This window comes from Hydrogenivirga okinawensis (assembly GCF_055385515.1).
Genome location: NZ_AP042386.1, coordinates 1,365,512 through 1,421,340, shown reverse-complemented (window position 1 = coordinate 1,421,340; position 55,829 = coordinate 1,365,512). Strand labels below are relative to the sequence as shown.

The following is a 55,829-nucleotide window of genomic DNA, read 5'->3' as shown; positions in this document are numbered from 1 at the left end:
ACGAAAAACATAAGGGACGGTAAGAACCTCGAGGACCTGTGGGGGGAAGCCTTCGAGGAGGAGTATCTGAGACTCGAGAAAGAGCTCCCTCCGGAAGCCAAGAAGGAGGTGGACGCCTTCGAACTCTGGAAGAGGTTACTCACGGTAGCCTTCGAAACAGGAGAGCCTTACATCTTCTTCAGGGATCATGCCAACAGAATTAACCCCAACAAGCACGCGGGTGTGGTTTACTCGAGCAACCTATGCCATGAAATAATCCAGAACATGAGCATCACGAAACACATTGGAAAGGAACTCGATCCTGAAACCGGGGAGATAACCTACAGGAAGAAATCCGGGGACGTTGTGGTCTGCAACTTGGGATCGATAAACCTCGGAAAGGTTCACACTAAGGAGATGATGGAAAAGGTTGTTCCCAAGCTGGTGAGACTCTTAGACAACGTCATAGAGATGAACTACTACGCAATCCCAGAAGCCGAGTATACGAACAAGAGATACAGAGCTATCGGGATAGGTGTTTCCAACTACCACTACTGTCTGGTAAAGAACGGGATCCAGTGGGAGAGCGAGGAGCATCTGAGGTTTGCAGATAAGCTCTTCGAGCTCATAGCCTTCTACGCCGTGAAGGGATCGATGGAGCTTGCAAAGGAGAGGGGTAAGTACAGACTCTTCGACGGCTCGGACTGGAGCAGGGGTATATTCTTCGGAAGGAAGGTAGAGGATATCGAAGAGAACTCTAAGGAGAACGGGAACAACCTCCCCTGGAGGGAACTCGCCGAGGATGTCAGAGAGCACGGCATGAGGAACGCCTACCTTATAGCTCTGATGCCGACAGGCAGCACCTCCCTTATCTTGGGAGCGACCCCTTCGGTGGACCCGATCTTCGCCAAGTATTACAAAGAGGAGAACATGAGTGGGATACTTCCTCAGGTCCCTCCGGAGATAGATAGGTTCTTCTGGCATTACAAGAGTGCCTACAACATAGATCAGGAGTGGGTGATAAGGGCGGCGGCGGTCAGGCAGAAGTGGATAGATCAGGCTCAGTCTCTGAACCTGTTTGTAGATCCTGAGAAGATAGACGGTCCTACTCTATCGAAGATATACCAGCTCGCCTGGGAGCTCGGGCTGAAGACGATCTACTACCTCAGAAGCAAGTCCATTCTCGACATAGACGAGTGCGAGAGCTGTGCTGTTTAGGGCTTTAAAAGGAGTTAAAAAGAACGAAATTAAATAGGTGGAGGAGGTAGAAGGATGATAGAGAGTTCCGAGAAGGTTCTCCAGAGGAAGCTTATCTTCAACCCAGAAGGGGAAAGGGACGCCGCAAAGAGGAAGGTGATAAAGGGGAACCCGACCAACATTATAGAGCTCAACAACATCAAGTACGGCTGGGCTTTCGATCTTTACAAGACTATGGGCTTTTCCAACTTCTGGATACCCGAGGAGATCCCGCTCATGGAGGACAAGAAACAGTACGAGAGAGTCCTGTCGGACTACGAGAGGAGAGCCTACGAACTGGTTCTCTCCTTCCTGATAGCTTTAGACTCCTTTCAGGTGGACATGCTCAAGGACTTTGCGAGGATGATAACCGCTCCGGAGATAGAGATGGCCCTGACCGCTCAGGAGTTTCAGGAGTCGGTTCACGCCTATTCCTATCAGTTCATCTTGGAGTCCGTGGTCGACCCTATAAAGGCGGACGAGATATACAACTACTGGAGGGAGGATGAAAAGCTCCTTGAGAGAAATCAGGTGGTGGCGGAAGTTTACAACGAGTTTATAAAAAAACCAACGGAGGAGAACTTCATAAAGGCGGTCATCGGGAACTACATCTTAGAGTCCCTCTACTTCTACTCGGGATTTGCCTTCTTCTACACCCTCGGAAGGCAGGGGAAGATGACCAACACCGTCCAGCAGATCAAGTACATAAACAGAGACGAGCTTACCCACGTTACCCTCTTCAGGAACATGATCCTGACCCTCCAGAAGGAGAACTCGGAGCTCTTCACACCGGAGATAAAGAGGTGGATAAGGGAGTACTTCAAGTACGCTGTAGATCAGGAGATAAAGTGGGGTCAGTACGTAACCCAGGACCAGATTCTCGGTATTAACAACCAGCTGATAGACAGGTACATCAAGTATCTCGGAAACCTCAGGATCACCCAGATAGGATTTGAGCCACTGTATCCCGAGATCACTGAGAACCCGATGAAGTGGATAGACGACTTCAGGAAGATAAACAACACCAAGACCGACTTCTTCCAGAGAAAGCCCCAGACCTACGCCAAGGCTAACGAGCTTAAGTGGTAAAATTCTCTCTCCTATGGAGAGACACGACCTGCTGATCAGAGGTGCCCTTCTGCCCGGCAGGGGGACCGTAGACATTGCCATAAGGAATGGCAGGATATATAAAATCGACACGCGTATAGAGGCGGAAGCCGACCACGCAATAAACGCAGGCGGTAAGATAGCTCTCCCCTCCTTCGCCAACATGCACACCCACGTCCCCATGTCTTTGCTTAGGGGTATAGGTGCGGATCTTCCTCTGATGGACTGGCTCCAGAAGGTCATCTGGCCTCTCGAGGGAGAGTTCGTCTCTCCCGAGTTCGTCAGAACGGGGGCGGAGCTTGGTATTTTGGAGATGATAAGGTCGGGAACCACGCTCTTTATGGACATGTACTTCTTTGAGGAGGAGGTGGGAGAGGTAGCAAAGGAAGCTGGGATAAGGGCAGGTCTTGGCTTCGGGATCTTAGACTTCCCAACAAAGGTGGCGAAGACTCCAGAGGAGTACATAAAGAGAGCGAAAGAGTTCGCCGAGAGCCTTAGGGGAGACGATCTCGTCTTCCCAGTCATCTGTCCCCACGCACCCTACACCTGCTCACCGGACACCCTCATGAAAGCTAAGGAGCTTGCCGAAGAATTTGATCTCTACCTCCACATACACGTAGCCGAGACGAAGGGAGAGGTAGAGAGAATAAGGGAGGAGTATGGAAGGACACCCGTCAGGCACCTCGAAAGTATCGGTTTTCTCTCCGATAAGGTTCTCTGCGCTCACATGGTCTGGCTCGACGAGGAGGAGATGGAAATTGTCAGAGAGAGAAACGCTAAGATAGCCCACTGTCCCGAGAGCAACCTTAAGCTCGCTTCGGGGATAGCTCCCATACCCGAATACGTTAAAAAGGGAATTCACGTTTGCCTCGGAACGGACGGGTCCGCCTCCAACGATAACCTCGACATGTTGGAAGAGATGGCCACTATGGCAAAGCTCCACAAAGGAGCTACGATGGACGCCAAGGCTATGGACGCCAAAACAGCCCTAAGGATAGCCACGGAGAACGGCTTTTCCGCCGTAGGTATAAGGGCTGGGAGGATAGAGGAAGGTTACGAGGCTGACTTGATACTTATAGATCCCGAGAGTCCCCACCTGCAACCCCTCTACGATCCCGTAGCTCAGGTGGTTTACTCCGCCCAGTCCTCGGACATAGACACGGTTATATGCAAGGGAAGGGTGCTCATGGAGAAGAGGGAGTTAAAGACACTCGATGAAGAGAGAATACTCTTTGAAGCTAAGAAATGGGGAGAGAGGATAAAGGGCTTCCTTGACGGGCTTGCAAAGGAGAGGTAAATTTAAGAGCGATGAAATCTGCTGCCAAGAGGATAACAAGGGAGTTTCTGGTTCAGACACTTCAAGCAAAGCAACCGAACAGTAAGGTGGAAAGTCTTGAGAACAGGATAGATAAGATAGAAAGTCGGACAGAAATCCGGTTCGAAAAGTTAGTGGATAAGATGAACAACATAAACTCAAGGATATTCCCCTTGACATACTTCAAGGGTTGAGAAAGACATGAAAAAAGATCTCACAAACCTCCTGAAGAGAGAAGAAAGACCGGTTGGCTTTGAAACTTTAGATAATGCCAAGGAGTATGTAGCCCGCTACCTTTTGAACTATATCTACATAGAGTTAGAGGGGCTCCCAAGGAAAGAATGGGAAAAAACTTTAGAAACGTGGGCTAAGATGTGTGCCTTTGCCAAGGGGCTTATCAGGAAGGAAGAAAAGGATAGAAAGGATATATACGAGAGGTTCGGATTTGACATGATGATGGAAGGAATTATCGAAGATCTCAGGAAAACCTTCATAGGCATGCTCTCCATAGGAATTTTAAAAGAAAACGAACCACCCCATAACCTCATCGTAAAGGCTGCAGAGCTAATTAAAGAAGACGAAAACTTGATGAAAAGGTGGGAACTCGACCCTAAGGTTGTAAGATTCATTTACGAATTTTTCACTTCCAGCTTCTTCAAGAAGAGATAAATTAAATCGGTTATGAGGATAGCCGTTGGAATGAGCGGTGGTGTCGATAGCAGCGTAACCGCTCTACTGCTTAAAAAGCAAGGGCACGAGGTAATAGGAGTAACTCTCAGGTTTCATTCTGTAGAAGCTTGCGAAATAGAGGGTTCCCACAACGTCTGCTGTTCGCCAAAGGACGTTAGGGACGCTGCAGCGGTATCTCAAAAGCTCGGCATTCCTCACCTGACCTTCGATTGGGAGAAGATCTTTAAAGATAAGGTCATAGACTACTTCATCGAAGAGTACCTGAGCGGCAGGACGCCTAACCCCTGTGCCATCTGCAACAGGGAGGTAAAAACGGGATACTTTGCAAGGTATCTTAAGGCTGTTGCCGATATAGATAGGCTTGCCACAGGTCACTACGCAAGGATAGAGGATAATCCCGAGTTGGGAAGGGTTATAAGGAGAGGAGTGGACAGGAGAAGGGATCAGTCCTACTTCCTTGCACTGGTAAAGAAGGAAGATCTTGAACTTTTGGAATTTCCCCTCGGGAAAATGACGAAGGAGGAGGTGAGAGAAATAGCACGTCGGTACGGACTTGAGGTCGCCGAGAAAAGAGACTCCCAGGACGTTTGTTTCCTAATGGGTAAGAAGCCCGGAAAGTATCTGGAAGAGAGGGTTGGGAGAAGAGAAGGATTTATAAAGCACGTTTCTGGAAAGGTCTTAGGGAAGCACAGCGGTATATATAACTTCACCGTAGGGCAGAGAAGGGGGCTTGGAGTATCTTACGGGAAGCCCGTCTATGTGGTAGATATAGACCCATCTACAAACACGGTGGTTGTGGGTGAAGAAGAATACCTGTATAACGATACCTTCGTTATAAAAGATCTTAACCTTCACGTTCCTTTGGAAAAGTGGAAGGAAGTTGTAGTTCAGATAAGGTACAACCACGTTCCTGTTCCCCTTGAAGAATTGAAAGAAATATCCGATGGATATGTCGTAAAGTTGAAGGAAGACGTCAGGGGGATAACCCCCGGACAGGTAGCGGCATTTTATACGGGAGACACACTCTTAGGAGGAGGGATTATAGAGGAAACCTATGAGGGGTAAGGGGAAGCTGATCGGTTTGGTCTTTCTTTCAGTTCTCGCCCTTCTAATGAGCTTTTTCCAGATACCTATGTTCCTTGACACCCTGAAGCTGTCCTTCGGTGCTGTTTCTTTTTTCATCGCCCTTGAGCTACTCGGTCTTGTTTACGCCGCACCGATAGCTCTGATCGTAGCTGTAAGCTCGGCTATAACACAGGACTTGTACTTCACCGCCGTCACATTGCTCGAGTTCTCCGTAGTCTCCTTGCTTGTAAAGAGGTACAGACTCAACCTACTGATATCAGATCTGCTCTTCTGGATTCTGCTTGGTATACCGATCTACTCAGCCCTACTCGCATACCTCGGACTCGGTAAAGAAGCGGTCCTGACTATATCCCTGAAATCCGCGGTTAACGGTCTTATAAACGTCATCATAGCAAGCTTAGTTATACTTCTTCTCAGATACCACACCGGTGCGAAGAACGTACACTTCAGAGAAGTTGTATTCACATCCCTCTTCATGCTTGCCTTATCACCTCTGTTCATAGATGCGGCTCTGGACTCAAAGGGAAGCGAGAGGGAAATGATAAATAAAGCTAAAGAAGATACAAGGATAGCGATGGAAAACGTGAAAGATAGCGTAACTTACTGGCTGGAGATGCACCTCAACGCGGTAAGGGAGCTCGCCAACAGACTTGTTGTCTGGGGACCTGAAAACAGAGAACAGCTTCAGAAGGATACGGAGGCTATAAGAAGAGCCTTTAAGGACTTTCACGCTTGCTACATAGCTGATAGAAACGCCACCACAATAGCCTTCTATCCCGAGGTTAATCCCAAGGGAAAATATATGATAGGCACCAGCTTCAACTACAGATCTTACTATAAACGGGTAAAAGAAACCCTCGAGCCCACGTTTACGGAAGTCTTTGTGGCTAAGTTTGCCCTTCGTCCAGTGATTGGAATAGCAGTTCCGGCGGTTAGGGAGGGACAGTTCTTAGGATACGCATACTGTGGTCTGAACTTAGATTATGTAAGGGACGTGATAGAAGAGTTCTCAATAAGAAAGGGAACATACATAACGTTAATAGATAAAAAGGGAAGAGTAATAACCTCCACCCGTAAGGGAATAAAGCCTATGGACGAGTTCAAGTCGGGAGAAGTCGTACCATTAAAAGGAGGTTTATTCCTGTCCATTAAGGAAAGGAGTGGGGCGAACCTTGATATAGAAAAGTACCTGAATTCTTACTTTTACAGCGAGGATAAGTTAAAGGAAGATTTGGGATGGAGGGTTGTAACAGAAATAGAAGTAAGGCCTTATATGATGAGTCTGTTTAGAGACCTGTCTGCCGAGTACATGTCGATAATGGTTTTAGCCCTGATATCCTTTTTCATGGGAAGGTTTATAAGCGGTCTTATTTCTATGCCCATAGAAAGGCTCTCTACAAGGGTAACCGCCATAGCTGACAACATAGAAAGGAACCCGCATATAGACCTGCCAGACTTCCCGGTCTTTGAGATAAACAGACTGGCAGCGTCCTTTGAAGATATGGCTAAGAAAGCGGTGTCCTACATGGAGGAGTTGAAACGCTTGGCTTACTTTGATCCCCTTACAGGCCTGCCCAACCGCACGCTTTTAAGAGACAGGCTTCTGAACGCTATAGCCAACGCCAAGAGAAGCGGTAAAAAGGTGGCAGTACTCTTCATAGACCTCGACTACTTCAAGACGGTGAACGATACTATGGGGCACGAGGTAGGAGACATAATACTCGTTCAGGTGGCAAAGAGATTGTCGTCGGTATTCAGAGAGATAGACACCGTAGCGAGGTTCGGAGGAGATGAATTTGTGGCTGTAATCCAGAACGTAGAAAGGGAGGAGCAGATAGTTTCTATATGTGAGAGGGTTCTTTCCATATTTAAGACGCCCTTCGATGCGAACGGAGAGGAAGTTTACCTCTCCGCATCCATAGGCATAGCCCTTTACCCAGATAACGGAGATGAGCCAACCGTCCTGATAAAGAATGCCGATATGGCCATGTACAAAGCTAAGGAAGAGGGGAAGATGAACTTTGCCTTCTTTAGCGAAGAGATGAACAGAAAAGCTCATGAGACTTTAATAATGAAGAGTAAACTCCACAGAGCGTTAGAGAGGGGGGAATTCCTGCTCCATTACCAGCCTGTGTACAGGATACAGGATGAGAAATTGGTGGGTTTTGAAGCGCTCCTAAGATGGAAAAGTCCCGAGGGAAGTTTAATTAGTCCCTCCAAGTTCATACCTTTGCTCGAAGAAATGGGACTTATTAGGGAAGTTGGCAGGTGGGTCATGAGAGAGGCTTTTAAAAGAGCAAAAAGGTGGAGCGGTGTGTTTATGAGCCTTAACGTCTCACCCTCCCAATTTCTCGACAGGAGATTCGTAAATAGAGTTGTGGAAGTCCTGAAGGAAACGGAAGCTCCGGCAAGCAGGATAACTCTTGAGATAACGGAAACCTCACTTATGCAGAATCCTGAAGACTCAATAAGAACGCTGAAAAGGTTGAAATCCCTCGGTTTCAAGTTAGCGGTTGATGATTTCGGAACTGGGTACTCCTCCCTCTCGTACCTTAAAAAGCTCCCGTTGGACATAATAAAGGTGGATATGACCTTTATCCAGAACGTCGTTTCGAGCAACGTAGATAGGGCTATAATCTCTTCGATAGTCACCCTTTCAAAATCCTTAGGACTTAGCACCCTCGCGGAAGGAGTGGAAACTCGTGAACAACTTCAGGTTATAAAGGAGCTCGGTTGTGATCTCGCCCAAGGATATTACTTCGGTAAGCCGATGGCAGAAGAGGAGGCGGAGGCTCTTCTTAGGAAGGAAAAGGGATTATAATATTCACTTTAGCGGGTGTGGCGGAACTGGCAGACGCGCCGGACTTAGGATCCGGTGCCCGTAAGGGCGTGAGGGTTCGACTCCCTCCACCCGCATAAGCCTCAGGAGGACAGAATATGAAGGTAAAAACCGAGGAAAAGGAAGGTCTCTTTAAGGCGCTCACGGTAGAGGTAGAGGGAAGCCTTGTTCAGGATGCTTTAAATGAAGTTTACGAGTATCTAAAACAGAATGTGGAGATACAGGGCTTCAGAAAGGGAACAGCACCCCTATGGCTTATAAAGGCTAAGTATAAGGATTACATAGAGGAGGAGGTAGGAAAGAAGGTAGCCAACAAGACCTTGGAAGAGGCTATAAAGGAGAGTTCACTCCAGCCGGTTGCAGACGTTTACTTAGAAAAGGTGGAGCTCGAGGAGAAGACGCCGAAGGTAACATATACCGTTAGCTTCGAAACACCCCCTGAGTTCGAGCTAAAGGATGTAGAGAACCTCGAGGTGGAGGTTCCCAAGATAGAGTTCAACGAGGAACTCGTGGAGAAGAGGATAGAACAGCTCCGGGAGGAGCACGCGGTATGGGAGCCCGTCGAGGACAGACCTATAAAGGAGGGGGATTTAGTAACGATCGATTATGAAGTGGAGGAGGTAAAGGAGGGAGAGGAAGGAGAAAAGGTAACGGGTGAAACCTCCGGAATTATAGGACAGAAGATGTTCAGGGAGGAGCTCGAACAGGCTCTCATAGGTAAGAAGGTGGACGACGAGGTGGAACTAAGAGATCTGCCCCTATACGATCAGGAAGGAAAGGAGATAGGGAAGGCTAATATAAAGGTAAAGATAAAGGAGGTTAAGGAGAAAGTCCTTCCTGAACTGGACGACGACTTCGCCAAGGAGCTCGGCTACGAAAACTGGGAGGAAGCGAGGAAGAAGATAGAGGAGCAAGTCAGGGAGGAGTTCGAGAGATCTAAGCAGTCTATAATAGAGGACGCCGTAGCCGACAAGCTCGTCTCGATGCACGAGATAGAGGTTCCCAAGACGCTTCTTAACAGGGAGCTATCCTTCCTCATAGAGAGAAGGGTGAGCGAGCTACAGCAGTTCGGGATAGACACCAGGTACCTCGATTACAGAACTATGGCACAGGAGTTCCTCCCCCTCGCGATGGCGAACATAAAGCTCAGGTATATTCTCGACAAGTACGCCGATGAAAAGGGAATAGAGGCTACAGAGGAGGATGTAGAAGAGCAGTTCGAGGAACTGGCGAAACAGATGGGAACGACCAAGGAGGAGGTGAAAGAGTACTTCGAAAAGGAAAACCTGATGGACGTAGTAAGATCAGACGCGAGGAGGAAAAAGGCTCTCAGGGATATAGTCTCGAAGGTGAAGATAAAGGAGGTGGAGCCAAAGAAAGAAGAGGAAAAGGAAGAAGCTAAGGAAGAGGCTAAAACGGAAGAAGGAGGTCAGGAGTGATGGATATAAAGGATATAGTCAGCCAGCTCGTCCCCATAGTTATAGAGCAAACTCCCAGAGGTGAGAGAGCCTTCGACATATACTCGAGGCTACTTCAGGACAGGATAGTTCTCCTCGGTTTCCCGATAGACGATCATGTAGCGAACCTGATAGTAGCCCAGCTCCTCTTTTTAGAGTCTCAGGATCCCGAGAAGGACATATACCTTTACATAAACACGCCGGGAGGATCAGTAACCTCCGGCATGGCTATATATGACACCATGCAGTACATAAAGCCGGACGTAGTTACCATATGCATAGGTCAGGCGGCTTCTATGGGAGCGGTTCTCTTAGCAGCGGGAACAAAGGGTAAGAGGTACGCTCTCCCCCACTCAAGGATAATGATCCACCAGCCCCTCGGTGGAATTCAGGGACAGGCTACCGATATTATTATTCACGCGGAGGAGATAAAGAGGATAAAGCAGATGCTTAACGAGATACTCGCAAAGCATACGGGACAGCCCTTGGAGAGGATAGAGAAGGACGTTGAGAGGGACTACTTCATGTCCGCTGAGGAGGCTAAGGAGTACGGGGTGATAGACAAGGTCATTGAAAAGAGGCAGTAGGGGGAATAACTTTTGAGGGTGAAGAACATGAAGAATTCAAAGCAGAAGTGCTCTTTCTGTGGAAAGACGCAGGAAGAGGTTCTAATACTCATCGCAGGTCCCTCCAACACCTACATATGCGATGAATGCGTGGAGAAGTGCCACCATATAGTAAAGGAGCACAAAACGGAAACATACGAGATAAACCTTGATGGGCTTCCCACTCCTGACAAGATAAAGAAGATCCTTGACGAGTACGTCATAGGACAGGAGAGAGCCAAGAAGGTTCTCTCGGTGGCGGTTTACAACCACTACAAGAGGATAAAGGCGAAGGAAGCGGGTGTGGATCTGGACGGTGTGGAGGTGGAAAAGAGCAACATACTCCTTATAGGTCCCACGGGATCGGGAAAGACCCTTTTGGCGAAGACACTTGCCAAAATACTGAACGTTCCCTTCGCCATAGCGGATGCCACTTCCCTCACCGAAGCGGGATACGTGGGTGAGGACGTGGAAAACGTCCTGACAAGGCTCTTACAGAACTGCGGTTACGATGTGGAGGCCGCCCAGAAGGGAATAGTATACATAGACGAGATCGACAAGATAGCTAAGAAATCGGGAATAAACCCCTCCATAACGAGGGACGTTTCCGGAGAGGGAGTCCAGCAGGCACTCCTCAAGATAATTGAGGGAACTATCGCCAACGTCCCTCCCCAGGGAGGTAGGAAGCATCCCCATCAGGAGTTCATTCAGATAGACACCACGGACATACTCTTCATATGCGGGGGAGCCTTCGTAGGTCTCGAGGAGATAATAAAGCACAGGCTCGGCAAGTCCACCGTAGGCTTTGAGTCTTCAATAAAGAAGTTTGAGGACGATAACGTCTTAGCATTTGTGGAGCCCGATGACCTCATAAAGTTCGGACTCATCCCAGAGTTCATAGGCAGGCTCCCCGTAATAGCAACCCTTGACGAGCTCACAGAGGAGGATCTCGTAAGAATTTTAGTGGAGCCGAAAAACGCCCTAACAAAGCAGTACAAGAAGCTCTTTGAGCTTGACGGCGTAGAGCTTGAGTTCACCGAGGAAGCCCTCAGAGAGATAGCCAAAGAGGCTATAAGGAGGAAGACGGGAGCGAGGGGTCTGAGAGCGATAATGGAAGAGGTTATGACAGACATAATGTTTGAAATTCCCTCCATGGGTAACGTGAAGAAGGTTATAGTGGACAAGGAGACGGTTCTGAAGAAGGAGAAGCCCAAACTAATATACGAGAAAGCGGTGTGATATGGACCGCCCGGCGGTCAGATACTTGGACGTTCAACCATACGGAGACAAGTTCCTACTGAACGATCCCCTCGGAGTGAGCGAACCACTCCTGATAACCCCTGAACTTCTTCTAATCGTGTCCCTGATGGACGGATCAAGGGACGAGAAGGACATTAAGGCGGAGTTCTTCAAGAGAACGGGAATGCTCCTGAGCTCAGAGGATCTGAAGGAAGTTATAAACCTCCTTGATAAACACCACCTCCTCCTCAACGAGAGGTTCTTTAAGAAACTTGAAGAGCTAAAGAACTCCATGCTTAAAAAGGGTGTAAAAGAACCCTTCCACGCAGGCGAAGCTTATCCCAAGGAAAAAGATGAGCTTGAGAAATTCTTAGGGGAGAGCCTTGACGGATCGGAAAAGGAGGAGCCCTTAGGTATCCTCGTCCCCCACATGGACATGAGGGTGGCGATCTCCACCTACGGAAAGGTTTACGGAAGGGTGGACAGAAAGCCCGATGTGATTCTGATCTTAGGTGTCTCCCACTACCACCACGAGATGCCCCTCTCTGTCTGTCCCCTTGACCTTGAAACTCCCCTCGGAACTTTGCAGGTGGACAGGGAGATAGCAGAGGAGTTAAGGAAGAGGTTTGACTTTGATCTCTTCCACGACATCCTCTCTTACCAGAAGGAGCATTCTATAGAGTTCCAGGCGGTGTTCGTGAAGTATCTCTTTCCGAAGGCTAAGGCTGTTCCTATGATAATCTCTTACGGAGATGAAAGTTCTCTAAAAGAAACGGCAGACAGGATCTCTGAGGTTATAGAAAAAAGGGACGTGCTCGTTATCTCGAGTGTGGACATGAGCCACGTGGGAAGGAAGTTCGGCGATAGCTTCAGCTACGATCCCTCCTTCAGGGACAAGGAGTATATAAAGCACCTTGAGAGGCTTGATAGTCTTTCCGCTTTTCAACTCCTGAAATCGGACAACAACAGGACGAGGATAGACGGCCAGTTCACCAACTTTGTCTTTACGGAGATACTTAAGAACCTCGGTGCTAAGGGAGGGAAGGAGATAGACTACCAGATATACCACGAGCGCCCTACCGACTCCAAGGTCTCCTATGCGGGTATGACCTTCTCCTGATTGCTTATAATAGAGTTCAAAATGATCGTCTTCCTTGCGAGCGTTCTGTTTGCTCTAACTGCCGTAGCGGGAGAGTTAAAGTACTGCATTCAGGTAGCGGCAGATAGGGATCTCAACAGGATAAAGAACTACTACGAGAGGGTCAAAGAACTCCCACAGGCAAGGATAGAAAGGAGGGAAGACCTTTACCTTTTAAGAGTAGGAGCGGAGGAAAGGAGGAGAGATCTCAGGATCATGCACAGGAAGGTCAGGAACCTGTTCCCGGACGCCTACATAAAGAAGTGTGAGATAGATGATAAATACGTGGTATATCCCGAGCCGAAAGGGAAAGAAACTGAGGGTATAAAGGAGGATACAACCGCCCTCGGGGTTACGCCCGACGTAAAGGAGGAAAAGGTAGAAAAAGAAAAATCTGCAGTTCAAAAGGTAGAAGAGGTCAAGCGGGTAAAGGTAGCAGAAGGGATAAAACCGGATATAGAGGAGCTCAAAGCTCGGATAGATTCCCTTAAGGAAGATCTGGAAGAGATAAAAGAAATTTTGCGGGAAAAGAAAGATAAAACACCTGCGGTTATCAGAGGGGAGGATCCCGCTTACTTTGAGAAGTTTCTTTACAGCGTAGGTATATTCATAGGCGGTCTTTTCCTCTTCACGTGGATACTTTTAATCCTCCTTTACCGAAAGGTGGGTTCTACCAACTTTGAGAATACGAACCTACTGAACGACATGTTCAAGCTGATAAAGGTCCTAAACCTCCTCAGCAAGGGTAAGATTGTAAAGATGGAGGGAGGAAAACCTATAGTCTATAACCCCAAGGAGGATAGGTGGAACGAGGTGGAGTGATGGAAGTTCACGTTATGGGTTCAGACCAGAGGATAGTAAGGTGCGCGAGGGTATCCTTCGGGAAGGACGAACAGGTAGATCCAGAAAGGGACAAGAGATTAATAAGGTTTCTGTTCCGGCACAGGCACGCCTCCCCCTTTGAACACAACGTTATAGCCTTTGAAGGAAACAAGAAACTATGGCTCTCAATAATAGAGAGGGCGGACAATCCAACGGTTCAGATCTATCACTCCAAAGGTTACATATGGGTGAACCTTAGGAACGCAATAAACTCTATGGATTTCCTTCCCGAAGAAATATTCGAGGAGGTTAAAAGGTTTTTCCCTGCGACTTGGGAGATAGTGAAAAGGGAAGGGAACGTATCTGACGAAGAGCTCCCAAAACTTCCCTACACGACCGACAGGGTGTTCCTTCAGGAGAAGATAGAAACCTCTTCCGGGTGGATAGGTCTCGTGGATAAGCTCGAGCTAGGAACGGAGATGGACTACTACACCTTCATAGTGGAGTGTCCCCTCTTCGTGGCAAGGCAGTGGCACAGGCACAGGTTCGGATCTTACAACGAGATCTCAAGGAGATACACAGCCTACGATATGAAGTTTTATATACCTGAGAAATTGAGAAAGCAGGCAAAGTCCAACAAACAGGCTTCCATAGACGAACCGATAGATGAGCCTTATCATTCTGAATTCCTAAGTGAGATCAAAAGAATAACAGAGGAGAGCCACTCTTTATACGAAAGGATGACCGAGAAGGAGGTCGCCAAGGAGCTGGCACGGGGTATCCTGCCCCAGTTTATGAAGACAAGATATTACTGGACAGTTCCGAGGATAGCCTTAGACAACTTCATAACCCTGAGAACCCATGAGGGAGCGCAGAAGGAAATCAGGGAGTTCGCTCAGGCTATAGTAGAGATGGTCGGCTACGGTGGAACGGATAAGAGAAACAGACTCTAAGAGAACCACCTCTTTAAGATCTTATTCGCAACGTTCTCAGGAGTAAAGCCGAAGTGTTCAAAGAGAACCTTTCCAGGAGCTGACTTCCCGAAGGTCTCCATGGAAACCATTATGCCCTCTTCACCTAAATATCTGTGCCAGCACATTCCCCTCGCCGCCTCTATCGCAACACGTTTCTTTACTTCCTTCGGTAAAACGCTCTCCCTGTAATCTTCACTCTGGAGCTCAAAGAGTTCTATCGAGGGGAAGTTCACCACCCTAACCTTTATACCTTCTTTTTCGAGTATCTCCTTAGCATCCAAGGCAATGTGAACTTCGGAGCCGGAAGCCATGATGATAACGTCTGGTGTTCCCTCCGAGTCAGCAAGTACATAAGCTCCCTTTACAAGGTTCTCCTCCGAAGGATACTTTCCCCTGTCTATCAGAGAAACGCTCTGGCGTGTGAGAACGATAGCCGTCGGTCCGTCCTTCCTCTCTATCGCAACCTTCCAGGCTACCTTTACCTCGTTGGCATCTGCAGGTCTTATAACCCAGAGGTTAGGTATCAGTCTCAAGGAAGGGAGCTGTTCGACAGGCTGATGGGTGGGTCCATCCTCTCCGAGACCTATGGAGTCGTGGGTGAAAACGTAGATCACCTGAAGGCCAGCCATAGCGGCAAGCCTGATAGGAGGTCTCATGTAATCGGAGAATATCAGGAAGGTCCCTCCGTAGGGGAGTATCCCTCCGTGGTAAGCCATCCCGTTCATTATTGCACCCATGGCATGCTCGCGTACACCGTAGTGGACGTTCCTCCCCATCGGAGAGTTTGCCTCAAAGTCGGGATAGTTCACAAGAATTGTGTTGTTGGACTCGGAGAGATCCGCAGAACCGCCGAGCATGGTCGGTATGTAGTCCGCGATAACGTTTAAAACCTTTCCGGAAGCCTTCCTCGTAGCCATAGCTTCTTTAAACTCAGGGACCTTTTCATACCACTCTAAGCTCCACTCCTTCCTAAAAGCCTTCTCAAGCTGATCCGCAAGCTCCGGATATTCCTTCCTGTACCTCTCGAAAAGCTCTCTCCACTCCTCTTCTCTCTCCCTTCCAAGCTCCACGTGTCTCCTCGTGTATTCGAGAGCTTCCTTCGGTACGTAGAACTCCTGCAGAGGCCAGCTAAACCTCTTCTTCGTTTCTATCACGTTCTCAGGTCCAAGAGGCGCACCGTGAACCTTCGCTGTATCCTGAAGGGGACTGCCGTAACCTATGTGGGTCCTGACAGATATAAAGGAGGGTTTATCAGTCTTTCTTGCCTTATCTATGGTCTCTTCAATGAGATCAAGGTTATAGCCATCCTCTATGTGGTAAACGTCCCATCCGAGAGCTTCGAACCTTTTAAGAACATCCTCAGACCAGGCCAAGCTCGTATCTCCATCTATAGAGATGTGGTTGTTGTCCCAGATAACTATTAGTTTGTTGAGCTTCCAGTGCCCCGCCAGAGCAGCCGCCTCGTAGGATATACCTTCCATCAGGTCCCCGTCGGAACATAAAACATAGGTGTAGTGGTCTATTACCGAAAATCCCTCCCTGTTGAAGTAAGAGGAGAGATATCTTTCGGCTAAGGCCATACCTACCGCGTTTCCGAAGCCCTGTCCGAGTGGACCTGTAGTAGCTTCCACGCCGGGGGTAAGCCAGCTCTCAGGATGTCCAGGCGTTTTACTTCCGAGCTGACGGAACTGCTTGAGATCATCAATATCAATGTCGTAGCCGAACATGTATAGGGTCGCGTAGAGCATAGCGGAAGCGTGCCCTGCAGAGAGAACGAACCTGTCCCGATTCATCCACTCAGGGTTCTCAGGATTGAACTTCAAAAACCTGTCAAATATTAGGTAGATGATGTGGGAAGCTCCCAAAGGCATGCCGGGGTGTCCGGACTTAGCCCTCTCAACCTGATCAACGCTCAGGAACCTTATGGTATTTATCACAAGCTGATCTATCTCCTTCTGGGATTTCACCTTAGACGAGTCCATAACTATATTCTACCCCTCACTTCAAGAAGTCTTCATTGACTTTTACATCAGAATTCTTAACAACCCTGTCTATGAACAGATTTATAAGATCATTCTTCTTAGCCTCGAGGAGGCTTTCCCTTATCTTCTCCCTGTCCTTTATTTCTTCGGGTTTGAACTCCCTTCTCTCTATATAAACCACTGCGTAACCGCCTGCCGCTCTGTAAGGTCCAAAGACCTTCTCTTTAGAGAAAACGAGCCTTAAGGTCTCCTCCTCAGGAATTCTGAAAAGCGTCAAAAACTCCTCCACACTCGAGCTATCGAACTTGAGGGATTTGTATCCCACATTCTTCCCTTCCAGCAGAAGCTTCTTAACCTTATCCGCCTCCACTCTTGCAAGCTCTTCCCTTTTCTCCTCTAAAAACTTCCTCTTTACCTCTTCCCTCACCTCTTCAAAGGGTCTCAGACGGCTCGGCTCCTCCTTTTCGAGGAAAAGGATGTAGTAGGTGTCTCCCTCCTTGGTAATGGAGTATGGTTCCTCCCTCTTGAGCCTGCCGAGCTCTTTCTTGACGTTCTCAGGAAGTCCATCCGGAACATTTTCAAAAACTTCTCCTCCCTTAAGTACCCTTCCCTTCTTTACCTCACTGTAAATCCTGTGAGCTTCCTTCTTATCTTGAGTCCTCCAGATCCTGTAGATTCTCTTTTCCTGAGTTGAGAATAATTCTTTGTTCCTCGCGTAGAAATCCTTTAGCTCTTCCTCCTTCGGCTCGTAGGAAGTCTTTAGAGATGAGGGCGAAATGAGGTAAACCTTTCCGTAAAACCTTGCAGACATTATCTTTTCCTGAAACTCTTCCTCCCTGTCGGTCAGGTAAACACCGAGGGAGACGAAGTTGAGGAGCTTCTGGACAGTTAACCTCTTCCTGAGACGTTCCTCGTACTCCTCAGGAGTGAGTCCTATCCTTTCCAAGACTTCACGGTACTTGCTGAGGCTGAACTTACCACTCTCCTGAAAACTTGGATCGTTCTTTATACTTTCCACAACCTCCTTCGTTGAGGCGACTATTCCCATGGATCTTGCCTTCTGGTATAGAGCTTCCCTTCCCACCAGATTGTAGAGAACCTGCCTCTTTATCACGTCTCTAAACCTCTCATCCTCAAGGAGATCTGAGTATCTCAAAAGCTCGTATCTGTAATCCCTGAGAGTTATGCACGAGCCGTTCACTGAAGCGACGCACCTCTTTAGTCCAAACATCTGCTTTATATCTGCAACGCTGAACATCCAGAAAAGGAAGGATATGGAGGCTACAGCAATTATGATCGCGGCGAGCCGTTTATGTCTCTGAATTATGGTGTACATTCTCAGACCTTTTATATGGCGGCGGGAGGACTCGAACCTCCGACCTGGGACTTATGAGATCCCCGCTCTTACCGGCTGAGCTACGCCGCCAAGCTAATATAAAATTATACACGGAATGGAGGAAATAAAGACTCACCGTAGTATAGAGAGGAGCCTGAGCGGAGAACCTCTCGAGGTAATAGAAGGCAAAGCAAGGGTTAGACTGAAAACAGATGAGAGGATGGTAGCAGACGAGAAAGGTCTTGTCCATGGAGGTTTTCTGTTCTCCGCTGCGGACTACACAGCCATGCTTGCTGTAAACCATCCAAACGTTGTCCTTGCAGGTGCTGAGGTGAAGTTTCTAAAGCCAGTTATCGTTTGGGATGAAGTGATCTTTGAAGGAGAAGTAAAGGAAGTAGAAGGGAAGAAACGCGTTGTACATGTTGTTGGAAAAAGGGAAGAAGAAAAAGTATTTGAGGGCAGGTTTCTTTGTATTGTGTTAGATAGGCACGTCTTGGAAAGATGATGAGCTGGAAGGAAGAAGTAAAGAAGATTTTCAATCTTCCAGAAGATGCTCAAATTATCACAAAACCTTATTACAGGGAGATACCCAAAAAGAATGGAAAAAGGTACAAAGCTCTAACTATCCAGTATTTACAAAAAGGCAAGAAAAAGTATAAGCACGTGAGTAAGGAAAAGGAAGTACTCCTGAAGTCCCTTATAACCGGGGAAGATGCGGTAGTGGACTACGTGTTTGACAGACTAAGGGAATTAAGGGAGTTCCTCGAGAACCTGCCGAACGAAGAAACGAGAAAAAACCTCTACCCTCTCAAAAGGGAGATAGACCGCCTACTCATGAAACTTTCCACACGTATATTCTGATTCCTTTATCTTCTTAAATAGAATCTTCTTTTTACATAAAGATAAAAAGATAGAATAGGGTGCTTGATTCTGAAAACTCAACTATATCAATAACTTATTGTTTCCCTTTCCACATTTATCCACATCCTGTTTTGAAAATCTTGGTGCTTCAACAACTTGTGATTGTCAAAAATATTTCCGTATATAAATGACTTATTGACTTATCCACATTTATCCACATTATGTTTGAATTTTGAAGTAATATCAATGAGTTATGAGAGGGGAAATTACATTCATATATCAACGACTTCTGAGTTTTCCACATGTTGAACGAGTATGATAGATTTATGAATAAGTTATGTTTGTCCTTTTTATTAAGGTATGTGAATAACTTACAGATTTTCCACATCCTTCCTGAAAATTGTGGACAGATTGTGGATAAGTTGTGGATAAAATGTGGACAAATTGTGGAAAACTTGTGGATGGGTTGTAAAATGTAAGTATGACGGCTAAGGTATTAATAGTAGATGACGAGGAGGGGATCAGAGGGTCGCTTGGTGCTATCTTAAAAGAAGAGGGATATAAAGTAGATACAGCCTCTACACTTTCAGAGGCTACTGAAAAGATATCCTGTGAGCTGTTTCACGTTATCGTCTTGGACGTTTGGATGCCTGATGGGGACGGCGTTGAATTCATAGATAAGGTAAAGGAGTTGTCTCCAGACTCGGTGATAGTTGTTATAACAGGGCATGGAAATGTTGAAATGGCTGTAAGTGCTATTAAGAAGGGGGCATACGACTTTCTTGAAAAGCCCTTTTCCATGGACAGGTTCCTCCTAACGGTTAAGCATGCAGTTGCGGAAGCCATGACAAGTATGCGGACCGGTGAAGATTCGGAGATCGAGCTTGTTGGGAACTCAAAAAGAATAGTTGAGATAAAGAAGGTAATTCCCAAAATAGCGCAGAGCCGTGCACCAGTTCTTATACTTGGAGAGAGTGGAACCGGTAAAGAGCTTGTAGCAAGGCTGATACATAAACATTCCAAGAGAAGAGGACAGTTCGTGGATATAAACTGTGCTTCCATGCCAGGTGAGCTTGTAGAAGCGGAGTTGTTTGGATATGAGAGGGGGGCTTTTACGGGAGCGATTGGCAGGAAAAAGGGAAAATTTGAGCTCGCTGATGGAGGTACTCTATTCCTTGATGAGATAGGAGATATGGATATAAGGGCTCAGGCTAAACTTCTCAGGGTAATAGAAACAGGCAGTTTTACCAGGCTTGGAGGAACTCAAAAGATAGAGGTTGACGTTAGAATAGTATCTGCTTCAAATAAAGACATACTTAAAGAGGTTCAGGAGGGAAGGTTCCGGGAGGATCTTTATTACAGGATATCCGTTTTTACTATTGAGTTGCCACCGTTACGGGATAGGGGTGAAGATGTTATCCTCCTTGCCGAGTATTTTCTAAAGAAGTTCGCGAATGAGTATAAGAAGGAGTGTAAGGTGCTCTCCGATGAGACCAAGGAGGTCCTCTTAAATCATAGATGGAAAGGTAATGTTAGAGAACTCAGGAATCTTATGGAAAGGATAGTCATCCTGTGTGATGGGGAAGTTATAAAACCAGAACACTTAGGAGCTGGATTCACGAGATCATTAAAGGATTACAGCTATCTATTCAGACTGGAAAGTATAAAAGAAGCCAAGAGGGAATTTGAGAAGGCGTTTATAGAAGAGAAGCTTAAAGAGTTTAATTACGATCTGAGAGAAGTTGCCTCCAGAATAGGAACAGATCTTTCTAATCTTTACAGAAAGGTAAAGGCGTACGGTATAAATATTAAGAACTTACAAGGTTCATTATAATTCCAACTCCAACTATTGATGCCGTTTCTGTTCTGAGAACGTTGGGTTTCAGTTTCACAGTGATAAAACCCTTATCCTTCAAAAGCTCAACCTCTTCCTTGGTAAAGCCCCCTTCGGGACCCACAACTATCTCTACACTCTTTAGTCCTTTCATTGGGAGCTCTGATATACACTTACCATCGCCGAAATTATCCAGAAGTATGTTTAGATCACTGGAAGGTTCTATATCTTTTATATGCGTTGGTGACAATATTTCCATAATATAAGGCCTGTTAGATTGCTTCATAGCTTCCTTTACTATCTTTTCCAACCTGCCCTTCTTTTTCTCTATAGCGTCCACTTTACGGTAACTTCTCTTTGTTATAAGGGGTATTAATTTTCTTACTCCAAGCTCTGTAGCCTTTTGAGCTATAAGCTCGAAGGTTTTAAACTCTATTGGAACAGCCTGAATCAAAGTTACATTAGCTGGAGGAGGGCTTACACAAACTAATTCTATAGTTATACAAAGAGCGGTTTTAGAATTCAGATCGATGAGCTTACAACGGTATAAGTTCCCTTCCCATATTATACCTACTTCCTCCCCAAGCCTTATCCTTCTTACTTTTAGGTGTTTAAATTCCTCTCCTTCTATTAGGAATTTATCTTTGCCTATTTTTTTGCCGAAAAAAGTGTACATGGAAACGGGGCGGAAAGCCCCGACGGGATATTACTTAATGCTTTCCCTAAGATCTTTGGCCGGCTTGAAGGCAACGACCTTTCTTGCTGGGATCTGGATAACCTGACCGGTCCTGGGGTTTCTACCCTTCCTTGCAGCTCTCTTCTTAACGGTGAATATTCCCAAGCCAGGAATAGCGATCCTCTCGCCCTTTTTAAGGGCTTTAGCAATCGCTGCGACTGCAGCCTTTATAGCTGCGTCGGCCTCTTTCTTGGTGATGCCCGCCTGCTTGGCGACCTCTGCAACGAGCTCTGCCTTCGTCATAGCACAACCCTCCCAATAGGATTTAACGCTGATATAGATAATACATAACTCTTTTGGATTTTGCAAGTTTTTTCTTTAGTCTATAATTATCTCTCAGCCATTTTTTGACCCCTATGGAGGTCTTGTGAATGGATTACAAGGAGACCCTGAACCTTCCAAGAACTGACTTTCCCATGAAAGCTGATCTTCCGAAGAAAGAGCCACATATACTTGAAAGGTGGAAGAAACTTTATGACAAAATTAGAGAATTCAGGAAAGGTAGACAAGTATTCCTTCTTCACGACGGACCTCCCTACGCAAACGGACACATACATATAGGACATGCCCTGAATAAGATCCTTAAGGATGTAATCAACAAGTACAACCTTATGAGGGGAAAGGATGTTCTCTACATTCCCGGTTGGGACTGTCACGGACTTCCTATAGAGAGACAGGTAGAGAAAGAGTTAAAATCCAGGAAGATCAGGAAAGAGGACCTTCCCAAGCACGAGTTCAGGAAGCTATGCAGGGACTACGCCCTGAAGTTTGTGAACATACAGAGGGAGGAGTTTATTCGTCTTGGTGTTCTGGGGGACTGGGAGAAACCTTACCTTACGATGGATCCGAAGTACGAGGCTCAGGAGATAAGGGAGCTCGGAAGGTTCTTCGAGAAGGGGCTCGTTTACAGGAGCAAGAAACCGGTTTACTGGTGTATATACGACAAGACCGCCGAGGCTGAGGCTGAGGTCGAATATCAGGAGAGGGAAGATCCGAGTGTTTATGTAAAGTTTCCTTTAGAGAATGAGGAGGATACCTACCTCGTCATCTGGACAACCACACCCTGGACACTTCCCGCCAACCTCGGCGTTATGGTGGGCGAAGATTACGACTACGTTTATCTAAAAACTGATCGGGGAACCTTCATCTTGGCGAAAGAGCTCTTAGAGTCCTTCAAAGAGACTACGGGTATAGACGGAGAAACTGTAAAAACCTTAAAGGGAAAGGACCTAATCGGACTGTCTTACGTTCATCCCTTCGTAAAGAGAGCGGATCTTGAAGGTTACCTCAGCGAGGAGACACTGAGGAACCTCTGGAAGGTCTATCCCTCAGAGTTTGTGGAACTGGGAACTGGAACGGGACTCGTTCATATGGCTCCAGGACACGGACAGGAGGATTACATCGTTGGTTCAAGGTACAGTCTTGAACCTTACTCCCCACTTGATGACGAGGGAAGGTTCATACCTCCGGCACCAGAGTTCATACGCGGTGTTAGGGTATTCGATGCCAACAATTTGATAGTTAATCTTTTAAAGGAGAAGGGTTATCTCGTCCACCACTCAAAGGTGAGTCACTCCTACCCCCACTGCTGGAGGTGTAAGAACCCTGTCATATTCAGGGCTACCTACCAGTGGTTCATAGGAATGGAGGGGAGGGTAAACTCTAAGACTTTGAGGGAAAAGGCACTCGAAGAGATAGAGAGGGTAAGGTGGGTTCCTGAGTACGGGAAGAACAGGATAAAGAGCATGGTCGAAAACAGACCGGACTGGTGTATATCGAGGCAGAGGTACTGGGGAGTTCCAATATCTGTATTCTACTGCAGAAACTGCGGTGAGGTGGCGTCCGAAAGAGAAGTTTTCGAACATGTGGCTAAGCTGGTGGAGGAGTATGAGAGCGGAGCGGATATATGGTTCGAGAGGGAGGAGAGGGAGCTACTTCCGGAAGGTTACAGGTGCAGGAGATGTGGATCGACCGAGTTCAGGAAGGAGGAAGACATACTCGACGTTTGGTTCGATTCAGGCTGTTCCCATGCCGCCGTTATAAGACCTATAGGATTTGAGAAGGCGGACATGTACCTTGAGGGATCTGATCAGCACAGGGGCTGGTTTCAGGCTTCCCTTTTGGAGTCTGTGGGATCTTACGGGGAGGCTCCCTACAGGATAGTTTTAACCCACGGCTTTACGGTAGATGAGAAGGGGAGGAAGATGTCTAAGTCCCTCGGAAACGTGATATCGCCTCAGGAGGTTATAGAGAAGTACGGTGCTGACCTCTTAAGGCTTTGGGTCGTTTCTGAGGATTACACTGAGGATGTTAAACTTGGGGATTCAATTCTAAGGAACCTCGTGGATGACTACAGGAAGATAAGGAACACGTTGAGATTCATCCTTGGAAATCTCTACGACTTTGACCCTGAAGAGGACAGGGTTCCGGTAGAGGAACTCCATCACTTTGACAGGTGGATGCTTTCCCACCTTCAGGGTGTGCTCGAGGAGGTTCACAGGTATTACGAGAACTATACCTTCCACAGGGTATATCATCTTGTAAGGAACTTCTGTGCCACCACATTGTCTTCCCTATACCTCGATGTCCTCAAGGATCGGCTCTACGTTTACTCTTCTAAGAGCTGGGAGAGGAGATCTGCTCAGACGGTTCTCTACGAACTTCTCGTAGCTCTGACTACTTCCGTAGCTCCCTTCCTCAGCTTCACCGCCGAGGAGGTCTGGGAGCATGTGAGAAAGATAGATCCGGAGCTTCCTGAGAGCGTATTCCTGTCGGAGGCACCCCTCCCTAAGAAGGAGCTCATATCTGAAGAACTCGAGGAGGATTACTCTAAGCTTCTCACCTTTAGGGATGAAGTTCTCAGGGTCTTAGAGAGGGCGAGGAGGGAAGGCATAGTGAGACATCCCTACGAGGCTAAGGTTTTCGTGAAGGCGGAGGGGAAGTTGCTGGATCTTTTAAGGAAGTATGAGGATTACCTTAACTTCTTCCTTACAGTAAGCCAGGTAGAGATGGGAGAGGGGGGAGAAATCGTAGAGAAGGGAGAAGAGGTAAAGAACCTTACGGTGGGAGTATCTAAGGCTGAGGGTAAGAAGTGTCCGCGTTGCTGGATATACTATCCTGAAGAGGTGTTCGAAGGAGAGGTATGCAAGAGGTGTTGCACCGCTCTGAAGGAGATGGGATATGTTTGCACTTAAATCATATTCTCAATTGATAGATCAATTAAATTAATTAGACTGGAGGAGAAGGATGAGGCGTGAGACGATACCTCTTTTAGAGTTTTTGAGGGAAACAAAGGGATCCATCCTTATATTAACTCACGAAAATCCAGACGGGGACGCCTTAGGAAGCGGAATGGCTCTCTATCTATTTTTGAAAAAGCTTGGGAAGAACGTTACGATAGGATGTAAGGATAAGGTCCCTCACTTTTTGGACTTCATACCTCACGTTAAGGAGGTGGTAAGCCTTCCTGACGGAAAGTTCTACGACGTGGGTATAATCGTTGATTCTGCAGGATTTTACAGGGCTGGAACTGAGGTTAAGGTAGCTAAGAGGATAAGGATAGACCATCACGTAGGAGGAGAGTTTTACGGAAGGTACGATTACATAGATCCGAAGGCTCCCGCTACCGCATCTCTTATATACGAGCTGATAGTTGCCTGGGACGAATCCCTCATAGACAGGGATATAGCCACCTGTATCTACGCAGGTCTTGCCACCGATACGGGTTTCTTTAAATACTCTAATACCAACGAGTACACCTTCGAGCTCGCTAAGAAACTTGTCCATTACGGAGCAGATCCGAACTACGTTTACAGGATGTTTGCCGAGAGGGAATCCATTGGAAAGATGAAGCTCATATCTAAGGTTCTCGAAACCCTTACCCTTTACGAGGACGGGCTCGTTGCAGGGATTACCATATACGACAGGTTCTTTAAGGAGACAGGAACGGAGTACTCCGACAGTGAAGGTCTGGTGAACTATCCGAGAGCTATAGAGGGGGTTGAGGTTGCCTTCGCGATGATAGAGAAGCCGGACGAAGGCGTGTGGAAGGTTTCTCTAAGAAGCAAGGTGAACGTGGACGTCTCCAAGATAGCCGAGAGGCTCGGAGGAGGAGGTCACAAGTACGCCTCAGGTTGCAAAATAAAGGCGAATTCCCACGAGGAAGCTTTGAAGAAACTCCTCTCAGAGATCCACAAACAGCTTGAACTGCAGAAGATAACCCACTGATGGCTCTCTTCGGTGCTCACGTATCGTCCGCAGGCTCAATTCTCAAAACCTTCGACAGGGCACAGCAGATAGGAGCGGAGGTTTTTCAGTTCTTTCTTAGAAGTCCAAGGGTGTGGAGGTGGAAAGGTGTTAGTAATAAGTTAGTAAGAAAATTCTCTGAAAGGCTCAGGGATTTCGGGAAGCCAGTTATGGTTCACGCCCCCTATCTTCTTAACTTAGCTTCCGTCGATGAAGAATTGAGGGGGAGATCCGTTGAGGTGTTTTTGGAAGAGTTAACCTTTTGCGACGAAGTTGGAATAAACTTCTACAACTTCCATCCGGGAACCGCAAAGGGGATAAGCGACGAGGAAGGACTCAGGAACGTGATAAGATCCCTTGAGGAGATATTTAAAATCTACGAACCTAAAAGGACAACTATACTTTTGGAGAACACCGCTGGAGAGAGGGGAGACTTGGGGAAGAACTTTGAGGAGCTCGGAAGAATATTGAAGGCTTTTCCGGGTATGAGACTCGGTATCTGCTTGGACACCTGCCACGCCTTTGCCTACGGATATGAGATAAACGCGCGGAGAGGTTTCGAAAACTTTCTTAAAGAGGTGGAGAAAACGGTTGGATTGGAGAGTATAAAGGCTGTCCACGCCAACGACTCCAAGGTTCCCCTGGGAGCGAGGAGGGACAGGCACGAGCACATAGGCGAAGGTTTTATAGGAATAGAAGGTTTCAAAAACCTGCTCAAGAACGAGTACTTCAGGAATTTGCCTTACTACATAGAGACGCCTAAGGAAGGGGATATGGATACTGTGAATTTGAAAATACTGAGGGAGATCTACCGAAATTAAAATTTAGGGATGGCTGTAAGGGTAAGGATAGCAAGAAAGGGAGAGGATATACCCGAGGATTTTCTTTACTCGGTTCTTGCCAGCACGTTGAGAATGGAAAAGGAGGAGTTTGAAAGGATCAAGTCGGAAGACGGCTCCGTTTCCCTATACGTTGGGGATCCTGAAGCCATTATCAAGCTCCAGAACATTTCTGAGAAGTACGGTTCTATGCTTGACATAAGCTTCGAAAAAGCATCGACGGGGATATGGGAGCTGACCAATCTTGCAGTAAAATCTAACTGGGGACTTGTCCTTTCTTGGTCTGCTGTGCTTGTAGTCTTAGCTATTCTATCCACAATTCCATTAATAAGTTTCTTTGCCAACGCGGCTCTTACCATATTCCTCTACGCCTTTGTCATATACTCTGCCTTTAAACTTCTTAAGGAAAAAGATGTGGAGAAGACCTTTAAATCCATCAGACTCGGAGACGTATTTTCTAAAGCCTTCGGTGCCGGCTTGGGAATGTTCCTTGGAATGTTTTTGCTGTATATAGGTGTATTCGTCGTTTCCATTCTTTTTCTCTTTCTCGCCGGCGCTTTAGGTGCTCTTTCGGATATGGTGAGCCACGGAAGAATAAGCGGCGGGACTCTCTCGGCTATTTTCGCGGTGGTGGTACTCATATTTCTGTTTTCCCTCTGGTTCATATACGTCATGCCCCTTATTTACTCTAAAGCTCTGGACGAGAGGGAGCTTTACTTCGAGAGGGCATTCAAGGCGGTCTTATCTATCGTGACTCCTTCTTTCATAAGGAAAAGCTTCAGTTCGGAATACATTAAGATGGGAGGTATGTGGTCCCTTGTTGTTACGATTGGTATAACCGCAATGGTGCTCTTGACAGTCTTTATAGTAACCATACCGCTTGCACTCATCGTAGCTTACTGGATCAACGTATTCCTCGCTATTTCCTCAGCGAGGTGTGTTGAGGAGTTATGAGAACCTATCCCACCTGTGTTCCTTGTTTGATAAATCAGGGACTTAATGCGGTTAAAAGGCTCGGGCTCGGAAAAGATAAAGAGAAGGAGATAGCCCTCAGAGCGGTCAAGTTCCTCTCCCAGTTTGAAGAGCTGGATAAGTCTCCAGCCTATTACGCCTACTTCGTCCAGAGAATAGTTAAGGAGATAGCGGGAACTGAAGATCCCTTTTACAAACAGAAGAAGGAGGCAAACCTGAAAGCTCTTCAGATGCTCCCCTTTGTTGAAAGTCTGTGGGAAGGTTCTTCTGACAAGCTCGCGGTGGCTCTGAAGATATCCGCGGCGGGGAACTATATAGACTTCGCCATTAAGGGAGAGTTTGAGGTTGAAAAGGAGGTGAAGAGTATCTTAGAGTCCGAGTTCACCGTATGGGATTACGATCCCTTTAGGGAAAGTCTGAACAGGTCCAGAACCGTACTCATAATCGGGGACAACGCCGGAGAGATAGTCTTCGACAAGATACTGGTAAAAACACTTAAGTCGATGGGGAAGGAGGTAGTTTACGGAGTCAAAGGAAAGCCGATACTGAACGACGCAACCCTTGAAGACGCCGAAGAGGTTTCAATGACAGAACTCTGCAGGGTTGTTGACAACGGATCGGATAAGGTGGGGACGTGGCTTGAAGACTGCTCGGAGGAGTTCTTAGAGATCTTCCGAAACTCTGACCTCGTTATAAGCAAGGGACAGGCTAACTTTGAGACCCTGAGCGATGCGGACAGGGAGATCTTCTTTCTCCTCGTCGCCAAGTGCGAGCCGATAGCCTCCGAAACGGGAGGGGAGGTAAAGCGTTTAATCCTCAAGCACAAGAGGTTATAATATCTCCATGAACAGGTGGGGAAAGGTTCTGAGAGCTATATGTGAAGAGGCACAGGAGAGAGGTATAGAACTCCACGTAGTAGAGGGAGACGAAGATCTGAACTGGTTCGGAGCTCCCCTGTCCAACTTCTGCACCGAGGATCTCCTCTCAAAGGAGGACGCCAAGCTCTTCAAAGAGGTCAAGGCTTCCGCCTCCGAGAAGGTGAGCGCCGGAAACTACATAGCGTATGTGAGCCCCATAAACTTTCAGGTGGATATCTACGAATCCGACAGGAGGAGGTTCGCCCTGCCCTCCACTTCAAGACCCTTTGCGATAACAAGAGAAGGCTTCCGTATAGGCTTCTTTGATACCAAAGAGGAAGCTGTGGACTTCTTCTTAGGCGTAGGAAAAAAGCTCAATCGGGAAGGTCTTTCCCTCCATCTCTTTTATTGAGTCTCTTTTCTCTTCTTCTCTCCTTGTAAACCTCCTGCCTGCACTCCCTTATTATCTTCTTGTACTTGTAGTAAACGGAGGGAACGTTTATAGGGAGTTTGTAATACCTCTCCAAAACGAGCATTATATCCTCGGTAGTCATGTACTTGTGGTTTCTTATCAGGCTCTTGATGTACTTGATTATCCTCGTCTCTTTCATGACAGAGGGGGACAGAGCCCCCGGAACTTTAACTTATGTAATCCTTCATAGCTTCATAGGCTTTCATAGCCTTCTCAAACCTTGCGTTCACCACCTCCCAGTTGAGGTTCTTGAGAACCGCGTCCACGTAAGGAGGTCTCTTGTTCTTGTAGTCCACGTAGTAGGCGTGCTCGTAGGTGTCTATCACGATTATGGGAACGAGTCCGTGGAGGTTATAGACGTTGTGAGCATCCAGTCCGTTCACCACGAGCCTTCCGGAGAAGAGATCAAGACCGAGCACTGCCCATCCCCTGAAGGCTACCGCCGCAGCCTTTAGCTCGTTGGTACAGGCGTCCCATCCGCCGAGATCCTCCTCAACCTTCTTCTTAAAGGCTTCGGAAGGCTCACCCTTAGCTCCGAGGTGTCCGAAATAGAGCTCGTGGAGAACCACACCCATGTAGTTAAAGGTCTCCTCTACCTTTAGCTCCCTGTACTCTGAGTAGTTCTGGTTCGCCTTGCTTCTGTCGGAAAAGCTTTGGTCGGCGAGCTTCTCCTGAATTTCGTTGTACTTTGTTACATAGCCCTTGTAGTGGGCTTCAAAGTGGGGCTCGATCTGCTCGTTGGATATGCCATCCAGGTTTTGAGGCTTAAGGTGGTCTCTAGGCTGAAGTTTATGAACTCCCATGGCTTTACCTCCTTTTATAGGTTTTTCTCTGATTATATCATCGCAGAATAGCCACTCTTATGACTGGTAGCATATAAGTATGCGCATATCCGATATCGGAGAGTTCGGTCTAATAGAGAAACTCAGGCGTATCTTGGGATCCAAAGCCATAGGAGACGACTGCGCCCACATAAAGTTCGGAGAGACCTACCTTTTACTTACTACTGACTTACTACTCGAAGATGTTCACTTTCTCAGAAGGTATCCCCCCGAAGCGGTGGGATGGAAAGCCGTAAGCGTGAACGTGAGTGACGTTGTGGGTAACGCTGGTCAGCCCAAATGGATCCTCGTGTCCCTCATGCTTCCGGATGTGGAAGTGTCCTACGTAGAAAGGCTCTACGAAGGGGTCAAGAGAGCCTGCGAGTTCTATAAATGTGAAGTTGTGGGAGGGAACGTCTCCCGTTCGGAGAAGATAGGTATAGACGTTTTCCTCGTTGGTGCTTCAGAGAAGCCTGTTGGAAGAGGTGGAGCTAAACCCGGGGATTCCCTTTTCGTCTCTGGAACCCTCGGAGACTCCCGGGCAGGTCTCGAGCTTCTTAAGATGAACCTTAAAAACTACGAGGACTTTGAGCTTTCCTTGATAGAAAGGCATCTTAGACCCACAGCCCGGATAGACTATGTTAAACACATAAAAAAGTATGCGAGTGCCAGCATGGACATAAGCGACGGACTCGTAGCGGACACCCTTCATATATCCGAAAGAAGCGGAGTGAGGATAGATATAGACACCTCGAAACTTCCCATATCCAACGAGCTAAGAAGGTTCTGTGAAAAGTACGGAAAAGATCCTTTAGATTACGCCCTTTTCGGAGGAGAGGACTATCAGCTCCTCTTTACCCATCCATCCCAGAGGTGGAACCCATTCTTAGATATGACTCAAATAGGGGAAGTTTCCGAAGGTAGAGGTGTTTCCGTGGATGGGAAGAAAATGGAGGGAGGGTACAGGCATTTTTAGGTTTGTGCGGATTGCTTCTTAAGTTCTTTTATTCCCAGCAATATAGGGATGATTCCGACTATCAATCCGAGTAGCGTTAAGATTATCACCGCTTCCGTATAAGTCATCGTTCAACTCCTCAACTTTGTGGAAAGAGGGAGCAAAACACCTCCAATGGCAAGGAAAACAACTGTTCCCACCAATGCCGCTATTCATTCTGTTCCAAATATTCTGCCTTCCGAAAGTGGTTTTATGATGAAACTTATATCGCTAAGGCTAAAGCGACGTGGAGAAATCATTTACCAAATTCTTCAAGAACACTTCCCACGGTATATCATTATACTCACCGATGTTTTTAGAAAAGGTTCTCGCGGTAAAGAGAAAGGAAATAAGGAAGGACCCTCAATATATTTCTAAGCTCGAGAAGCTGATCTCGGAAAGAGAAAAGTACTTGGACTTTACGAAAGCTCTCAAAAACTGCAGAACAAAGATCATAGCCGAGGTTAAGAAGGCTTCTCCCTCTGCAGGGAAGATAAGAGAGGTGGATCCTGCGGAGCAGGCTAAACTCTACGAAAAGGCAGGGGCTACCGCCATATCCGTCCTGACAGATAGAGGGTTCTTCAACGGCTCTTTAGAGGATTTAAAGAAAGTAAGAGAAGCGGTAGATCTCCCTATACTGCGTAAGGACTTCGTAATAGACGAAGTTCAGATACTCGAAGCCAAAGCCTACGGAGCGGATACGGTTCTCCTGATAGTCAGGATTCTATCTCCAGAGGAACTGAAGAGGCTCATAGAATTTTCGGAAGGTCTCGGACTCCCCCCTCTTGTGGAAGTTTTTTCTTTGGAGGAGGCTAAGGTAGCCCTCGATGCAGGAGCTAAAGTTATAGGCATAAACAGCAGAGATCTCGATACTCTGAGAGTGGATCTAAACCTTATCAAGAAGCTGGCTCCTAAGGTGAAGGAGCTCGGAGTTAACTTTGTAATAGCTGAGAGTGGGATAGAGAGGAGGGAACAGATAGAGGAACTTTTAAACTACGGAGTGGATGCCTTTTTAATAGGAACGGCACTGATGAAGAGCCCCGATCCTTACTCAAAGCTCAGAGAACTGCTCGGATTTCCCACTGGTAGGTCTTGCACCTGAGGAGTATAATTTAGAGATGGAGGATCCCGCTATGAAAAATCCTAACTCCCTCGATATCAATCTTTTAGAGGAGATGACCCAGCTCGAGTACTTTCTCGTTAAAAAGCCCATGAGCTCCAACGACTTCTGGACAGAGTGGCAGGAAAAGTACGGGAAGGCTACCCTCGCGAAGGTCGCCCTCAAGAAGATTGCCAAGACGAGGAAGCTCTCTCACGAGGAGTATGCGAAGCTCAGGACGATGATGAGCGTCTATGACGAGATTCTGAGGTATCTTGAACAGTTGAAGAATACAGCCCTGAGCGTAAGAGGGATAGTTACGAACCTGAACGTAGAGCTCGATGACGAGGACATAGACTTAGACTTTTAGGAGGCGAGATAATGCTCGAAGGCTTTCAGGAGATAAACGATAGGGACTTCTACGAGAAGGTCATGGCTTCAGAGAAACCCTCCGTTGTCCTCTTCGTGGATCCCAACTCTTCCGAGACACAGAAGTTTGTGGATCTTCTAAAGCCTTACATGGAACAGTATGGAGACAAGATAAACTTCTACTATATGGACGTTACTAAAAATACCTCCTTTGAGGACTTCGGTATATTTAACTTTCCTTCCGCCATGTACTTCAGGGACACTATGGAACTCGACAGGCACGACTTCGTCCCGCCTCCCGACATGGTCGAACAGGCGATTAAGAGACTGCTAAGGCTCGCTTGAGAGGAATATATCTAAGAATAGCTCTCGCTCTCTTAGGGATCTTTCTTATACTCTCCTGGATCTTTAAGCTTGATCCCCTCTCCGAAAGTGCCCGTGAGTACTGCAACAGGGGAGTAAGGTCCACCCTGACGAGCTACATTATCGTAAGGGGAATAAACGCGGGAGTGTCTGTATTAAAGGAGAGTGAGCTTTCCCTCTCCCCGGCAGGTGTAGGACTTAGCTTAGCCTTCGGTCAGGTCCTCGACCCTGTGGACGACGCCACGGAGAGGCTCTCCTTTCTCCTGATGGTCAGCTTCCTCTCCTTCGGGATTCAGAAGATAGCGATCGAGATACTCTCCGATCCTCTACTCCTTCTGGGCGGTATTCTTTCCCTCATTACGGCGTTGAGCCATTACCTGAGCCCAAGAGTTTACAGGTTTTCCCTTTTCCTCTTACTTACCGTTCTCACAGTGAGGTTCCTCCTTCCACTGACCTACCTACTGAGCGATCTCATATACCAACTTTACGTGGAGGACAACGTAAGGAGCCTGAACGAAAACCTTGCAAAGTTTAAGGCGCTCTTTACAGACCTGAATGTGAGCAACGTAGAAGTACTAAAGGAGAAGTTAAAAACCCTATCTTCTCTGACAGACAGAGCGGTAAAAGATATACTTGAGCTTTCCCTGTATTACTTCTTCCAAACCATAATCCTGCCGATATTTAACCTCTGGACGACCTTGAAACTCTCCCTCTTTCTCGTACGAAGAGGTGTTGATTAACCTCCTCTCCGTTTATTCTGTTACCATTAAGTCTATGGAGGAAGAGAAAGATCTGGGGAGTGCTTGGGAGTATAGGGGGTGTGTTATACCCAAGGATCTTTACTACTACATAGACCTTCAGGTCTGGGTGAGGGTCAACGAGGACGGTACCGTATCCTTGGGGATCACGGAGGTGGGTCAGACACGGGCGGGGAAGATACTTCACATAAGGACGAAATCCGAAGGGAAGAAGGTTCAGAAGGGGAAGCCCGTTGCTACCTTGGAAAGCGGGAAGTGGGCGGGTCCCGTCCCCGCTCTCGTTGAGGGGGAGATAGTGGAGGTGAACGAAAGGGTTCTTGACGATCCCAGCGTTTTGAACGTAGATCCTTACGGTCAGTGGATAGTTAAGATAAGACCGGAGAGTGAAGAAACTCTTAAAAGGGATCTCAGCGAACTGGTAGCAGGGGAGAGGGCTTACGAGGAGATGAAGAGCTATATAGAGGAGTGGGACATCATCTGTATGAAGTGTATAGAGGAGGAGATATACGCCAAGGAGCCGAGGGAGCCTTTAAAGCCTTCGGAGAGGCACGTAATACTCCTTACCGCAGCGTGGTGTTCCGCAAGTCAGGAGGCGGACGCTCTCTGGAGAAAGCTCAGGGACGAGTTCGGCTTCAGGTACGAGGTCTTGGACGTGGAAACTCCCGAAGGAAGGTTCTGGGTTACGAAGCTCCTTATAAAGAGCGTTCCCACCACCATCATAGACGGGGAGGTGGCTTTTGTGGGCGTTCCCAAGGAGGAGGATGTGAGGAAAGTTTTTGTCTGAAGGCTCTGCGAAGCTATATTTAGATATTTAGTCATGGATGTAGAGATAGTATCCAGAGGAAAGCACACCCTTCACGGACTCAACTTCTACCTCTCCTACTTCGATGACATCGCCAAGGTTCTTTCGAGGGAAGACTACTGCTTTATAGTCGGAGGGTGGGTCAGGGACAGAATATTGGGGGAGCCGGTCGGATACAGCATAGACGTGGACTTCCTCGTAACCTGCGATCCCGTTAAAGTAGCTCAGGACTTTGCGAAGAGAACAGGAGGGCACTTCTTCGTATTTGAGAAAAAGGGAATTCTCATAAAGAGACCGGTCGTTGCCTCGGTAGTCATTCACCTGCCTCCCTACAGGTACAGGTTCGACTTCTCCCAAATAAAGGGGAAGGATCTTGAGAAAGCTCTCGAGGAGGATCTGAGGGAGAGGGATTTCACCGCCAACGCGATAGCGGTTAACCTTGACGATGTCCTGAGCATAGGCGCCAAACAGACTATAGTCTTTGATCCTACTGGAGGTATAAGGGATCTTGAAGAGGGACTCCTCAGACCGGTATCCCTCGATAACCTTAAAAAGGATCCTGTCAGGATCTTAAGGGGCTTCCGCCTTTCTATAGAGAAGAACCTTCAGCTCACCGCAGACTTCTTCGACTTCATAAAGGAGAACATGAAACTTATCCTCAAGGCTCCCCCCGAAAGGATAACCCACGAGCTCTTCAAGATAATGAAGCACCCAAAGGGTTCGAAGGTCATAAGGAGGCTCTACGAGGTAGGGCTCTTGGAAACGATAATTCCGGAGTTCGCAAAGCTAAGGGAAGTTAAAGATCAGGGGGAGCACCACATATACCCCCTTGACGAGCACACCTTACGGATACTCGAGGAGGTGGAGGAGGTTATAGAGGACAGGAGCAAGTATCTGAGCGCAGAGCTCCTTAAGGACTTCGGATGCAGGAGGTTCCTCGGGGAGTTCACCGATTTAGAGCTTCTTAAATGGGGCGCCCTCCTCCACGACATAGGAAAACCCGATACCTTCGAGATCAAAAACGGAAAGGTAACCTTCTACAACCACGACAAGGTAGGCGAGCAGATTGTAAAGGACATAGGGAAGAGGCTCAGGTGGGGAGAGGATACGACAAGGTTCATCGGAAAGCTCGTCAGGTATCATCTCAGACCCTTTTACCTGAGAGAGTCCTTCCTCAAAGGGGAACTAAAGCGAAGAGGCATGGCTAACTTCTGGAAGGAATGCGGGGACGTAGCGCCCCACCTCTTTCTACTTTCTATCGCGGACGCCTACGCGAGCGGGGACCCCGAGGAGGAGATCAAGGCTCTCCTGGAGACTATAAGCGAGCTTGAGAGCTTCAAGAGGACTGAACTGAAGGAAGAGGTGATAGAACCCCTCCTCAACGGACACGAGATAATGGCGATCCTCGGTATATCCCAGGGAAAGATGGTGGGAGAGATAAAGAAGAGGCTCGAGGAGGCTCAGATGGAGGGGAGTGTGAGAACGAGGGAGGAGGCGGTGGAGTTCATAAAGAGAGCTTACGAGGAGATACTCAAAGGAGGAAAGGATCATGGGCGAGCTGATACCTCTCGAGGAAGCTCTGAGAATAGTTCTTGAAAATGCCAGACCTCTTGACGAGGAGAGGGTTTTTATAGACAGGGTTTTCGGCAGGTTCTTAGCCGAGGACATAACCTCCGACACCGACAAGCCTCTCTTCGACAACTCGGCAATGGACGGCTACGCCGTGAGATATGAGGACATAAAAGGAGCCTCCGAAGAAAATCCTATCCAGCTCGAGCTCGTGGGTGAGTCCGCGGCAGGAACTGGAGAGGAACTGAAGGTGGGTAGGGGGACTGCGGTAAAGATCTTTACGGGAGCACCTGTTCCGGAAGGAGCGGACACGGTCGTCCCTGTCGAGTACACGGAGGAGAAGGATGGAGTTGTTTTCATAAAACGGGAATTTCGGGAGGGATCCAACATAAGGAGGAAGGGGGAGGACCTCAAAGAAGGTGAGATCGTTTTAAGTAAGGGCAGTGAGATAAGGGGCTACGAGGTGGGTCTCATAGCCTCTGTGGGTAGAGCTCTGGTAAAGGTTCACAGAAGACCGAGGATCGGGATACTCTCTACAGGGGACGAACTTTTGGAGGTAGACGAGCCTCAAACCAGACCATCCCAAATAAGGAGCTCCAATCATCACATGCTATTCTCTCTTGTCCTTTCTGCAGGAGGAGAACCTCACCAGCTCGGAATAGCTCCAGACGATCCCAAGGAGCTCCTGAGGGTTCTGAGAGGTTGTAAAGATTACGACATCTTCATAACCACCGGCGGGGTATCTATGGGAGAGAAGGACTACGTCCAGTATCTCGTGAAGGAGATCGGAGTCGACGTTAAGTTTCATAAGCTGAGGATAAAACCGGCGAAGCCGGTTCTTTTCGGAACTTACGGAGAAAATAAACTCTTCTTCGGTCTTCCTGGAAATCCCGTCTCCTGCGGTGTTGCCTTCGACCTTTTGGTCTATCCCGCGATCAGGACTATGCTGGGTGCGAAGGAGATCTTTAAAAGGAAGGTAACTGCCACGCTCGTTAAAGGATACAAGAGAAGGGACGCCAAGAGGAGAGAGTTCGCGAGGGCGAGGGTCTGGTTCGATAGAGGGAAGTACTGGTGCGAACCCCATCCCAAGCAGCAGTCCCACATGCTCACCTCCTATGTGAGTTCCAACGCCTACCTTGTGGTTTACGAGGGTGTGGGTGAGCTCAAAGAAGGGGAAGAGGTGGAGGTGGTTTTATTTTAGGAAATGTGTCTACTAAGATTCATTTATCTTATAGCACTCCCTTGGTTGAAGGAATGTCCCCACCTATTATTTGAACCGCTTCCTTTAAGGTTAGGGCGAAGGATTTGAATGCGGCTTCGGCGACGTGATGAAGTATTTTGCCATCCAGAACCTTTACGTGTAAGGTGCTCCTGCTCTCTATTGAAAAACCTTTGAAAAACTCCCAGATGAGCTCGAAGTCGAATTCGGTTATTTTTCCTCTCAGTCCTCTGTCTTCGTAAAAGAAGAGTCCCCTGCCTGAGAAGTCTATGGCGGATAGGACGAGAGCCTCATCCATTGGGACTACAGAGCTCCCAAACCTCTTTATCCCTTTCATGTCTCCGAGCGCTTTAAGAACAGCCTCCCCCAAGACTATACCGCAGTCTTCAACCGTATGATGGTGGGAGACGTGTATATCCCCCTCGGCTTCGACCTTCAGATCGAACCTTCCGTGCTTTGCAAAGCTCTCCAACATGTGGGTTAGAAAGCCTACCGGAGTGTTTACCTCATAAGAACCACTTCCGTCGAGGTTTATGTAGAGACTTATCTTGGTCTCTTTAGTTTCCCTCTTTATCTGTGCTTCTCTCATGATCAAATGGTAGGCGCGGGCGGACTCGAACCGCCGACCTCTGGCGTGTCGGGCCAGCGCTCTCCCTACTGAGCTACGCGCCTTGACTTTAAAATTATCCTTCAAAGGCGTTCACTCGTCAAGTTATACTAAAACCATGCTAAACGTTACCTTGGCTCAGATAAATCCGGTGGTGGGAGACGTAGAGGGGAACGTTGAAAGAATAATAGAAGTTTCAAAGGAGAAGGAAAAAGATTCCCACATCGTGGTCTTTCCAGAGCTCGCCGTAAGCGGTTATCCTCCGGAGGATCTCCTCTTGAGGCTCGACTTTGTCCATGAGTGTGTGCGTGGAATAGAAAGGATCAGAGAGGAAACTAAGGATCTCTCATGCCTCCTCGTGGTGGGAACACCTTACTACGGAGGTGATCTCTACAACAGCCTCGTCGTTATTCATAATGGGGAGATCTTGGGTGTATATCATAAAGGAAGGCTTCCCAATTACAGTGTCTTCGACGAGCTTAGATACTTCAGGGAAGGGGAAAAACCTCTGCTTGTAGAGGTGAACGGTTATAAGATCGGTTTCTCTATCTGTGAGGATATCTGGTATCCTGACCACTTAGAGAGGTTTACCGCTCTTTCGGGAGCGGAACTTATAGTGAACATAAACGCCTCCCCTTACCACATAGGAAAGCAACCATTCAGGGAGGGTTTTATCAGGGCAAGGGCGGAGGACAACATCTGCTTTATAACCTACGTGAACCTTGTAGGTGGGCACGACGAGCTTGTCTTTGATGGAAGGAGCATGGTAGTGGATCCTCTGGGGAACGTGATAGCAAGAGCGAAAGCCTTCGAGGAGGATCTCCTTACCGTAACAATCGATACAGAGAGAGTGAGAAGGAGGAGACTCCTCGATCTGCGATGGAGGAGGGCGAGTCAGGAGATAGAACCGGCTCAGGTAAAGGCAAGAGCCTATCTACCGGATAAACCTTTAATGGAGCCAAGGTTGGAGAAAAGTCCTAAGAATGAGGAAGAGATCTACTCGGCGCTCGTTCTGGGAACGAGGGATTATGTGAGAAAGAACGGCTTTGAGAAGGTTGTGATCGGTCTCTCGGGAGGAATGGACTCGTCCCTGACCGCCTGCATAGCCGCCGACGCTTTGGGCAGGGAGAACGTTCTCGGTGTTTTTCTACCTTCAAGGTTTTCATCAAAGGAGAGCTTTGAGGATGCAAAGGAGCTCGCCCAGAACTTAGAGATAGAGTTTCACACGATCCCGATAGATGAAGTCTATACCTCCTATCACAACGAGCTCGTTCCCGTTTTCGGCGAGCTTGAGTTCGACACCGCCGACGAGAACATTCAGGCGCGGATAAGGGCTAACCTCCTCTTTTACATCTCCAACAAGTTCGGGCACCTCGTTCTCTCTACCTCCAACAAGAGCGAGTCCGCCACGGGATACACCACGATCTACGGAGATATGGCGGGGGGCTTCGCTCCTCTTAAGGACGTTTACAAGACGACCATATACAGGCTCGCAAGGTACAGGAACTCTTTGAGTCCCGTAATACCCGAAAGGGTCTTTACAAAACCTCCCTCCGCGGAATTAAGACCCGGTCAGACCGATCAGGACACCCTCCCGCCTTACGAGATCCTTGACGAGATACTCAGGATGTACATTGAGGAGAACATGTCGGTGGAGGAGATAGTCGGTAGAGGTTTTGAGGAGGGGACGGTGAGGAAGGTTGTGGGTATGATAAGAAGGGCGGAGTACAAGAGGAAGCAGGCTCCCGTAGGGATAAAGATAACGCCCAGAGCCTTCGGGAAGGACTGGAGGATGCCGGTAACAAACAGGTTCGGAGGTTGATGTGGACAGGTTCGGAGATTTTGATCTTGATCAGATAAAGGAGGATGTTGTCTCCCTCTGCAACGAGATGGGTCTTCCTCTAAGGGAGGTCTACGTCAGCGCGGACTTTCAGGAGGAGGTCTATCAGGTGGAGGTGGAGCTCTTCAAGGACTACGAGAGCCTCGAGGATCAGCTCAGGGAGGAGATAGAGATAGAGGAGAGGTTGAAGGAGAGCTATGGAAACCTCCTTTCGGTAAACATCATCTGTGTAGAAGAAGACTGAGCATGCTCAATCCCCAGCAGGAGAAGGTAGTAAAACATTACGGCAAACCTCTTTTAGTGGTGGCGGGTGCGGGATCGGGAAAGACCAAGACCTTAGCCCACAAGGTGGAGTTTATACTGGAGGAGTTATCCCTTCCTGAGAAGAGTATACTCTGCATCACCTTTACCAACAAGGCGGCTAAGGAGATAGGGGAGAGGGTTAGGAGGGTAACGGGAAAGGAACTCCCGTGGGTCGGAACCTTCCACTCTGTAGCCTACAGGATTTTAAAGAGAGATGCAGGTCTAAACTTCTCTGTTGCAGACGAGTCGGACAGGAAGGCTATCTTAAAAGCTCTCCTGCGGGAGTTTGACATTCCTTTAGAGGACTACGAGAAGATAAGCAGGATGATCTCGAGAGTTAAAGAAGATCTTGGGGAAATCCACTCGGAGAAGCTGAGAGGGCTGTTCGATAGGTATCAGGAGATCCTAAGGGAGAACAGGCTATTCGACTTTGGGGATCTGATGTTCGAGCTTTACAATCTCCTAAAGGAGAAGGACTTTAGGGAGAAGCTCAAGAGGAAATTCCGCTTTATACTCGTGGACGAGTATCAGGACACTAACACCGTTCAGTACGAGATTTTGAAGCTCTTGGCGGACAGGGATATCTGCGTCGTTGGAGACCCCAACCAGTGTATTTACGAGTGGAGGTTCGCCCGCCCCGACAACATCGTGAGGTTTCTGGAGGACTTTGACCCCGACGTAATAAAGCTCGAAGTAAACTACCGCTCCAAGGGTTACATTCTCTCGGTGGCAAACTCGATCCTGAAAAAGAGCAACGCAAGGTGGAGGGAACTGATCCCCACTCTTTCACCCGTGAGGGATGCGGGTGAAAAACCGATAGTTAGAAGATTTGAGAGTGAGAGCGAGGAAGCTCTTTGGATAGCTCAGGAGGTGAAGGAACTTCTGAAGACTCACGAACCTAAGGATATAGCGGTGCTCGTAAGGGTTTCCTACATCACCGATCAGATAGAGAGGGCTCTCTACAAGATGGGAGTTCCCTACAGGGTTGTAGGGGCGCTTAGGTTCTTCGACAGACCAGAGGTCAAGAATTTGCTCTACCTCCTGCGTCTTCTGACGAACCCCTCCGACGAGATAGCCTTTCGTAGAGTGATAACTTACTTCGCCGAAGGTGTAGGGGAGAGAAGCTTTCAGAGAATGAAAGAGAGCTTTGAAGGGAACTGGATAGAGGCTATGAAGTTGATTCCAGCAGGACTTAGCCTCTACGGGCTTTTAAAGGAACTTGAGAGGGAAAGAGAAAGCTACCCGGAAGTTTTGAAGAAAGCGGCAGGCTCAACTCCTTACCTTGAAAGGATAATGAAAAAGCATAAGGGAGACCTCAAGGAGAGGGAGGAGAACATAAGGGAGCTTATCAGAACGGCAGAGGAGAGCTTTAGAGAGGGAACTAACCTTGAGGACTTTCTCAGCGAGGCTTTCCTGGTTTCTTCCGAAGAAGGAGAAAGCAACACAGTCAGCGTGATGACCATTCACGCGGCTAAGGGTCTTGAGTTCTCGGCTGTCTTTATTCCGAGGCTTGAGGAGGAGATCCTTCCCCACAGGTCGGCCTTGGAGGACAGAGACGAGCTTGAGGAGGAGAGGAGACTTTTCTACGTAGCCGTCACAAGAGCGAAGGAGAAGCTCTACATGTCCTACACAAGATCCAACGGCAGAAAGCCGAGCAGGTTCTTATCGGACATACCCAAGAACCTCCTGAACCTCGAACACTTCAAGAAGAAGAGAGTTTCCTACAGCGTGGAGCTGAAGCCGAACACCAAGGTGAAGGCGGGAACTCTCGTCAATCACAGGATATTCGGCGTTGGAAAGGTTTTAGATGTGGAGGGGGAGAAGGCTACCGTCGATTTTAGAGGGAAGGTAAAGACGATACACACATCCTTCTTGGAGGTTCTCGATTAGGAGACCCTCAGGAGCTCCTTCACGTGGTCTACCATGTTCTCCTTAACGTAGGTCGGCTTCCTGAGTCTCCTCTTTCTGTCGGGGCTCTTCTTGGTGTTGTAGTGGGATCCTCCCGATCTCCACCTCTTTATCTTTCCCTTGGCGGTTACCTTGAACCTCTTCTTTGCGGATCTGTTGGTCTTAAGCTTCACCTTTGCCATTCTTTTCCTCCGAGCCCTATATTATAACAAAAGGAGGTGGGAGAGATGCCACTCTACGTTATGCTTACAAAGATATCGCCCTACGCGGTCAAAAACCTTGAGAAGTTAAAAGAGATCGAGCAGAGGGCTGAGAGGCTGATAGAAGAAAACTGTCCAAGTGTTAAATGGATTATGAATCTTGTAGTTTTCGGACCGTACGACTATTTGGACATCTTCGAAGCTGAAAACGACGAAGAGGCTGCTAAGGTGGCCATGATAATTAGATCCTTCGGTCACGCGACCACCGAGACTTGGCCCGCCATTCAGTGGAAGGACTTCAAAGAGGTAATTGGAAAGATAAAGGGAGTTCCCGGTAGCTGATCACCTCTTTCTCTTAGGTGCAAGGGTGAAAATCATAAAGGGACCCTCCTTTTTCGGACCTGCCTCTACCTCACTTATGTCTTGAAGCTCCTCGACTATACGCTTAAAGAGCTTCTCTCCGAGCTCTGGATGGATGTTCTCCCTTCCCCTGAACCTTATTCTGACCCTAACCTTATCTCCATCCTCCAAGAACTCTCTCATGTGCTTCAGCTTTACCTGAAGGTCGTGTTCCTCTATCCTGACCTTCATCCGTATATCTTTAACTTCTATCTGATGCTCCCTCTGCTTCTTCCTCGCTTCCCTTTCCTTCTTCTTCAGCTCGTACTTGAACTTTCCGTAGTCCATTATTTTGCAAACGGGAGGCTTAGCCTGAGGAGCTATCTCTACGAGATCAAGACCTTTATCCTCCGCTATCCTGAGCGCCTCCTGTAGGGGAACGATCCCCACCTGCTTACCGGTCTCGTCTATTAGCCTTACCTCTCTCGCCCTTATCTGGCGGTTGACCCTGTAATCCTGAACCTTGCTCATCCTGCCTCCTGTAAGGTTTCTTTTCTCAACATTCGGAACTCCCTAAAAATATCGACATAGCTATCAAAAGGTTTACCCCGAGCAAAGCCGTTGAGAGATAGGACATCTTCCTGAACCTTGTTCTCTCGGGAGAGTTGAAGTCATAGTGTTCTATGTTACCCAACATCCTCTTGTATTTTCTCAACCGATTTGAGATGTAAACATTCAGCGATAGACCGATCAGTAAAAGCGCTCCCTTCCATAACTCGCCCAGAATAAGATACACCACAAGGAGCAAAAAAGCAATCCTGTAGAAGCGCCAGAGGATTTTTCCGTAGAACCTTCCGGCTAAGTCCTTGTTTTCCTCCGTTCGCAGAAGCACAGGAGCAACGGAAGTAAGTATCAGGAACAAAGAACCCACGTATAGGGAGAGGATCAGCTTCTCCATTCTCTCCTCTTTCTCTCCATCTCCGTTCTAAAAACCCTGAAGAGGAAACCCGAAAGGAAAAGAACGGTTATCAAACCGATCAGAGCGAGGATCAGTATGTACTTCATATCACCTTCTCGGCGTGGCGGGAGGCGTGGCACTGTATATTGACCGCTACCGGAAGGGACGCTATATGGCAGGGGTACATCTCCACCTTCACATCTACGGCGGTAACCGTTCCTCCGAAGCCCATGGGACCTAAGCCGAGCTTGTTTATGTCCTGTATAAGTTCCTCCTCGACCTTAGCTATCAGAGGGTCGGGATGTCTCTGCCCGTGGGGTCTTAGAAGTGCCTTCTTCGCCAAATAGGCGCAGTACTCGAAATTCCCACCTATCCCGACGCCCACCGTTAAGGGAGGACAGGCGTTGGGACCAGCAAGTTTCACCGTCTCGAGTATGAACTTCCTCGCTCCCTCCCAACCGTCCGCTGGCTTAAGCATGGCGAGGCGCGAAGTGTTCTCCGACCCCGCGCCTTTGGGAGCAACCGTTATTTTAATTTTATCTCCCGGAACCACCTCCGTATGAATCACCGCGGGCGTGTTGTCTCCGGTGTTCTTCCTCTCAAAGAGGGGATCCCAAACCATGGACGCTCTAAGATAACCTTCCTTCGTAGCCCTTCTCACCCCCTCGTTCACAGCTTCCTCTAAGGATCCACCCTCTACCACAACCTCCTGACCTATCTCCAAGAAGACGACCGTAACGCCCGTGTCTTGGCAGTAAGGCATCTGCTCCCTTAAAGCGATCTGAGCGTTTTCTAATATCTGCTCTAAAACCTCCCTTCCTAAGGAAGACTCCTCCTTCTCGAGAGCTTCTTTGAAAAGCTCTATCGTCTCCTGAGGTATCTCGTAATTAGCCTTTATGGTAAGCTCCCTTACAGCCTCTGTTATCTCACTGACGTGCACTCTTCTCACCGAGCATCACCTCCGCGATCTCAACCGTCTTTTTCACCGATTCAACAGAACGCTCCCACATCTGGCGCTCCTCCTCTATCATAGGAACCTTGATGATATCTTCAACCCCGTTCACACCCAATTTTACGGGGACACCAACACAGAACCCTTTAACGCCGTAGTACTCCCCAGCCTCTCCATCAAGATAAACGGAACAGGGGAGTATCCTCCTGCTGTTGGTTACGAGAGCCTCGACCATATCCACCACCGCGGCGGCAGGAGCGTAGTAGGCGGAGGTTCCCATAAGGTTGACGATCTCTCCGCCTCCGAACCTCGTCCTGTGAATTATCTCCTGTAGCTTCTCCTTAGGTATAAGATCCTTTAAGGGGATGCCCCCAACGTTGGATATGGATATAAGCGGAACCATCTCGTCCCCGTGCCCGCCTATGACGTAGGCGTGGATGTCTTTGGGAGAGACCCTGAGCTCCTCAGCTATGAAGGTCTTGAACCTTGCGGAGTCTAAAACCCCAGCCATGCCGATGACCCTGTTCGCCGGGAAGCCACTTAATTTGACCGCTGCGTAGGTCATTATGTCAACGGGGTTGGTAACCACTATGAGTATAGAGTTGGGAGCGAATTGACGAACCTTTGAGATTATAGTCGAGAGTATCCTTATGTTCGCCTCCAAGAGATCTTCTCTCGACATGCCCGGTCTCCTGGGAAAGCCGGCGGTTATAACTACTATGTCGCTGTCCACTATCGGCTCGTAACCCTCCCCGTCGGGAGTTACGGTAAAGCCGTCTATCTTGGTGTCTATGTCCATAGCGGCGACCATCTGCTTCATGTCGAGAGCCTTTCCCTTAACCGGTTCAAAGACTTTATCACCGTCCCTCCTGGGAATGTCGAAAAGTCTGACGTCGGCAAATCCCTTGATGGCGAGGAGGCTTGCAACGTGTTCACCGACGTTTCCCGCTCCCACCACCGACACCACCTTTCTCATAGCCATGATCCACCTCCTTACCGGCTCACCTCCTGAGCCTGCTTCTTCTTTATGTAGTTGAGCCTTCCTCCTCCGAGGAGAACCTCTATCTGATAGGGAGTTAGGTTGTACCTGCAGGTGATCTCCTCTCCGGTGGTTTTGTTCACCACGATGATTTCCTTACCTTCCCTCAACCTCTGGGAGAGCTCCGGTATCTCTATTTCGTCTCCGAGGGAGAACTTATCGTAGTCCTCCTTGTTCACGAACTCTAAGGGGACTATACCGAAGTTCACGAGGTTGGCGTGGTGTATCCTCGCGAAGGACTTGGCTATGACCGCTCTGACACCGAGGAACCTCGGAGCCAAGGCGGCGTGCTCCCTCGAGGATCCCTGTCCGTAGTTCTCCCCGCCTATTATCACTCCCGCCTTTCCTTTTTCCTTGACCTCCTTCATCCTCGGGACGAACTCTGGATCCACGTAGTGGTAAACGTATTCCGAGATGGCGTAGATGTTGGACCTGAGGGGAAGTATCTTTGCACCTGCAGGCATTATATGGTCGGTTGTTATGTTGTCTCCAACGATAAGGGTGACCTCTCCCTCGAGCTTCTCAGGGAGCTCGTCGAAGGGAGGCAGGGGCTTTATGTTGGGTCCCCTGTAGATCTCCACCTTCTCAGCTTCTTCGGGAGGAAGAGGTTCTATGAAAGCCTCGTCTCCGTAAGGGAACCTCTCCGGCATCTCCACCCTTATCCACTTGATACCCTGCTCATTGGCAAGTCTTCTGGGGTCTATGATCTCCCCTGCTATGGCGCAGGCTACGCAGGTCTCGGGTGAGGCGAGATAGACCTTCGCGTCTGGAGTTCCTGACCTTCCCTCGAAGTTTCTGTTGAAGCTCCTTATCGAAACTCCACCGCTCGGAGGTGCGTAGCCCATGCCTATGCAGGGACCGCAGGCGCTCTCAAGTATCCTCGCTCCCGCCTTCAAGAAGTTAAGTAGCGCTCCGTTGGTGGTTATGAGTTCAAGAGCCTGCTTGGATCCGGGAGCTACCGCAAAGACGACGTCGGGATGGACTTTCCTGCCTTCAAGGAGCTTGGCGCTTCTCGTAAGATCCACGAAGGAGGAGTTGGTGCACGAACCAATGACCACCTGATCAACCTTTATTCCCTCTATTTCTCTCACGGGAACAACGTTGTCCGGAGAATGAGGCTGTGCTATAAGAGGCTCGAGCTCGGAGAGGTTTATCTCTATAACCTCGTCATACTCCGCATCAGGATCGGGAAGGAGCTCCACCCAGTCCTCCTCCCTTCCCTGAGCCCTCAGGTATGCTCTCGTGATCTCGTCCGAGGGGAATAGGGAGGTCGTGGCTCCGAGTTCAGCCCCCATGTTTGTGATCGTGGCCCTTTCGGGAACGGAGAGCTCCTTTACACCCTCGCCGAAGTACTCGAAGATCTTTCCGAGGCCGCCTTTAACCGTGAGCCTCCTCAAAAGCTCAAGGATTATGTCCTTCGCCGTTACCCATTCGGGCATCTTTCCTGTAAGCTTAACACCTACAATCTTTGGCATCTTCATGTAGAAGGGCTCTCCAGCCATTGCTGCGGCGACGTCGAGACCCCCAGCACCTATCGCCAACATACCCACACCGCCGCTTGTAGGTGTGTGGGAGTCTGAGCCCAAGAGAGTCTTTCCGGGCTTTGCAAACCTCTCCACGTGAACCTGATGGCATATCCCGTTTCCGGGCTTGGAGAGCCAGATTCCGAACCTCTTGGCAACCGTCATGAGGTACTTGTGGTCGTCGGGGTTCCTGAAGTCGGTCTGGAGCATGTTGTGATCTATATAAGATACAGAGAGTTCTGTCCTGACACGGGGGACACCCATCGCCTCGAGCTCAAGGTAAGCCATGGTTCCAGTGGCGTCCTGGGTGAGGGTCTGGTCTATCCTTATCGCTATCTCCTCTCCCGGATCCATTCTACCGGCTACGAGGTGATCCCTGATTATCTTCCATGCTACCGTTCCTTTTGCCATCTCTTACCTCCGGCTTAAAACGACGTTTTAGAAGGATTATTCTATTTTAAGCCCTTTGTCAAGCCTTTCAAATCTTGGGAATTTTAACCTTTCAGCCACATCCGCTATGAAGGTAGAATATAGAACCATGGGAAAGTTAGCCTACATATTTCCCGGCCAGGGTTCCCAGTACGTAGGAATGGCCTACGACTTTTACAGGGAGTTCCATCAGGCAGCGGACGTATTCCACGAGGCGGAGCAGGCTTTGAGGATGTCCCTCCCGGATCTCGTGGACGTTATCTTAAAGGGACCTGAGGAAAAACTCAACAAAACGGTTTACACCCAGCCGGCTATACTCGTCGCCTCCTACGCAATATACAGGGTGATTGAGGACTCAGGCTTTCCTAAGCCCGATTACGTTGCCGGGCACTCTTTGGGAGAGTACACCGCCCTTCTAGTTGCGGGAGGAGTTGAGCTCTTCGAAGCCGTCAGGCTCACATATCTCAGGGGTAAGTACATGCAGGAGGCTGTTCCAGAAGGTGAAGGAGCCATGGCTGCTATCCTCAAACTCTCCCCCGAGGAGGTTGAGGAGATATGTAGCGAGGTACAGGAGGCAGGTGTTGTTGAACCGGCAAACTACAACTCTCCCCAGCAGACCGTTATCTCGGGGGAAAGGCCCGCCGTAGAGAAGGCTTCGAAGATAGCTAAGGAGAGAGGAGGAAGGGTAGTTCCCCTGAAGGTATCGGTTCCCTCCCACTGCTCTCTTATGAAGGATGCGGCGGACGCCTTCAAGTTGAAGCTTGCCCAGACACCCATCAAAAATGTTGAGGTACCGGTCGTTCAAAACTATACAGCGAGGGAGCACAGGATGGCGCACGAGATAAGGGAGAACCTCTACAGGCAGATCTTCTCACCGGTAAGATGGTTTCAAAGTGTCCTTTACATGGTAGAACTTGGAGTTGATACTTTTGTAGAAGTTGGTCCCAAGAACGTCCTTTCGAAGCTCGTTCAGCAGACGGTTCCAAACGTGAGGGTTTTCAACGTCGAAAGACTCGACGATCTTGAAAAGGTCAGATCAGCTCTTTAAATTTACAAGCTTGGGGGATAGAAATGGGGGCGATAGGTCCTTACCATTATAAGGTTTGGGTAATAGGAGAGGTTCTCGACAGGTACGAGAACTGTAAGAACGGCGCGAGAAAGCCAAAGACCAAGCTCTTTATAAAGCCCCCGGAGGACGAAAGGTCCCTGTTCAGGAACGCCTACTTCGAAAACATAGTCATCTACGCTGTGGATATAGAAAAGATCATAGAGAGTTTAGAGTATCCTCTGAACGAGATAATAAAGGGAAGGTACTTCGAGGGAGACGTGAGAACCTTTATGGAAGACTTTGGATTAAAGAGCAGGAAGGAGGCGAGAAGGTTAATAGTTAGAGCTGTAAACAAGTTCTTTCACGAGATTGAGAGATACAGGAAGAGATCCTCGAGAGTCGCCTAATCCTTTATGAATAGCCTGTTCTCCTCGTACCATCCCCAGACGGTGGGAAAAAGGTTTACGAACTTGTCGTAAGCGGCGAGCATGCTTTTTGGGGTGGCTATGAATATCATAGGTTGTTGCTCCGTGATTATTTTGAAAGCTTCTCTGTAGATCTCCACTCTCTTCCTGGAGTCGAGCTCTATCGCCCCCCTGTCTATAAGCTCGTCCACCCTCTTCTCCCACTCGGTAGCAGGCTCCTTTTGCCTTGGGTACCACATATGAAGCGTTCCCGAGGAGTGCCAGACGTTCCTACCAAAGTGGGGATCTATCGATCCCGTCAATCCGATTATAACCGCCTCCCACTCGTAGGGCGGAGCGGTGAGCCTCGAGACTAAGGAGTTGAAGTCTATCGGCTGGAAGTGAACCTCTATACCTATCTTTTTCAGATCTTCCTTTATTATGTTTCCTATAGTCTCCCTCTCTTTGTTCCCCGCGTTGGTTATGAGGGTAAACTTCAGGTCGTGTCCCTCTGGATCTTCCAATATACCGTCCCCGTCCCTGTCCTTGAAGCCTATGCTCTCCAAGATCTCTTTAGCCTTTTGGAGGTTGTACTCAAACTTAGGATAGAAGCCCTCATCAAAGTAGGGTCTGTTTGCCTCCGTTACGGGAGTGTAGAGGGGCTTGGCAAGCCCGTTGTAAACGAGGTAACAGATTCCCTCCCTGTCTATGGCGTGGGATATAGCAATCCTGAAGAGCCTGTTTCGGAACCACCTGAGCTTATATCTGGGTATCTTGGCGTTCGGATTCTGGTTGAAGACGAGGAAGGTGGTGGAGGGTGTCGATCCGAGATCGTAGATTTTCACACCCTTTATCTTTGCGACCTGCTGGATGTCCTGAGGTCTAAGACCTATGTAGTCCGCCCCCCCGCTCTTGAACTTGAGAAGTGCAGTGTCGGGATCGCCCACTATTATTCCGACCTTCCTCTCGATGTAAGGAAGCCTCCTACCATCCTCATCCCTCTCGTAGTAGTAAGGATTCCTTTCATAAACTACCCTCTGACCCTTGACGTACTCCTTTATGACCCAAGGACCAGTCCCTACTATCTCCCTCGGGTCGGTGTTTACATTCCATGCTGTGTTGAAAGTTCCTTCCCTTACATACTTCTCGAGCCTGTGTTTCGGGAGGATAGCGACCGAGAGAGCGTTCAGGAAAGGGGCGAAGGGTTCGGGTAGAGTGAAGCGGACGGTGTAGTCGTCCACCTTCTTCACCTTTATCTTCTTTCCCTTTATTGTGAGGATGTCCCTCGTGGAGGAAGGGATAGAGTCGTTGTAATAGACCTCGTTGAAGGTGAAAACGACATCGTCCGCCGTGAAGGGCACCCCGTCGCTCCATCTTACGTCTTTTCTAAGGTAGAAGGTCCACACCTTCCCGTCCTCCGAAACCTCCCATCTCTCGGCAAGATCGGGCTTTATCTCCATCGTCTTGAGATCTAACTTCGTGAGTCCAGAGAAGAGATCGCCTATAACCGCCGTAGAGGTGGTCTCCTGAGCGAGGGCGGGGTTCAGAGTCTTGGGATCGCCGTTGAGAATGAAGTAGAGAGTACCTCCCTCCTTTCCGGGTACAGGATTGAACTCCAGGGGATTTACCTTTATAAAGCTCACGCTACCCCCCTCGGGGGACCTCAGGAGGTGGAAGGGTAGAAAGGCTAAAAAGACAACCAGGAGGGCGATCAGTATTGGCAGCATCACTTTTATGATATACTTTTAGAGCCATGATCAAGGTGGAGATAGTTACTCCAAAAGGTCTTGCCTTCTCCAACGAGGTAAACTCCGTAAACATACCCACGGTGGAGGGAGAGATAGGAGTTTTGGAAAAGCACATGTACCTGATGACGCTTTTAAAACCCGGGCTCGTTTACTTCGACGGAGACGAGAAGAAGGGAATGGCGGTAACCTACGGCGTCGTGGACATTACTCCTGAGAAAGTTCTCATACTCGCCGAAGAAGCCTACGAGGTGGGGGAGATAGACGTAGGAAAGGCTAAGCAAGAGTTCGAGGAGGCTATGAGAAAGCTTGCTACAGCCCAGACCTTAGAGGACATAAAGGAGTGGGAGAGGGTTAAGGAAAAAGCTCAGGCGCTCTTAGAGGTGGTTGAAAGGGTCGGGTAAGGAGTTCCCCTTCTTCCGGGGGAAGATAAAGCTAAAACAACCGGAAACTCACAGGGTATCGGTCGATCTCGTTATTTTTCTCTCAAAGGTCAGAGGGATAAGGAGGAGCTCTAAGGTTGTGGATCTCGGTGCAGGATTTGGCTTTCTCTCCATAGCCCTCGCCAAGAAGTTTGGGTGTGAGATCACGGCGGTGGAGAGGGACGAAGGTATGTTCTCCTTACTGCTCGAGAACATTGAAAGGAACGAAGTTAAGGACAGAGTTCGCCCTCTTCGAGGGGATATCAGATCTATAGAAAGCCTGCTTTCCCGGGGAAGCTTTGACGTCGTTGTAACGAATCCGCCCTTCTATCCGGAAGAGTATGGAAAGGAGGATGGGGGATTTCACTTCGAGAGCGATACCACACTGAGGGACTTTATAAGGGCCTCTTCTTACATTCTCAGAGATGGCGGGTATCTTAACCTGCTTCTCCCCTCCTTCAGGCTCTACGAACTCTTCTCACTCTTTAAGGAGTTCAATCTACCTCCTCGCTTCTTAGACCTAATGTATCCAAACGTCAAGAAGAGAGCAAGACTCGCTATCGTTACGTCTATAAAGAACGTTCCTGGTCCTCTTGAGGTCGGGAAAGCTATATTCATAAACAAACCGGAGGGGGGTTACACGCAAGAGGTGAGCGCTATCTTAGAGGGCTTCCTCTGATGTGCTATAATAAGGAGAATGAAACTGCCGGAGAGGCTTGTTGAGAGGATTGCCAACAGGATTGTTGATGAGCTGAGCGGGGAGGGACTTATAGAGGTCGATGATCCTGAACTCTTCAAAAAGAAGATAATAGGCGTATTCAAGAAAGCGGAGGAGGAGGAGAGGCTCTTGGACGAGAAGGCTAAGGAGATCCTCAAAGAGAAGATGGATCTCTTAGAGGAGACTGATCTCGATTACAGGACTGCCTTCAGGGCTGTTAAGGCAAAGCTCGCTGAGGAGATGAAGATAAACATAAACAGAAGGGAGAGGATGAACCAAGTTGCCAACATGATAAGGGATTTGATAATGGAGGACGAGAGCGTAGAGATCTACGAGGACCCTCCTATTATAAGGAAGAGGGTCGCTGAGATTCTTAGGGATGCTGTCAGGGAAGAGGAAAAGATAGAAAGAGCGGTTAGGGAGAGAATTAGGAAGTACTCAAAGAACATTCTCGAAGGAACCCCCGAGTGGAACCTACTGTACAAGAGGATATACGAAGACGAACTCAGGCAAAGAGGTTTAGCCTAAGGCAGGTAGATTATAGGATTCTGCCTTATTCCGTACTTTATAACCTCATAGTGAAGATGAGGTCCTGTGGTTCTCCCCGTAGAGCCCACGTATCCGACTATACCGTTCTTAGGGACCCTCTCACCCCTCTTTACAGCTATCGCCGACATGTGGGCATATAAAGTAACGTAACCGTAGCCGTGATAAAGTATAACAGTCTTCCCGTATCCCCTTACCCAGCCTGCAAAGAGGACGTAGCCTGGTGCCGTAGCTACCACCTTGCTCCCGTAGGGTGCACCTATATCCACCCCAGCATGAAAGTCCCTTATACCTCTGATCCTCCTCCACCCAAAGTCGGAGGTAACTATACCAACCACCGGCCAGATATCCGGTCGGACACCGTCGGGTGTCTTGAGTTCGAAAAGCCCTCTCAGATCCTCCGGTATATCTTCAAAAAGCTCCTCCGGCGGTAAGAGGGTTACATCTGAAGGTCTCTTAGAAAACACTCCCGCCACGAGGAGGAGAAGGCTAAGTAGTAGAACCCTCTTCATCGAGGTAGAAGACTTCGTCGGAGATGGGCTCGTTCCACCTCTTGAAGCCTGGCAGAGTTTCTATCCTGTACCACGCCGATCTGTACCATATGTCCGTTGGATCCCTCCTAACGGGAGCTATCTGGGCTGCCCTCGTCTCCGGATGATACTCCCAGTTCATGTAGTGGTTAAAGTCCTGAACTATATCGGTTATGACCGTTCCGTACTCTCCAAGAAGGGTCTCCTGAAACTCCTTCCACCTGAATATGGAGGAGTCTCTAAGAGTAAGACCGAAGTATCCAGCACACCCCTCGTCCTTCAGTGTGGCTATGCCTCTGCCTATAAACGCTCTGAAGGCGGCAAAGGTCTCCGGAGGATCGGTTATGAAGACATCGAACTTGCCGAGCATTTCCTCCGGGAAAGGATTCCTGAGATCCCAGACCATAGCCTCCGCGTTGTCTATACCGAGCTCCTTGAAGATCCTGTTGTCGAAGTCTATCAGCCTCTCATCTATGTCTATCACCAGAACTCTCCTCGCCTTCCTCGTAAGGGCTATCGCCAGGCCGGTCAGGTCATCCTCAGCACCCATGACTATGATATCTTTACCCCTCAAATCTCCCTTTGAGTCTATGAAGATGACCCTTGAAACGGTGGTCTCGGGAGTCACCGATCCCTGATCGTAGTCTCTTATAGCCGTCGGTCTGTCTTTGGCAAGCTCCACGAAGGTTCTGTAAAGCTCCTTGTCGGCGTAGAAGGGGTAACCCCTTCCCTCACACGCCTGACAGGAGTAGTCCACTACGGGCTCTATACCGAGCTCAGAGACGAGGTCGTATCCCTTCTGGGTGAGGAGTATGTCCTCTTTATCGTTTATAAAGAGTATTCCCTCCGATATTAACCTCTTAACTATTTCTGAAGCAGCCGGAACCGGGAGATCCGACAGATCCACTATCTTCCAAAAGTCCCCCGTGACAAGGGCTGCGGACAGGACCCTTTCCACGTTACGCCTGTGGAGTCTGACCTTGGTCTCCTTCTGGACTTCCTCAGCGACCTTAGAGAGTAGATCCAATCCTTCTACCTCCGAAGATTTTGATTGAAGCGAATTTAATATTATAAGGGAATGCCGAGACTCGATAAAGTCCTTTTTGAGAGAGGTCTTGCTCCCTCCAGGGAGAAGGCTCAGGCTCTCATAATGGCGGGCCTCGTCTTGGTGAACGGGAGGAAGATCGAGAAGCCCGGGTACCAGGTTAAGGGAAACGAAAGGATAGAGGTTTTGGAGCCTCCGAGGTACGTATCGAGGGCGGGCTACAAGCTCGAGGGGGCGCTTAAGAGGTTCGGGATAGATCCCAAAGGTTGGGTCGTTCTGGACGTAGGCTCTTCAACGGGAGGGTTTACCGATTGCCTGCTCCAGCACGGGGCGAGAAAGGTCTACGCCGTGGACGTGGGAAGGGGGCAGATGGATCCCAAACTTAGAGACGACCCTCGGGTCGTCCTTTACGAGAAGACGGACGCCAGAGACCTCACAGATAAGCACGTTCCCGAGAAGGTGGATCTGATAACCGTGGACGTCTCATTCATATCTGTAACAAAAGTCTTGCCGAACGTTATCAAATTCCTAAGGGAAAATGGACTCCTTCTCGTTCTCGTGAAGCCCCAGTTCGAGCTGTGTCCCAAGAAGGTTAAGAAGGGTGTGGTCAGGGAAAGGGGGTTGAGGAGAAAGGCGGTTCTAAAGGTCGCAAACTTCCTTCAGGAGCTTGGCTTTAAAATCCTCGGAGTTATAAAGGCCTTCCCAAAAGGGACTAAAGGAAACGAGGAGTTCTTTCTTTTGGCTTCGAAGGAGGGAGAGGAGATAAATCTGGAAGAGGCTTTAGAAGAGGCTCTCGATGGGAAAGGCGATTATACTATTTGAGGAGGGAGAAGAGGGAATGGACACAAAGGAGGAAGCTCTAAAGCTTTACAGAGAGCTTATACCGAAGCTGATAGAGTGTGGGACGGAGATAGACGAGTACTACAGGCGCTTCAGAGAACTGAGACTCCTGACCGATGATCTCTCCTTTCAGGGAGCACTCCTGAACGTGGAGCACTCCTTCTTTATGGTGGTCCAGTCTATGAACATACTCCGGGAAAATCTAAAACTTTTAGAGGTTGCGGCGAAAAAGAAGGAGATAGAGTGATGAGTATAAAGGCTCTCCTCTTGGACAGGGACAGGGAGGTTTTCCCTCTCTTAGGGGATATCTTCAACGTTACCGGGCACAAGCTCCTTATAGCTGCCAACGATAAGATGTTTGCAGATCTCATCGACTCCGCTGATATAGACATAGTTATCCTGAATCACTCAGATATAAAATCATGGCTCTCTTCTTGGAAGAACGATAGGGGAACGCTTCCCTTTTTTATCGTAGACAGGGAAGAGGAGGAGCTTAGGCTCCTCAGCATGGGCTTCTCAGATCTGAACTTCGTCAGGAAACCCTTCAATCCCTTAGAGCTTTTGAATAAATTAAGCTACCTTCACAAACTCGACCCGGTGGAGGACGCTCATCAATTGGGAATGGTAAACACGGTCGTTAAACTCTCCAATGCGGGAGAATCAAAGATTGTAGAGATATCCAACACCAGCTCCTGCAATCTCCTTATCAAGGAGGGACAGCTCCTTGGAATGGACTGCACCTTAGAAGAGCTCGCCTCTATTTTGGAAAGTGAAAGTGTCAGCGTTAAAGTGAAAAACTACGAAGATATAGGGCTGGAGCAGAAGTTTGGAAGCACCTTTGAGTTTATTAAGACCCTTATAGAGAGATCCAAGCCTGTTAAAGTAATAGCCTCCGCAGGGGGGAAGGTAGGAGAGGAGTTTAAGCCTGTTGAGGAGATAGCGGAAGGTGTTTACAGGGTCTCTAAGTTCGCGACCATACCCGTTCTTCTTAAAAATGTTTATCTAAGGATATACGAAGGACGAGACAGGAGAATAGCATTTTTAATAAATCCTGGAACCCTCGACGAGTGGAGCGGAATGAGCAACCTCGTAGAGGACGTTATCTTTAATATGAACGAGCTCGACGCCGTAATCATGCTCACCGGGGAGATCTCGAGCGTGTACAACGCCTTTCTTATGGCTCAGCAGAAGGTAAACGTCCAGTTCATTACCGATTACTCTGTGAAAAGGTCCCTCGCCGAGTCCGGATTAAAATCGGGGAGAATAAGAACCTTCGAAGACTTTCCATCATACTCGGTAACCATAGGAACGGGACACAGGTTGAGATTTATACCCATGAACTTCACCCCTTCGATAGGAGGCTTCTGTCTTTACGAGGAAGATACGGGATTCCTCTTCACTCCGGAGATACTCAGCTCCTTTTTTAACGAGGGAAGTTCAGACAACCTCGAAGAGGTATATCTGTACAACAGGATATACATACCAAACGGTGCAATCCTTCACAACGCGTTGGTCAAGCTGGAGGATCTAAATGTAAACAGGGTGTTGCCGAGGTTCGGGCTTCCCTACGACAACTTTACGGAAGTGAGAGAGAGGTTGAGAGGTATAAGGACGGGGGTGGACTATCCCCACGTAGGCGATAGGGATAGTGCTATAGAGTTGCTCAATGAAGCTGTAATTCACGTAATCAACGTCGAGGAAAAGGGCGTGGCCGACAGATTTATAGAAGAGCTGGGAAGGTTCGCCACCATAGAGGGAGGAAACGTGGCGGACATATACGTGGAACCTCCCTTTACGGTCGAACTACTGCTGAATACT

The 55,829-nt window shown here is 48.4% G+C and carries 58 protein-coding genes, 3 tRNA genes and 1 pseudogene (2 of these 62 running past the window's edge); 44 read left to right on the top strand and 18 right to left on the bottom strand.

All coding sequences use genetic code 11. The features are described 5' to 3' along the window. From ACZ483_RS08150 to thyX, 14 genes are all read left to right on the top strand, one after another. A protein-coding gene (locus ACZ483_RS08150) for a ribonucleoside-diphosphate reductase subunit alpha (RefSeq protein WP_464323678.1) crosses the window boundary here: on the top strand, positions 1–1,197 show its 3' portion. 1,107 nt of this gene lie to the left of the window's left edge; the window shows 1,197 of its 2,304 coding nt (coding positions 1,108–2,304); its start codon lies beyond the left edge, outside the window; its stop codon occupies positions 1,195–1,197. Between the two features lie 54 nt (positions 1,198–1,251). After that, positions 1,252–2,304 carry a ribonucleotide-diphosphate reductase subunit beta gene (locus ACZ483_RS08145; RefSeq protein ID WP_464323677.1) on the top strand — a complete coding sequence of 351 codons (1,053 nt, stop codon included), beginning with the start codon at positions 1,252–1,254 and terminating at the stop codon, positions 2,302–2,304. 13 nt (positions 2,305–2,317) lie between these two features. Next, positions 2,318–3,619: an amidohydrolase gene (locus ACZ483_RS08140; RefSeq protein WP_464323676.1), complete on the top strand. Its 1,302-nt coding sequence runs from the start codon at positions 2,318–2,320 to the stop codon at positions 3,617–3,619. 11 nt (positions 3,620–3,630) lie between these two features. Then, complete coding sequence (locus tag ACZ483_RS08135) at positions 3,631–3,831, top strand: hypothetical protein (protein WP_464323675.1); 201 nt, start codon at positions 3,631–3,633, stop codon at positions 3,829–3,831. Between the two features lie 7 nt (positions 3,832–3,838). Then, entirely contained in the window at positions 3,839–4,306 is a 468-nt protein-coding gene (locus tag ACZ483_RS08130) for a hypothetical protein (RefSeq protein ID WP_464323674.1), read from the top strand. A 12-nt stretch (positions 4,307–4,318) separates the two neighbouring features. Then, positions 4,319–5,392 (top strand): tRNA 2-thiouridine(34) synthase MnmA, encoded by a 1,074-nt coding sequence (gene mnmA, locus ACZ483_RS08125; protein ID WP_464323673.1) that lies wholly within the window; start codon positions 4,319–4,321, stop codon positions 5,390–5,392. After that, entirely contained in the window at positions 5,382–8,234 is a 2,853-nt protein-coding gene (locus tag ACZ483_RS08120) for a bifunctional diguanylate cyclase/phosphodiesterase (RefSeq protein WP_464323672.1), read from the top strand. The genes mnmA and ACZ483_RS08120 overlap by 11 nt, the downstream gene beginning before the upstream one ends. An 11-nt stretch (positions 8,235–8,245) precedes the next feature. Continuing rightward, positions 8,246–8,329: transfer RNA gene (locus ACZ483_RS08115), tRNA-Leu, on the top strand. Positions 8,330–8,350: 21 nt separating this feature from the next. After that, positions 8,351–9,691, top strand: coding sequence for a trigger factor (gene tig, locus ACZ483_RS08110; RefSeq protein ID WP_464323671.1), 1,341 nt, complete (start codon positions 8,351–8,353; stop codon positions 9,689–9,691). Beyond that, entirely contained in the window at positions 9,691–10,296 is a 606-nt protein-coding gene (clpP, locus tag ACZ483_RS08105) for an ATP-dependent Clp endopeptidase proteolytic subunit ClpP (RefSeq protein ID WP_464323670.1), read from the top strand. Before tig ends, clpP begins: the two co-directional genes overlap by 1 nt. 27 nt (positions 10,297–10,323) lie before the next feature. After that, a complete protein-coding gene (gene clpX, locus ACZ483_RS08100) occupies positions 10,324–11,553 on the top strand; it encodes an ATP-dependent Clp protease ATP-binding subunit ClpX (protein WP_464323669.1) in 1,230 nt (409 codons plus the stop codon). Position 11,554: 1 nt separating this feature from the next. Beyond that, positions 11,555–12,673: an AmmeMemoRadiSam system protein B gene (gene amrB / locus ACZ483_RS08095; RefSeq protein ID WP_464323668.1), complete on the top strand. Its 1,119-nt coding sequence runs from the start codon at positions 11,555–11,557 to the stop codon at positions 12,671–12,673. A 21-nt stretch (positions 12,674–12,694) separates the two neighbouring features. After that, positions 12,695–13,513, top strand: a complete 819-nt coding sequence (locus ACZ483_RS08090; RefSeq protein WP_464323667.1) for a hypothetical protein — start codon at positions 12,695–12,697, stop codon at positions 13,511–13,513. Further along, the gene (thyX, locus tag ACZ483_RS08085; RefSeq protein WP_464323666.1) at positions 13,513–14,466 is read left to right on the top strand and encodes an FAD-dependent thymidylate synthase; all 954 of its coding nucleotides are present in this window, start codon (positions 13,513–13,515) and stop codon (positions 14,464–14,466) included. The genes ACZ483_RS08090 and thyX overlap by 1 nt, the downstream gene beginning before the upstream one ends. On the opposite strand, the gene tkt is transcribed toward thyX, so the two are convergent. The 3 genes from tkt to ACZ483_RS08070 all read right to left on the bottom strand — a co-directional run bounded on the left by tkt (position 14,463) and on the right by ACZ483_RS08070 (position 17,895). Further along, positions 14,463–16,469 (bottom strand): transketolase, encoded by a 2,007-nt coding sequence (tkt, locus tag ACZ483_RS08080; protein ID WP_464323665.1) that lies wholly within the window; start codon positions 16,467–16,469, stop codon positions 14,463–14,465. The two genes, thyX and tkt, sit on opposite strands and share 4 nt — an antisense overlap. Before the next feature lie 16 nt (positions 16,470–16,485). After that, entirely contained in the window at positions 16,486–17,805 is a 1,320-nt protein-coding gene (locus ACZ483_RS08075; protein WP_464323664.1) for a peptidylprolyl isomerase, read from the bottom strand. 16 nt (positions 17,806–17,821) lie between these two features. After that, positions 17,822–17,895 (bottom strand) — tRNA-Met (locus tag ACZ483_RS08070). 25 nt (positions 17,896–17,920) lie between these two features. Between ACZ483_RS08070 and ACZ483_RS08065 the strand changes: the two genes are divergently transcribed. From ACZ483_RS08065 to ACZ483_RS08055, 3 genes are all read left to right on the top strand, one after another. Next, the gene (locus tag ACZ483_RS08065; RefSeq protein WP_464323663.1) at positions 17,921–18,310 is read left to right on the top strand and encodes a PaaI family thioesterase; all 390 of its coding nucleotides are present in this window, start codon (positions 17,921–17,923) and stop codon (positions 18,308–18,310) included. Next, complete coding sequence (locus ACZ483_RS08060) at positions 18,310–18,666, top strand: hypothetical protein (RefSeq protein WP_464323662.1); 357 nt, start codon at positions 18,310–18,312, stop codon at positions 18,664–18,666. Before ACZ483_RS08065 ends, ACZ483_RS08060 begins: the two co-directional genes overlap by 1 nt. 481 nt (positions 18,667–19,147) lie before the next feature. Further along, positions 19,148–20,500: a sigma-54-dependent transcriptional regulator gene (locus ACZ483_RS08055; RefSeq protein WP_464323661.1), complete on the top strand. Its 1,353-nt coding sequence runs from the start codon at positions 19,148–19,150 to the stop codon at positions 20,498–20,500. Here the strand turns inward: ACZ483_RS08055 and ACZ483_RS08050 are convergent. Both ACZ483_RS08050 and ACZ483_RS08045 read right to left on the bottom strand, forming a co-directional pair. After that, a complete protein-coding gene (locus tag ACZ483_RS08050; RefSeq protein WP_464323660.1) occupies positions 20,475–21,176 on the bottom strand; it encodes an RsmE family RNA methyltransferase in 702 nt (233 codons plus the stop codon). The two genes, ACZ483_RS08055 and ACZ483_RS08050, sit on opposite strands and share 26 nt — an antisense overlap. 30 nt (positions 21,177–21,206) lie before the next feature. Then, positions 21,207–21,479, bottom strand: a complete 273-nt coding sequence (locus ACZ483_RS08045) for an HU family DNA-binding protein (RefSeq protein WP_464323659.1) — start codon at positions 21,477–21,479, stop codon at positions 21,207–21,209. A gap of 128 nt (positions 21,480–21,607) precedes the next feature. On the opposite strand from ACZ483_RS08045, the gene ileS reads away from it, so the two are divergent. The 6 genes from ileS to ACZ483_RS08015 are packed head-to-tail and all read left to right on the top strand — an operon-like array spanning position 21,608 to position 28,561. Further along, positions 21,608–24,430: an isoleucine--tRNA ligase gene (ileS, locus tag ACZ483_RS08040; protein ID WP_464323658.1), complete on the top strand. Its 2,823-nt coding sequence runs from the start codon at positions 21,608–21,610 to the stop codon at positions 24,428–24,430. 52 nt (positions 24,431–24,482) lie between these two features. Beyond that, complete coding sequence (locus ACZ483_RS08035) at positions 24,483–25,463, top strand: DHH family phosphoesterase (RefSeq protein WP_464323657.1); 981 nt, start codon at positions 24,483–24,485, stop codon at positions 25,461–25,463. Next, positions 25,463–26,302 carry a deoxyribonuclease IV gene (locus ACZ483_RS08030; RefSeq protein ID WP_464323656.1) on the top strand — a complete coding sequence of 280 codons (840 nt, stop codon included), beginning with the start codon at positions 25,463–25,465 and terminating at the stop codon, positions 26,300–26,302. Before ACZ483_RS08035 ends, ACZ483_RS08030 begins: the two co-directional genes overlap by 1 nt. 9 nt (positions 26,303–26,311) lie before the next feature. Beyond that, positions 26,312–27,274: a hypothetical protein gene (locus ACZ483_RS08025; RefSeq protein WP_464323655.1), complete on the top strand. Its 963-nt coding sequence runs from the start codon at positions 26,312–26,314 to the stop codon at positions 27,272–27,274. Further along, positions 27,271–28,128, top strand: a complete 858-nt coding sequence (locus ACZ483_RS08020; RefSeq protein WP_464323654.1) for a damage-control phosphatase ARMT1 family protein — start codon at positions 27,271–27,273, stop codon at positions 28,126–28,128. The genes ACZ483_RS08025 and ACZ483_RS08020 overlap by 4 nt, the downstream gene beginning before the upstream one ends. 7 nt (positions 28,129–28,135) lie before the next feature. Then, on the top strand, positions 28,136–28,561 hold the full coding sequence (locus ACZ483_RS08015; RefSeq protein ID WP_464323653.1) for a hypothetical protein: 426 nt from the start codon (positions 28,136–28,138) through the stop codon (positions 28,559–28,561). Here the strand turns inward: ACZ483_RS08015 and ACZ483_RS08010 are convergent. Both ACZ483_RS08010 and ACZ483_RS08005 read right to left on the bottom strand, forming a co-directional pair. Next, complete coding sequence (locus ACZ483_RS08010) at positions 28,524–28,760, bottom strand: hypothetical protein (RefSeq protein ID WP_464323652.1); 237 nt, start codon at positions 28,758–28,760, stop codon at positions 28,524–28,526. The genes ACZ483_RS08015 and ACZ483_RS08010 overlap by 38 nt on opposite strands. A gap of 28 nt (positions 28,761–28,788) precedes the next feature. Next, on the bottom strand, positions 28,789–29,424 hold the full coding sequence (locus ACZ483_RS08005; RefSeq protein ID WP_464323651.1) for a superoxide dismutase: 636 nt from the start codon (positions 29,422–29,424) through the stop codon (positions 28,789–28,791). Positions 29,425–29,503: 79 nt separating this feature from the next. Here ACZ483_RS08005 and thiL point away from each other — a divergent pair, with 79 nt between their 5' ends. From thiL to ACZ483_RS07960, 9 genes and pseudogenes are all read left to right on the top strand, one after another. After that, positions 29,504–30,418 (top strand): thiamine-phosphate kinase, encoded by a 915-nt coding sequence (thiL, locus tag ACZ483_RS08000; RefSeq protein WP_464323650.1) that lies wholly within the window; start codon positions 29,504–29,506, stop codon positions 30,416–30,418. 328 nt (positions 30,419–30,746) lie between these two features. After that, positions 30,747–31,538 (top strand): indole-3-glycerol phosphate synthase TrpC, encoded by a 792-nt coding sequence (gene trpC, locus ACZ483_RS07995; protein WP_464323649.1) that lies wholly within the window; start codon positions 30,747–30,749, stop codon positions 31,536–31,538. Between the two features lie 31 nt (positions 31,539–31,569). Then, positions 31,570–31,905, top strand: coding sequence for a hypothetical protein (locus ACZ483_RS07990; protein ID WP_464323648.1), 336 nt, complete (start codon positions 31,570–31,572; stop codon positions 31,903–31,905). A gap of 11 nt (positions 31,906–31,916) precedes the next feature. After that, positions 31,917–32,249, top strand: a complete 333-nt coding sequence (locus ACZ483_RS07985; protein ID WP_464323647.1) for a thioredoxin family protein — start codon at positions 31,917–31,919, stop codon at positions 32,247–32,249. Beyond that, entirely contained in the window at positions 32,246–33,007 is a 762-nt protein-coding gene (locus ACZ483_RS07980; RefSeq protein WP_464323646.1) for a hypothetical protein, read from the top strand. Before ACZ483_RS07985 ends, ACZ483_RS07980 begins: the two co-directional genes overlap by 4 nt. 34 nt (positions 33,008–33,041) lie before the next feature. Next, positions 33,042–33,515, top strand: a pseudogene (gene gcvH, locus ACZ483_RS07975) (glycine cleavage system protein GcvH); the annotation flags it as partial. Then, positions 33,507–33,809, top strand: a complete 303-nt coding sequence (locus ACZ483_RS07970; RefSeq protein ID WP_464325142.1) for a thioredoxin family protein — start codon at positions 33,507–33,509, stop codon at positions 33,807–33,809. The pseudogene gcvH and the gene ACZ483_RS07970, both read left to right, overlap by 9 nt. 33 nt (positions 33,810–33,842) lie before the next feature. Next, positions 33,843–35,423, top strand: coding sequence for an HDIG domain-containing metalloprotein (locus tag ACZ483_RS07965; protein ID WP_464323645.1), 1,581 nt, complete (start codon positions 33,843–33,845; stop codon positions 35,421–35,423). Beyond that, complete coding sequence (locus tag ACZ483_RS07960) at positions 35,377–36,597, top strand: molybdopterin molybdotransferase MoeA (protein ID WP_464323644.1); 1,221 nt, start codon at positions 35,377–35,379, stop codon at positions 36,595–36,597. Before ACZ483_RS07965 ends, ACZ483_RS07960 begins: the two co-directional genes overlap by 47 nt. A gap of 28 nt (positions 36,598–36,625) precedes the next feature. Here ACZ483_RS07960 and hisB read toward each other — a convergent pair whose 3' ends face one another. Beyond that, the gene (hisB, locus tag ACZ483_RS07955; RefSeq protein ID WP_464323643.1) at positions 36,626–37,204 is read right to left on the bottom strand and encodes an imidazoleglycerol-phosphate dehydratase HisB; all 579 of its coding nucleotides are present in this window, start codon (positions 37,202–37,204) and stop codon (positions 36,626–36,628) included. Positions 37,205–37,211: 7 nt separating this feature from the next. Further along, positions 37,212–37,287, bottom strand: a tRNA-Val gene (locus ACZ483_RS07950). A gap of 53 nt (positions 37,288–37,340) precedes the next feature. Here ACZ483_RS07950 and ACZ483_RS07945 point away from each other — a divergent pair. From ACZ483_RS07945 to ACZ483_RS07935, 3 genes are read left to right on the top strand one after another with little or no spacing between them, the layout of a single operon-like run. Then, complete coding sequence (locus ACZ483_RS07945; protein WP_464323642.1) at positions 37,341–39,044, top strand: NAD+ synthase; 1,704 nt, start codon at positions 37,341–37,343, stop codon at positions 39,042–39,044. Between the two features lies 1 nt (position 39,045). Then, complete coding sequence (locus tag ACZ483_RS07940) at positions 39,046–39,306, top strand: hypothetical protein (protein ID WP_464323641.1); 261 nt, start codon at positions 39,046–39,048, stop codon at positions 39,304–39,306. 2 nt (positions 39,307–39,308) lie between these two features. Next, entirely contained in the window at positions 39,309–41,255 is a 1,947-nt protein-coding gene (locus ACZ483_RS07935; protein WP_464323640.1) for an ATP-dependent helicase, read from the top strand. Here ACZ483_RS07935 and rpmI read toward each other — a convergent pair. Next, positions 41,252–41,455, bottom strand: coding sequence for a 50S ribosomal protein L35 (gene rpmI / locus ACZ483_RS07930; RefSeq protein WP_464323639.1), 204 nt, complete (start codon positions 41,453–41,455; stop codon positions 41,252–41,254). The two genes, ACZ483_RS07935 and rpmI, sit on opposite strands and share 4 nt — an antisense overlap. Positions 41,456–41,500: 45 nt before the next feature. Here rpmI and ACZ483_RS07925 point away from each other — a divergent pair, with 45 nt between their 5' ends. Continuing rightward, positions 41,501–41,815 carry a GYD domain-containing protein gene (locus ACZ483_RS07925; protein WP_464323638.1) on the top strand — a complete coding sequence of 105 codons (315 nt, stop codon included), beginning with the start codon at positions 41,501–41,503 and terminating at the stop codon, positions 41,813–41,815. Here ACZ483_RS07925 and infC read toward each other — a convergent pair whose 3' ends face one another. The 5 genes from infC to ACZ483_RS07900 form a co-directional block, all read right to left on the bottom strand. Next, positions 41,816–42,343, bottom strand: coding sequence for a translation initiation factor IF-3 (gene infC, locus ACZ483_RS07920; protein ID WP_464323637.1), 528 nt, complete (start codon positions 42,341–42,343; stop codon positions 41,816–41,818). A gap of 25 nt (positions 42,344–42,368) precedes the next feature. Then, positions 42,369–42,770 carry a hypothetical protein gene (locus ACZ483_RS07915; protein ID WP_464323636.1) on the bottom strand — a complete coding sequence of 134 codons (402 nt, stop codon included), beginning with the start codon at positions 42,768–42,770 and terminating at the stop codon, positions 42,369–42,371. 103 nt (positions 42,771–42,873) lie between these two features. After that, on the bottom strand, positions 42,874–43,719 hold the full coding sequence (locus ACZ483_RS07910) for a fumarate hydratase (RefSeq protein WP_464323635.1): 846 nt from the start codon (positions 43,717–43,719) through the stop codon (positions 42,874–42,876). After that, positions 43,697–44,704, bottom strand: a complete 1,008-nt coding sequence (mdh, locus tag ACZ483_RS07905; RefSeq protein ID WP_464323634.1) for a malate dehydrogenase — start codon at positions 44,702–44,704, stop codon at positions 43,697–43,699. Before mdh ends, ACZ483_RS07910 begins: the two co-directional genes overlap by 23 nt. A gap of 11 nt (positions 44,705–44,715) precedes the next feature. Then, the gene (locus ACZ483_RS07900) at positions 44,716–46,695 is read right to left on the bottom strand and encodes an aconitate hydratase (protein WP_464323633.1); all 1,980 of its coding nucleotides are present in this window, start codon (positions 46,693–46,695) and stop codon (positions 44,716–44,718) included. Between the two features lie 127 nt (positions 46,696–46,822). Here ACZ483_RS07900 and fabD point away from each other — a divergent pair, with 127 nt between their 5' ends. Further along, positions 46,823–47,761: an ACP S-malonyltransferase gene (fabD, locus tag ACZ483_RS07895; protein WP_464323632.1), complete on the top strand. Its 939-nt coding sequence runs from the start codon at positions 46,823–46,825 to the stop codon at positions 47,759–47,761. A 23-nt stretch (positions 47,762–47,784) separates the two neighbouring features. Further along, a complete protein-coding gene (locus tag ACZ483_RS07890; protein ID WP_464323631.1) occupies positions 47,785–48,168 on the top strand; it encodes a hypothetical protein in 384 nt (127 codons plus the stop codon). Here ACZ483_RS07890 and ACZ483_RS07885 read toward each other — a convergent pair. Then, positions 48,165–49,892 (bottom strand): ABC transporter substrate-binding protein, encoded by a 1,728-nt coding sequence (locus ACZ483_RS07885; protein WP_464323630.1) that lies wholly within the window; start codon positions 49,890–49,892, stop codon positions 48,165–48,167. The two genes, ACZ483_RS07890 and ACZ483_RS07885, sit on opposite strands and share 4 nt — an antisense overlap. A gap of 26 nt (positions 49,893–49,918) precedes the next feature. Between ACZ483_RS07885 and atpC the strand changes: the two genes are divergently transcribed. The 3 genes from atpC to ACZ483_RS07870 are packed head-to-tail and all read left to right on the top strand — an operon-like array spanning position 49,919 to position 51,578. After that, positions 49,919–50,314 carry an ATP synthase F1 subunit epsilon gene (atpC, locus tag ACZ483_RS07880; RefSeq protein ID WP_464323629.1) on the top strand — a complete coding sequence of 132 codons (396 nt, stop codon included), beginning with the start codon at positions 49,919–49,921 and terminating at the stop codon, positions 50,312–50,314. Further along, entirely contained in the window at positions 50,298–51,011 is a 714-nt protein-coding gene (locus ACZ483_RS07875; RefSeq protein ID WP_464323628.1) for a tRNA1(Val) (adenine(37)-N6)-methyltransferase, read from the top strand. Before atpC ends, ACZ483_RS07875 begins: the two co-directional genes overlap by 17 nt. 18 nt (positions 51,012–51,029) lie before the next feature. Then, positions 51,030–51,578, top strand: coding sequence for a DUF507 family protein (locus tag ACZ483_RS07870; protein ID WP_464323627.1), 549 nt, complete (start codon positions 51,030–51,032; stop codon positions 51,576–51,578). Here the strand turns inward: ACZ483_RS07870 and ACZ483_RS07865 are convergent. Both ACZ483_RS07865 and ACZ483_RS07860 read right to left on the bottom strand, forming a co-directional pair. Beyond that, positions 51,575–52,108 carry a M23 family metallopeptidase gene (locus ACZ483_RS07865; protein WP_464323626.1) on the bottom strand — a complete coding sequence of 178 codons (534 nt, stop codon included), beginning with the start codon at positions 52,106–52,108 and terminating at the stop codon, positions 51,575–51,577. The two genes, ACZ483_RS07870 and ACZ483_RS07865, sit on opposite strands and share 4 nt — an antisense overlap. Beyond that, positions 52,086–53,153, bottom strand: coding sequence for a bis-aminopropyl spermidine synthase family protein (locus tag ACZ483_RS07860; RefSeq protein WP_464323625.1), 1,068 nt, complete (start codon positions 53,151–53,153; stop codon positions 52,086–52,088). The genes ACZ483_RS07865 and ACZ483_RS07860 overlap by 23 nt, the downstream gene beginning before the upstream one ends. Positions 53,154–53,204: 51 nt before the next feature. Between ACZ483_RS07860 and ACZ483_RS07855 the strand changes: the two genes are divergently transcribed. The 3 genes in view from ACZ483_RS07855 to ACZ483_RS07845 are tightly spaced (each overlapping or abutting the next) and all read left to right on the top strand, a layout consistent with a single transcriptional unit that may run on beyond the window. Beyond that, on the top strand, positions 53,205–53,993 hold the full coding sequence (locus ACZ483_RS07855; RefSeq protein WP_464323624.1) for a TlyA family RNA methyltransferase: 789 nt from the start codon (positions 53,205–53,207) through the stop codon (positions 53,991–53,993). Further along, the gene (locus ACZ483_RS07850) at positions 53,968–54,258 is read left to right on the top strand and encodes a hypothetical protein (protein WP_464323623.1); all 291 of its coding nucleotides are present in this window, start codon (positions 53,968–53,970) and stop codon (positions 54,256–54,258) included. Before ACZ483_RS07855 ends, ACZ483_RS07850 begins: the two co-directional genes overlap by 26 nt. Next, positions 54,258–55,829, top strand: partial view of an oxygen-binding di-iron domain-containing protein gene (locus ACZ483_RS07845; RefSeq protein WP_464323622.1) — the 5' portion only. The gene runs 90 nt beyond the window's last position; the window shows 1,572 of its 1,662 coding nt (coding positions 1–1,572); the start codon lies at positions 54,258–54,260; its stop codon lies off the right edge, out of view. Before ACZ483_RS07850 ends, ACZ483_RS07845 begins: the two co-directional genes overlap by 1 nt.

Excerpts from the sequence above, each read along its gene's own strand:
- ACZ483_RS08145 (WP_464323677.1), top strand. The coding sequence starts at position 1,252 with ATGATAGAGAGTTCCGAGAAGGTTCTCCAGAGGAAGCTTATCTTCAAC.
- ACZ483_RS08140 (WP_464323676.1), top strand. The coding sequence starts at position 2,318 with ATGGAGAGACACGACCTGCTGATCAGAGGTGCCCTTCTGCCCGGCAGG.
- ACZ483_RS08135 (WP_464323675.1), top strand. The coding sequence starts at position 3,631 with ATGAAATCTGCTGCCAAGAGGATAACAAGGGAGTTTCTGGTTCAGACA.
- ACZ483_RS08130 (WP_464323674.1), top strand. The coding sequence starts at position 3,839 with ATGAAAAAAGATCTCACAAACCTCCTGAAGAGAGAAGAAAGACCGGTT.
- mnmA (WP_464323673.1), top strand. The coding sequence starts at position 4,319 with ATGAGGATAGCCGTTGGAATGAGCGGTGGTGTCGATAGCAGCGTAACC.
- ACZ483_RS08120 (WP_464323672.1), top strand. The coding sequence starts at position 5,382 with ATGAGGGGTAAGGGGAAGCTGATCGGTTTGGTCTTTCTTTCAGTTCTC.
- tig (WP_464323671.1), top strand. The coding sequence starts at position 8,351 with ATGAAGGTAAAAACCGAGGAAAAGGAAGGTCTCTTTAAGGCGCTCACG.
- clpP (WP_464323670.1), top strand. The coding sequence starts at position 9,691 with ATGGATATAAAGGATATAGTCAGCCAGCTCGTCCCCATAGTTATAGAG.
- clpX (WP_464323669.1), top strand. The coding sequence starts at position 10,324 with ATGAAGAATTCAAAGCAGAAGTGCTCTTTCTGTGGAAAGACGCAGGAA.
- amrB (WP_464323668.1), top strand. The coding sequence starts at position 11,555 with ATGGACCGCCCGGCGGTCAGATACTTGGACGTTCAACCATACGGAGAC.
- ACZ483_RS08090 (WP_464323667.1), top strand. The coding sequence starts at position 12,695 with ATGATCGTCTTCCTTGCGAGCGTTCTGTTTGCTCTAACTGCCGTAGCG.
- thyX (WP_464323666.1), top strand. The coding sequence starts at position 13,513 with ATGGAAGTTCACGTTATGGGTTCAGACCAGAGGATAGTAAGGTGCGCG.
- tkt (WP_464323665.1), bottom strand. The coding sequence starts at position 16,469 with ATGGACTCGTCTAAGGTGAAATCCCAGAAGGAGATAGATCAGCTTGTG.
- ACZ483_RS08075 (WP_464323664.1), bottom strand. The coding sequence starts at position 17,805 with ATGTACACCATAATTCAGAGACATAAACGGCTCGCCGCGATCATAATT.
- ACZ483_RS08065 (WP_464323663.1), top strand. The coding sequence starts at position 17,921 with ATGGAGGAAATAAAGACTCACCGTAGTATAGAGAGGAGCCTGAGCGGA.
- ACZ483_RS08060 (WP_464323662.1), top strand. The coding sequence starts at position 18,310 with ATGAGCTGGAAGGAAGAAGTAAAGAAGATTTTCAATCTTCCAGAAGAT.
- ACZ483_RS08055 (WP_464323661.1), top strand. The coding sequence starts at position 19,148 with ATGACGGCTAAGGTATTAATAGTAGATGACGAGGAGGGGATCAGAGGG.
- ACZ483_RS08050 (WP_464323660.1), bottom strand. The coding sequence starts at position 21,176 with ATGTACACTTTTTTCGGCAAAAAAATAGGCAAAGATAAATTCCTAATA.
- ACZ483_RS08045 (WP_464323659.1), bottom strand. The coding sequence starts at position 21,479 with ATGACGAAGGCAGAGCTCGTTGCAGAGGTCGCCAAGCAGGCGGGCATC.
- ileS (WP_464323658.1), top strand. The coding sequence starts at position 21,608 with ATGGATTACAAGGAGACCCTGAACCTTCCAAGAACTGACTTTCCCATG.
- ACZ483_RS08035 (WP_464323657.1), top strand. The coding sequence starts at position 24,483 with ATGAGGCGTGAGACGATACCTCTTTTAGAGTTTTTGAGGGAAACAAAG.
- ACZ483_RS08030 (WP_464323656.1), top strand. The coding sequence starts at position 25,463 with ATGGCTCTCTTCGGTGCTCACGTATCGTCCGCAGGCTCAATTCTCAAA.
- ACZ483_RS08025 (WP_464323655.1), top strand. The coding sequence starts at position 26,312 with ATGGCTGTAAGGGTAAGGATAGCAAGAAAGGGAGAGGATATACCCGAG.
- ACZ483_RS08020 (WP_464323654.1), top strand. The coding sequence starts at position 27,271 with ATGAGAACCTATCCCACCTGTGTTCCTTGTTTGATAAATCAGGGACTT.
- ACZ483_RS08015 (WP_464323653.1), top strand. The coding sequence starts at position 28,136 with ATGAACAGGTGGGGAAAGGTTCTGAGAGCTATATGTGAAGAGGCACAG.
- ACZ483_RS08010 (WP_464323652.1), bottom strand. The coding sequence starts at position 28,760 with ATGAAAGAGACGAGGATAATCAAGTACATCAAGAGCCTGATAAGAAAC.
- ACZ483_RS08005 (WP_464323651.1), bottom strand. The coding sequence starts at position 29,424 with ATGGGAGTTCATAAACTTCAGCCTAGAGACCACCTTAAGCCTCAAAAC.
- thiL (WP_464323650.1), top strand. The coding sequence starts at position 29,504 with ATGCGCATATCCGATATCGGAGAGTTCGGTCTAATAGAGAAACTCAGG.
- trpC (WP_464323649.1), top strand. The coding sequence starts at position 30,747 with ATGTTTTTAGAAAAGGTTCTCGCGGTAAAGAGAAAGGAAATAAGGAAG.
- ACZ483_RS07990 (WP_464323648.1), top strand. The coding sequence starts at position 31,570 with ATGAAAAATCCTAACTCCCTCGATATCAATCTTTTAGAGGAGATGACC.
- ACZ483_RS07985 (WP_464323647.1), top strand. The coding sequence starts at position 31,917 with ATGCTCGAAGGCTTTCAGGAGATAAACGATAGGGACTTCTACGAGAAG.
- ACZ483_RS07970 (WP_464325142.1), top strand. The coding sequence starts at position 33,507 with ATGAAGTGTATAGAGGAGGAGATATACGCCAAGGAGCCGAGGGAGCCT.
- ACZ483_RS07965 (WP_464323645.1), top strand. The coding sequence starts at position 33,843 with ATGGATGTAGAGATAGTATCCAGAGGAAAGCACACCCTTCACGGACTC.
- ACZ483_RS07960 (WP_464323644.1), top strand. The coding sequence starts at position 35,377 with ATGGGCGAGCTGATACCTCTCGAGGAAGCTCTGAGAATAGTTCTTGAA.
- hisB (WP_464323643.1), bottom strand. The coding sequence starts at position 37,204 with ATGAGAGAAGCACAGATAAAGAGGGAAACTAAAGAGACCAAGATAAGT.
- ACZ483_RS07945 (WP_464323642.1), top strand. The coding sequence starts at position 37,341 with ATGCTAAACGTTACCTTGGCTCAGATAAATCCGGTGGTGGGAGACGTA.
- ACZ483_RS07935 (WP_464323640.1), top strand. The coding sequence starts at position 39,309 with ATGCTCAATCCCCAGCAGGAGAAGGTAGTAAAACATTACGGCAAACCT.
- rpmI (WP_464323639.1), bottom strand. The coding sequence starts at position 41,455 with ATGGCAAAGGTGAAGCTTAAGACCAACAGATCCGCAAAGAAGAGGTTC.
- ACZ483_RS07925 (WP_464323638.1), top strand. The coding sequence starts at position 41,501 with ATGCCACTCTACGTTATGCTTACAAAGATATCGCCCTACGCGGTCAAA.
- infC (WP_464323637.1), bottom strand. The coding sequence starts at position 42,343 with ATGAGCAAGGTTCAGGATTACAGGGTCAACCGCCAGATAAGGGCGAGA.
- ACZ483_RS07915 (WP_464323636.1), bottom strand. The coding sequence starts at position 42,770 with ATGGAGAAGCTGATCCTCTCCCTATACGTGGGTTCTTTGTTCCTGATA.
- mdh (WP_464323634.1), bottom strand. The coding sequence starts at position 44,704 with ATGGCTATGAGAAAGGTGGTGTCGGTGGTGGGAGCGGGAAACGTCGGT.
- ACZ483_RS07900 (WP_464323633.1), bottom strand. The coding sequence starts at position 46,695 with ATGGCAAAAGGAACGGTAGCATGGAAGATAATCAGGGATCACCTCGTA.
- fabD (WP_464323632.1), top strand. The coding sequence starts at position 46,823 with ATGGGAAAGTTAGCCTACATATTTCCCGGCCAGGGTTCCCAGTACGTA.
- ACZ483_RS07890 (WP_464323631.1), top strand. The coding sequence starts at position 47,785 with ATGGGGGCGATAGGTCCTTACCATTATAAGGTTTGGGTAATAGGAGAG.
- ACZ483_RS07885 (WP_464323630.1), bottom strand. The coding sequence starts at position 49,892 with ATGCTGCCAATACTGATCGCCCTCCTGGTTGTCTTTTTAGCCTTTCTA.
- atpC (WP_464323629.1), top strand. The coding sequence starts at position 49,919 with ATGATCAAGGTGGAGATAGTTACTCCAAAAGGTCTTGCCTTCTCCAAC.
- ACZ483_RS07870 (WP_464323627.1), top strand. The coding sequence starts at position 51,030 with ATGAAACTGCCGGAGAGGCTTGTTGAGAGGATTGCCAACAGGATTGTT.
- ACZ483_RS07865 (WP_464323626.1), bottom strand. The coding sequence starts at position 52,108 with ATGAAGAGGGTTCTACTACTTAGCCTTCTCCTCCTCGTGGCGGGAGTG.
- ACZ483_RS07855 (WP_464323624.1), top strand. The coding sequence starts at position 53,205 with ATGCCGAGACTCGATAAAGTCCTTTTTGAGAGAGGTCTTGCTCCCTCC.
- ACZ483_RS07850 (WP_464323623.1), top strand. The coding sequence starts at position 53,968 with ATGGGAAAGGCGATTATACTATTTGAGGAGGGAGAAGAGGGAATGGAC.